The organism is Corynebacterium sp. AOP36-E1-14 (assembly GCF_052377495.1).
In the GTDB taxonomy this organism is placed as follows: Bacteria; Actinomycetota; Actinomycetes; order Mycobacteriales; family Mycobacteriaceae; genus Corynebacterium.
In genome coordinates this window covers 1-47,062 of the sequence record NZ_JBQSWV010000026.1, presented here as the reverse complement: position 1 = coordinate 47,062, position 47,062 = coordinate 1, and the positions used below count along the sequence as shown (strand labels likewise).

Below are 47,062 nucleotides of genomic sequence, written 5' to 3'. Positions count from 1 at the left end.
GTACGGTCGAGCACACCTTCGACCGGCCCTACAAGGAGACGATCTTCTTCGGCTCCGAACGCTGGGAGGAGTTGGCCGGCCACGCGGTCCTGGACCTGAAGGCGGTGCGGGATTCACTCGATCCCCACGATCCGATCAACATCCAGTACACCTCGGGGACGACCGGCATGGCCAAGGGAGCCACGCTGACCCACCACAACATCCTCAACAACGGCTACCTCATCGGTGAACGGCTGAGCTACACCGAGAACGACCGGGTGGTCGTTCCGGTACCGATGTTCCACTGCTTCGGCATGGTTCTGGGGGTTCTGGCCGCCTTCACACACGGGGCGGCGGTGATCTTCCCGGGGCCGGTCTTCACTCCGGAGAGCACGTTGGAGGCGGTCCACCTGGGACAGGGGACAAGCTTGCTCGGCGTCCCGACCATGTTCATGGCCGAACTGCGGGCACTGGAACAGCTCAAGGAGAAGGGCAAGGAGTTCGACCTGTCCGGTCTGCGCACCGGGATCATGGCGGGGACCTCCTGTCCCACGACGACGATGCGTGAAGTCATCGACGTCCTCGGCATCACGGAGATCAGCATCTGCTACGGGATGACCGAGACCTCGCCGGTCAACCACCAGACCCTGCCAGATGACCCGGTGGAGAAGAGGGTCGAGACGGTCGGCCGGGTCGGTCCGCATCTGGAGGTGAAGGTCGTCGACCTCGACGGGGCCACTGTGCAGCGTGGGGTACAGGGTGAGCTGCTGGTGCGCGGTTACTCGGTGATGCGTGGATACTGGGACATGCCGGAGAAGACGGCGGAGGCGGTCGACCCCGAGGGGTGGATGCACTCCGGTGACCTCGGTGTGATGGACACCGAGGGTTACGTCCAGGTCACCGGCAGGATCAAGGACATGGTCATCCGCGGCGGGGAGAACATCTACCCGCGGGAGATCGAGGAGTTCCTGTACGAGCACCCCGACATCGCCGACGTCCAGGTCATCGGGGTGCCCGACGAGAAGTACGGCGAGGAGCTCATGGCCTGGGTCATCATGGATGACGGCAAGGAACCGCTGACCGTGGAGGACATCCGTTCCTACTGCGACGGCCAGTTGGCCAGGTTCAAGGTGCCCAGGTACGTGCACGTCACGGACGCTTTCCCGATGACCCTCTCCGGCAAGGTCAGGAAGGTCGAGATGCGGGAGAAGTCCATCAGCATCCTGGGGATCTACGAGAAGTCCTCGCCCCGTCGGTGAGCGCCCGCCGTGCGGCGTTGACGCCGCACATGAAGTGCACCCCACCGCCGGGAGCGGTGGACGAGGAGCACAGGTAGACCCCCTCCACCCCGGTGGAGTAGGGGTCCGGGCTCAACCGGGGACGGGCGATCAGCTGGACCAGGTCGTTGGCCCCGCCGGAGATGTCCCCGCCGAGGTTGTTGGCGTTGTGCTCCTGCACCGCCGACGGGGGAGAGGCGACCCAGTCCACGACCGTGTCGCGGAAACCGGGGGCGGCCCGCTCGATCTGGGCGGTGACGAGCTCGAAGGTCTCCTGCGCGCTGCCGTCCCATCCGGCGGGCACGTGGGCGTAGGCCCACAGCGGGTTCAGCCTGCGCCCACCGGTGACTCTGCTGCGCGAGGGGTCGGCGAGGTACTGCTGGCCGACGAGGGTGAACGGGCGGCGGGGGAGCCGTCCCGACCAGCAGTCCTTCTCGGCGGCGGCGATCTCCTCGGCCGTGCCGCCGAGGTGGACGGTGCCGGCGCGGTGGGCGTCCGGCGACAGCCACGGCACGTCGCCGTCGAGCACGTAGTCGATCTTGGCGACGGCGGGGCCGCGGCGGAACCGTGACCATGCCCGCGCGGTGCGGGCGGGCAGCCGCTCGCCGAGGATGCCGGCGGCGGTCTCCACGGAGGTGTCGAGCAGGACGATGTCGGCGTCCTGCGCCTGCGCCAGGTCAGTGACACGGGTGTCGGTGAGCACCGTGCCCCCGAGCTCCTCGAGCTCGGCGACCAGGGCGTCGGCGATGGACTGGGACCCTCCCACGGCGACGGGCCAGCCGTGCCGGTGTCCGGCGACGGTCAGCAGCGTGCCGGCCGCGGAGGACGCCGGGAGGTGCAGCGGGGTGAAGGCGTGGGCGGCGACACCGGCGAACAGGGCGCGCGCCTCCGCCGAACGCCACCGCCGCCACGACCAGGACGCCGGCAGCGCCGCACCGGCCCCGAAGGCGGCCAACAGCACCGGGTGGCGGGGCACGTGCAGCAGCGGGCCGAGGAACTCCTCGGCGACGGCGTCCGCCCGCGTCGCGAGCGGACCGAAGGACGCCTGCCAGAGCCGTCCGTCCTGCCCCGGGAGTCCTTCGCCGGTGGTCTGCGGCGAGGTGTGCAGTGTGGCGGAGCGTCCGGCGGACAGGACGTGGACCATGTCCACCGGCGCGGAGGCGAAGCGCAGCCCGTGGCGTCGCAACGCCGGCCCGAGCGAGGGGTCACGCAGCAGCGGGCTGGCCTGGGCCAGCGGATGGGCCGCCGAGCACAGGTCGTGCAGTACCCCGGTGTGCATCAGTTCGGCGCTGCGCACCCCGCCGCCCACCGTGGGTTCGGCCTCGAGCACGGTGACGTCCAGCCCGGCCCGGGCCAGGACGACCGCGGCGGCCAGTCCGTTGGGGCCGGAACCGACGACGGTGGCGGTGGATGCAGGCATGGCACCGACCCTATCGCGCGACCGTCGAATATCGCCCGAACCGCACCCGGAACGCCGTCGGGGACCATAATGGGACGCACGGAACTCTTCCACGAAAGGAACATGGCACCATGAGCAACCCCACCCCGTCCCCCGAGGACGTCGTCATCGTCGGAGCCGCCCGCACCGCCCAGGGCAAGATGCTCGGCGTGCTGGCCTCCAAGTCCGCCGTCGAGCTCGGCGCGGCGGCCATCACCGGTGCCCTGGAGAGGGCGGGTGTGGCGGCGGATACCGTCGACTACGTCTACATGGGCCAGGTCGTCCAGGCCGCCGCCGGCCAGAACCCGGCGAAGCAGTCCGCGGTCACCGCGGGCCTGCCGATGTCCACCCCGGCGGTCACCGTGAATAAGGTGTGCCTGTCCGGGCTGGACTCGGTGATCAACGGTGCGCGCATGCTCAAGGTGGGTGACGCGCAGGTCGTGGTCGCCGGTGGTCAGGAGTCGATGACCAACGCCCCGCACCTGGCCGCCGGTGTGCGCGCCGGGGCGAAGTTCGGTTCGCTGGCGCTGCAGGACTCCCTGGAACGCGACGGTCTGGCCGACCCCGTGCACGGCACGGCGATGGGTGTGGAGACCGAGGCCGGCAACACCGACCGAGGCATCACCCGTGAGGCGCAGGACGAGGTCGCCGCCCTGTCGAACCAGCGCGCCGAGGCCGCCATCGCCGACGGCACCTTCGCCGAGGAGATCGTGCCCGTGGAGGTCCGCAGGCGTCGCGAGACCGTGGTCGTCGACACCGACGAGGGCGTGCGCCCGGGCACCACGCAGGAGGGGCTGGCCGCGTTGCGTCCGGCGTTCGCGAAGGACGGGACGATCACCGCCGCCTCGGCGTCACAGATCTCCGACGGTGCGTCGGCCGTGGTGCTGACCACGCGTGCCTACGCCGAGGAGAACGGGTTGACCGTCCTGGCCACCCTGGGTGCCGCCGGCGAGACCGCGGGGCCGGACACGTACCTGCACTCCCAGCCGGCGCAGGCGGTCTCCGCCGCACTCGACAAGCAGGGCTGGTCGACGTCCGACCTGGACTTCCTGGAGGTCAACGAGGCCTTCGCCTCCGTGGTGGTGCAGTCGGTCAAGGACCTTGACTACCCGCTGGAGAAGACGAACATCCACGGCGGCGGTATCTCGCTGGGCCACCCGATCGGCGCCTCGGGCGCCCGCCTGGTGGTGACCGCCGCCTACGAGCTCAACCGTCGTGGCGGGGGACGTGCCGCGGTGTCGCTGTGCGGTGGCGGCGGTCAGGGCGACGCGCTGCTGCTCTGGCGCTGACGTCCCCCCCCCACGGCTTCGGGGAGGTGGGGTCAGGGGCGGTAGCCGAGCCGGCGGGCGGCGAGTTCGCGCAGGATCTCCACCGTCCCGCCGCCGATCCCGTTGATCCTCATGTCACGGTACTGCCGCTCGACCTCTGTGCCCTCCATGAACCCGGCGCCGCCGAACAGCTGGACGGCCTGGTGGGTCACCCATTCCCCGGTCTCGGTGCAGGTGTTCTTGGCGAAGCATGCCTCGGCGACCAGGTCGTCCTCCCCGTCCTCCACCCGGTCGACGAGACTGCGGACGTAGGTGCGTGCGACCTCCGTCCGTCGGGCCATCTCCGACAGCGTCATCTGGATGCTCTGACGTGCGATCAGGGGTTCACCGAAGGTCTCCCTGTCGCGGCACCACTGGACACTGAGGTCGAGGCAGCGCTGCGCCTGGGAGTAGGCCTGGATGGCCATGCTCAGCCGTTCGGTCACGAAGGCCATGGAGATCAGGAGGAACCCGGAGTTCTCCTCACCGACGAGGTTGCCCGTGGGGACGCGCACGTCGGTCAAGGAGATCTCGGCGGTGTCGGACGAGCGCCACCCCATCTTCGTCAGCTTGCGGGTGACCTCGAAGCCCGGGGTGTCGTTGTCCACGACGATCAGCGAAACCCCCCCGGGCACCTTTGAGCGCATCGCCGCCGGTGCGGGCGGCGACGACGGTGAATTCACCGCGGACGGCGGAGGTGATGAAGGTCTTCGAACCGTTGATGACGTACTCGTCGCCGTCCTTGACGGCGGTGGTCTTCAGGTTGCCGACGTCGGAGCCGCCACCGGGTTCGGTGATCCCGAGGGAGCCGATCCTGTCGCCGCTCAGGGTGGGACGGACGTACTTGTCGATGAGGTCGTGGTCCCCGCCGGCGACGATGTGGGGGCAGGAGATGGTCACGGTGAACAGTGACGCCTGGACACCGGCGGCCACCCCGGCCTCGTGCATGGCCTCGGCGACGGCAGTCGACTCGCGCATTCCCGCGCCCTCCCCACCTGCCTCGGTGGGGAATGCCAGGCCCAGGAGGCCGAGTTTGCCTGCTTTCCCGGAGAGCTCCCGGGGGATCTGTCCATCCTCCTCCCACTGGTCCTGGTAGGGGAGGATCTCGGCCGCGGAGAAGTCGACGGCCGTCTTGCGGAGTGCGGCGATCTCTGGGGTGTTCCAGTGCTTGTGGCTCATACAGGTCCTTTCGTGATGTGGGTCAGGTGTCTGTTACCGATTATGGACGACTGATTTCGGCGGGCCGGCGAAGATCTGCGCGAATTCCGCCCACCGCCGGGGTTCCTCGCCCTCGAAGACCAGGGAGAGATCCTTGACCTCCCGTCGCTGTGAGACGAACAGGCAGAAGTCCAGCGCAGGCCCCTTCACCGTCCCGATGGCAGATCCGTCGTCGGGCCCCCACGACCACGTCCCGCCGTCGGGGGACTCGAGTTCGACGAGGAACTCCCCCTCGGGCGCGGTGAGGTCGTTGATGACGTAGGAGAAGTCGCGGGTGATCACCCCCAGGTGGCAGATGTCCCGCAATCCGCCGGACACGGGGCGTTCGATGCCCAGGGCGTCCGCGACGTCCTGGCCGTGGGCCCACGTCTCCATGAGTCTCGCGGTCGCCATGGAGCGCAGGCCCATAGGCGGTCCGAACCACGGGTACTTGCGTGGCGTGCCGGCCGCCTCCTGCCGAAAAGCCTCGTCAAGTTGCTTTCTCGATGTGCGCCAACGTTCCAGCAGCTCCGGGATGGGGGATGCTGCCCCCTCCGCCGCCGTCCTGTCGGTGATGCTCTCCGGGTTCGCCCGCGCATCGAGGTCGTAGGTCGAGAAGGGCCCGTCGTCGCTGGTCGAGGCGAGCGAGGCCGAGGCTGCCTCGTCGGTCCATGACAGATGGGCGATCTGGTGGGCGATGGTCCACCCGGGCGCGGGGGTCGGACGAGACCATGTGGAGCCGTCGATGTCCCGGACCAGCCCTTCGAGGGCGTCGCCCTCTTTTCTGAGGACGTCCAGGGTGGCGAGGGTGGGATCGGGGGAAGTGGGCATGGAACCTCCGGTGTCGGGGTGATGTGCACCACATACTGACATACTTTCCTGCAAAAAAGAAGCACTTGCGATTAATTTTTGAACCCTGTATGTCTTGTCGGCAAAACAAGATTCGCGGATCAGATGACGGATGGGAGAGGTAGCCATGGGAGACAGGCTCGATCGTGGGTTCGGCAACTGGGTCACACTGCACAGCAAGAGGTATCCGGAGTCGGTGGCCTACATCGACGGTGAGACCGGATCCGTACGGACGTATGCTCAGCTCGAGGAGCGTACGAACGCGCTGGCGGACGTGCTCGCCAAGCGCGGTACGGCACGTGGGGACCGGGTCGCCCTCGTGACGATGAATTCCATCGAGACGATGGAGATCCTGGTGGCGGTGGCGAAGCTCGGGGCGATTGCGGTGCCGATCAACTACCGTTTGACGTCGAAGGAGATCGAGTTCATCCTCCTGGACTCGGGCGCGTCGAGCCTGTTCTTCTCGATGCCGTTCCTCGACCTCGTGAATGACGCGTGTACGGACGAGACCAGGGTTCGTGACCGGTTCGTGGTCCCGGATTCGGAGATGAGGTTGACCGGGAAGTCGTCGGACCTCGAGGCCATGATCACCCGGGGAAGTTCGGAGCGAGTGGTGCGGGAGGTCAATGAAGCCGACATCTGCGTGGTGATGTACACCTCCGGCACCACCGGCAAGCCGAAGGGAGCCATGCTGAGCCACGGGAACTTCGTCTGGAACGCGGTACACAGTCTAGGGCTCGGTGATGGCTGGACCGCAGGGGACAGGACGATCTCAGCGGCACCCCTGTTCCATATCGGGGCGCTCGGCGTCAACACCCTGCCGTTCCTCTTCATCGGCGGGAGTTGTGTGGTCCTGGAGAACTTCGTCCCGGCGAACTGGATCTCCTCCGTCGAGAAGTACGGGGTCACCAATGCATTCCTCGTGCCCGTGATGTGGTCGGCCGTTCTCGGTGACGCGTCCTTCGGGGCAGGGCAGGTGCGGAGCCTACGTTTTGCCGTCTCGGGAGGAGCTCCCTGTCCGGTCGCGGTGATCGAGGCTATGCGTGAACTCGGGGTCCCGTTCACCGAGGGGCTGGGGATGACCGAGACGAGCCCCCTTTGCGCCGTGCTACGTCAGGACGAGGGACTTCGGAAGAAAGGCACGGTAGGAAAGCCCGTACAGCAGGTCGAGTTCCGGATCGAGGACGACGCCGGGGAGGACGTGGGGGTTGGACGCGTTGGCGAACTACTCGTGCGCGGCCCGAACGTGTTCTCCGGCTACTGGAACAATCCGAAGGCGACGTCCGAGGCTCTCCGGGACGGCTGGTTCCACACCGGAGACCTGGCCAAGGTGGACGAGGAGGGGTTCTACACGTTGGTGGACCGCAAGAAGGACATGGTCATCACCGGAGGGGAGAATGTCTATTCAACCGAGGTGGAGTCGGTGGCGCGCGGGCACCCGGACGTTCGCGACGTTGCGGTGATCGGCATCCCGGACGAGAAGTGGGGTGAGGCGGTGACCGCGGTGGTGGTTCGAGCCGAAGGTTCCTTGCTGACGCCTGAGGAGCTGATCGCGTGGTCGCGCCGAAGCTTGGCGGGGTTCAAGGTGCCGAAGTCCGTGGAGTATGTCGACGTCCTACCGCGCAATGCCACCGGTAAGGTCCTCAAACGAACGCTGCGCGCTGAACGCACCGGGGGTGAGATGTCTGTACGCCGGTGACGATGCGCTTGTACTCACCCGAGCAACAACGTGATCACCGCGATGGAGGGGATGGACAGCATCGTGCTGATCACCGCGGTATCGCGGGCCAGCACGGTGTTCACACCGAAACGCTGCGAGTAGGTGAACACGTTCTGCGCCGTCGGCAGTGCCGCCACCACGACGAACACCAGGAGAGCGGCACCGGAGGCGTCGAAGAGCAGGCGGGCCGCGGCGTAGGCGATCAGGGGGTGCACGACGGTCTTGGTCAGTGCGGCGAGCCACACGCTGCGCCGTGGACTGGTCTCCCGGTCGAGGACGGAGACCTCCGCCATCGACAGCCCGAAGGCGACGAGGGCGGCCGGCACGGTGCCTGCGGCAAGCAGTGCGACGGGCTCGGCGAGCATCTCCGGCAGCGTCCAGCCCGTGTTCGTGTACAGCAGGGACAGGACGATGCCCACGGCGGCCGCCACGATCAGTGGGTTCCGGATGACGCCGAGAACGAGTTCGCGCACCAGGGGGCCGATGTTGCTGCCGGCATCCGCGGCGTCCCGGCGGGCCTTGCGGGTGGTCACGTCCAGCAGTAGGACGGTGGCCGGACCGTACAGGGCGACCTGGAAGATGATCACCGGGAGTGAGGCGGTCGGGTCGTCGAGGACGTGGGTGGTGATGGGCACGCCGAGGTTCGAGCCGTTGCAGTAGGAGCAGGCGAGCATCGTGATCAGGCTGTCGGACGTCGGCCGGCGGGCGAGGAAGCGGTAGCCCAGGAATCCGACGGCCCCGGCGAGCAACGTGCTGATGACCACGATGGCGAGGTTCTCGCCGAAGACGGTGGCGAGGTCGGCCTCGCGCAGGAAGTTGATCAGCAGTGCGGGGGTGGCGAGGTAGAACACGAACATGTTCAGCGCGTACACCGCATTCGGTCCGAGCAGTCTGCGGCGGCCCACCAGGTAGCCGAGCGCGATGATGATCACCACCACCATGAACCCACTCAGAACGTTAAGCATGTGCACCATTAGATCAGGCCGGTGACCGCCCCCGACGATGCGGGGGAGGTGACCGGCCTGCTGCGGTGAGGAGGGCTGGTGTCAGCGGTTGTAGACCACGTACGACTTCGCCCACTTGTCGCAGATGTGCTGGCGGTGCGGGTCGCGGGCGATGAGCACGCCGAGGGCGGCGTAGATCGCGATGGATGCGATATTGCCGATGAAGGGGATCCATCCGACGACGATGCCCGCGAGGTACCAGCTGTTACGGATGAAGGAGTCCTTCGCGGAGATGACACGGCCGTCGGCGTCGACGACCTTGATACCCAGGGCCATCTTGCCCAGCGTGCGACCCGCGGTGGTCTCCATGCCGACACGGTAGGCGAACCACAGGACAAGGGAGAGCAGTGAGTAGAGGTAGAAGTTGCCGAGGTCGAGCTCGGGCTCGACACCGACCTGGCCTGCGTCCAGCCAGGCGGAGTAGTCGTCCATCCACGACATGAAGCCCGGGGCGATGAAAATCGCAGCCAGGACGACGGCCACGAGGAAGAAGAGGAGGCCGTCCAGCAGGAAGGCGCCCAGCCGTCGACCCGCCCCCGGGTACGCGTTGGAGGGGACGAGGCTGTTCGGGTCGTAGGCCTGCTGACCGTAGCCGAAGTCCTGGTTGGGGTACTGGGGCAGGCCACCCTGCCCGGTGTAGTCACCGTAGGAGGGCATGCCGCCGGTGTGCTCGTTGCGATCCTCGGGGGAGTTGTTCGGGTTGTACGGGTTCGTCATGTGGCCTTTCACGGTGTGTATGGACGTCTCAGGGTAACACCCCGTCGACGGGTACGACTGAACCCCGCCTCCGGCACAGGGCCGGGACGGGGTTCAGAAGGTCTTAGTTAAACGCGCGCTGCTGCTACGTCGGAGTCCGAGGCAGGATCAGCGGCTGTGGAACGGCAGGAGAGCCATTTCACGGGCGTTCTTGATCGCGGTGGCGACCTCGCGCTGCTGGCGGGGGGTCAGGCCGGTGACGCGGCGGCCACGGATCTTTCCGCGGTCGGAGATGAACTTACGCAGCAGTGCGTAGTCCTTGTAGTCGACGGTCTCGATGCCCTCGGCCTTGAGCGGGTTCTTCTTCGGGCGGCGGGACTGCTCGAGCCGCGCCTTCTTGTGGTTGGTGCGCTTCATGCGTGTGCTCCCTTTTACCAGCTGGACTTGCGAACGCCGGGCAGCTCACCGCGGTGAGCCATCTCGCGGACGCGGACACGGGACAGACCGAACTTGCGGAGGTAACCGCGGGGACGGCCGTCGGCGGCGTCACGGTTACGAACACGCACGGGGGCGGCGTCGCGCGGCTGACGGTTCAGCTCGAACTGAGCCTCGGCACGCTGGTCGTCGGTGGAGTTCGGGTTCTTGATGATCGCCTTGAGCTCGGCACGGCGCTCAGCGAAGCGAGCGACGATTTCCTTACGCTGCTCGTTCTTCGCGATCTTGGACTTCTTAGCCATAGATTAACGCTCCTCGCGGAACTCGACGTGCTTCCGGACGATCGGATCAAACTTCTTGAGCGTGATCCGGTCCGGGTTGTTCCGCTTGTTCTTGCGGGTCACGTAGGTGTAACCGGTGCCCGCGGTGGACTTCAGCTTGATGATGGGGCGGATATCGTTACGTGCCATCAGATCTTCTCCCCACGTGCGCGGATCTTGGCGACGACGGCTTCAATGCCGTTCTTGTCGATGGTCTTCAGGCCCTTGGTGGAGACGTTCAGCGTGATGGAACGACCCTCGGAGGGCAGGTAGAACGAACGGCGCTGGATATTCGGGTTCCAGCGGCGGTTCGTGCGGCGGTGCGAGTGCGAGACGGTTTTGCCGAAACTCGGCTTCCGACCCGTGACCTGGCAATGTGCCGACATGGGTATCTTTCTCCTTCCGCCCGCGTAAGCGGTCCCTCGTGCCGCGCCGACAGTGGAGGACACCACTGCGAAAACCCACATCTAGACGGGATGTGGGGCCGGGGCACTGTCTGGGGCCGATCGCGCGTGCGATGACGTTTACTAAGACAACAGCGTTGCACGACACTACCCCATGGTGGCGTGCAGGCATAATCGTTGTGGGGGAGAGGTCCGGGCCGGCCGGCGATTTTCCACCACGGGTGTGCAGGGGATAGGATGACAGATCGTGTTGCGCCCTGCATGTCGTCATTTCTGCACGGACGCGCCCACACTCCAAACCCGACCCAGGCACGACCTGCCGTGCCGGGCACCGACTCCGGTGTCCGGGGCGAGGGACCGACCTGGCGCACAACCCTGAGGGATTGAGAATGAAGAACGATATCCACCCCGACTACCACCCGGTGGTCTTCAAGGACGCCAGCACTGGCCACCAGTTCCTGACGCGTTCCACCGCCACCTCCGACCGCTCCGTGGAGTGGGAGGACGGCAACGAGTACCCGCTGATCGTCGTTGACGTCACCAGCGAGTCCCACCCCTTCTGGACGGGTGCACAGCGTGTCATGGACACCGCCGGTCGCGTCGAGAAGTTCCAGCGTCGCTACGGCAACCGTGTTCGCCGTACCAAGAAGAACGAGGAGGGCTAAGAAATGGCAGTTCCGAAGCGCCGTCTTTCCCGCGCCAACACCCACCACCGCCGTTCGAACTGGAAGTCCGACAACGTCGCACTCCAGACCGCGAAGATCGACGGCAGTGAGGTCCAGATCCCTCGTCGCCTGATGAAGGCCGCGAAGCTGGGTCTGGTCGATCTCGACTAGTTCGCGACCACGTTCGCGCACTACCCGGACGCCCCCGCCGACACTGTCGGCGGGGGCGTCCTCGCGTCTTCTGCCGTACCGCCCCCGCGGGAGCCTCTTACGTTGCATCCTGGCAATGTTCCCGCGTCCGTGCTGTTCGCCGCGCATGCTAGTTCGAGTCGGTTGACGGTTCCCTGTCAGTTGACTGTGGTTTCGGCATAGCGGTGTCGTTTCCGCGTGGTCCTGGTGCAGAATGGCGGGATGAAGATTCTTGTTGTCGACGACGATCAGACGGTAAGGGACTCTCTACGTCGCTCTCTCACGTTCAACGGCTACGACGTAGCTTCGGCGGGAGACGGTGACGACGCCCTCCGTCAGATTCGTCAGGAGTCACCGGACCTGGTGATCCTCGACGTCGAGCTCGAGGGGGTCGACGGCCTCACAGTGTGCCGCGACCTCCGAAGTGCCGGAAACGACGTCCTTATACTCATGCTCTCCGAAAGTACCGATGTCTCCGACCGTGTGACGGGCCTCGACGCCGGGGCGGACGACTTCATGTCGAAGCCGTACGCCCTCGAGGAGGTGCTCGCCCGGGTGCGCTCCCTGCACCGTCGGTCCGTGCGTACCGCCGTCGCCAAGAGCGTCGAGGTCAAGCCCCTCGCCTTCGAGGACCTGTCGCTGAACCCGGAGACCCGTGAGGTCAGCCGCGGTGACCGGAAGATCAGCCTGACCCGTACCGAGTTCGCCCTGCTGCAGCTGCTGATGCGCAACCAGCGCAAGGTGCTCAGCCGCACGAAGATCCTCGAGGAGGTCTGGGGCTACGACTTCCCGACGTCCGGTAACGCCCTGGAGGTCTACATCGGCTACCTGCGTCGTAAGACGGAGGACGGTGGGGAGTCCAGGGTCATCCACACCGTGCGCGGCGTGGGCTACGTGCTGCGCGACGACGCGCCGTAAACCCTCCTGCTGGCAGAATGCTGAGTGCGCGCCCCACGCTTGCCGTGTGTGGCGCGCACACGTTCCGATCACACTGTCAGGCGGCGCGGACGGGACGTCAATCTGGGTCAGCCATAATTAGTTACGTCAGAACATAGTTGAGTCAGCCGACGGGACACGCCGGCGAAGGAGAGTCAGATGTCCGGGGAAGATCGGAACGGCAACGACTACAACGGCGCAGGCGGCCCCGCCGGCGTAGGCGGATCACACGAGGCGGGGACCGACGCCTGGGGGAGGACCTCACCGGACTACCGGCAGGGCGCGCCCGACGGGCAGTCCGGCTTCTCCGACCCCGGCGCACAGCAGCGACACTGGGAGGCGCTGTCCAGCCAGTACCCCAGCAACGAGGGGATGCCCGGCTACCCCGTGGCAGGGCCCGAACTTCCCACGGGCGGCGCGCCTGCGGCGACGAAGGACTCTCCCCGCAGGTTCTCCACCCCGGTGGTCGCCGCCCTGGTGCTCGCGGTCGGTGTCGCTTCGGCGGCCGTCACCGCCGGCATCGTCCAGAACGGCGACAGCAGCTCCGGCGTCACGTCCTCCCTGAACAGCTCGGGCAGCGGTGAGAGGGAGAACACCTCCGACCCCGACCCGGGAACGGTGGAGGACGTCGCCTCGAACGTGCTCCCCAGTGTCGTTTCCATCCAGGTCACCACCCAGCAGGGTGGTGCTGAGGGTTCCGGTTCGATCATCAGCTCCGACGGGCTCATCCTCACCAACAACCACGTCGTCTCCGGCTCCGACGAGGGCGAGATGACCGTCACCACCAACGACGGGCGCCAGCTGCAGGCCGACGTCGTCGCCACCGACCCCCAGACCGACCTCGCCGTGGTCAAGGCCAACGGCGCCGACGACCTGCAGCCCATCGCCATCGGCGACTCCGACTCCCTCCAGGTCGGCGAGACCGTGGTAGCCGTGGGCTCGCCGCTCGGCCTGTCCTCGACCGTGACCACCGGCATCGTATCGGCGATGAACCGTCCCGTGCAGGCCGGCGGTGAGGACGGCGGCGAGGCGTCGCTGATCGACGCCATCCAGACCGACGCCGCCATCAACCCGGGCAACTCCGGCGGTGCCCTGGTCAACCTCCAGGGTGAGCTCGTCGGCATCCCCTCGGTGATCGCCACCCTCGGCGGCGAGATGGGCGGGGAGTCCGGGTCGATCGGCCTGGGCTTCGCCATCCCCTCCAACCAGGCGGAGGACACCGCCCAGCAGCTCATCGACAACGGTTCGGCCACCCACCCGGTCATCGGGGCGACGGTCAACACCGGCACCGAGACCTCCTCCAACGGGGCCGAGATCGTCAAGGTCGTCGGCGGCGGTCCGGCGGCAGACGCCGGGATCCGCGACGGCGACATCGTGACCAAGGTCGACGACCGGATCGTGGACAGCGGCGTGAGCCTCATCGCCGCCATCCGGTCCCACAACGTCGGAGACGAGGTCACGCTGACCGTCACCGACGGTAACGGTGGCAATGAACGGGAGATCGGTGTGACGCTGTCGGCGTCCGAGGACGACTAGTCCGCGACCATTCAACCCCCTAGACCTATACAGCGGGCCGTTCTCCGGATACCGTTGACGGGACCCCGCACACCGCGACGGGCTGAGAAGTACCTGAGGAGCTCACCATCATGTCCCAAGAACACTATGTCGACACCGACGAGACCGAAGACTCGGCCGGTGTGATCACCGTGCCGGGCATCGAGGACTTCGCCCGCGTGGAGCAGGAGTCGATCGAACGCCTCGACGCCGAGATCACCGAGCCGGGGGACGAGGTCTTCCGCTCCATGGACATCCAGGAGAACGGCCGGGAGTCGAACAACCCGCGCCATTCCCTGCTGCACGCCCTCGTGGTGATCGTCACCGACCATCCGGACGACGCAGACCAGTCCGGTGAGCTCGTGGCGGAACTCCTCGCCGAGGAGGACTACATGGTGGACGCGGTGCTCACCGTCGAGTCCGGCAAGTCCGCGGTCCGCCAGGCACTGGAGACCGCCGTCGTCGGCGGCGCGGACCTGGTCATCACCGTCGGCGGCACCGGCGTCAGCCCCAGGGACAAGGCACCGGAGGCCACCAAGGCGGTCCTGGACAAGCGGATCCCGGGTCTCTCCCAGGCACTGCGGTCGTCCGCGCTGGCCTGCAACGCCGTCGACGGCGGGCTGTCGCGTGGTGTGGCGGGGGTGTCCGGGTCCACCGTGGTGGTGAACCTCGCCGCCACGCGCGGTGCGATCCGCGACGGAATGGCCACGCTGTGCCCTCTGGTGCGCCACGTCATCGCGGACCTCAGCAGGGCATGAGACGCCGTCGTAGGACGGGCGTGCTGGGCAAGGGGCATGCCCCGGACCTCGATCTGGACATCAACCTGGGCAGCCAGGGAAGCAGGGAAAGGCCGGACGCACAGCGTCCGGCCGATGACGGGGGATTCGGGGAGGATTTCTGGGAGGGTCAGCGCCCTCCCCACTGGTGACGCGAAAGGGGGTCAGCGTGCCGAGTGCCGTCCGCCGGTCTCGGTCGAGCTGCCGGTGGAGTCAGCGGTGCCGGTGGTGCCGGTGGTGTCGGGGATCTCGCCGGCGAGCCCGTTGGACGCGGAGGTGAGGCCGCTCTGGTTCGCCAGGAGGTCACGGATCTCGACCAGCAGGTCCACCTCGGAGGCCACGGTCTCCTCCGGGTCGATGCCCTTACGCCGGGCGTTGAGTTCGTTGAGCTTGTTCATCGGGGCGACGAGCAGGAAGTAGACCACGCCGGCGATGATCAGGAAGTTGATCGCCGCGGTGATGATCGCACCCAGGTCGATCTGGGTGCTCTCCATGCCGGAGCGCAGCTGGAACTTCAGCCCGTCGACCTCCGTGCCGCCGAAGCAGTTGATTAACGGCTGGATCAGGGAGTCCGAGATGGCGGTGACGATGGCGGTGAACGCCGCACCGATGATCACGGCGATGGCGAGTTCCATCACGTTTCCGCGGGTGATGAAGTCTTTGAAACCCTTGAGCATGATGCTCTCCTTGTGCTGGTTGAACCGGGTGATGTTGGTCGGTCTACCGGTGGTCCCGGCTGGCCGTGGTGGTCGGGAAGCTGCCCGAGTCGGTCACGACGCACTCGACCGAGATGTCCAGCTGGGTGCGGGGGACGTCGACCCCGAATTCCTCGTGGTCCACGACTGCCACAATTCTGCCAGTTTTCGCGGCGCCGGTGACGTCGACGAGCGTGCGGTCGTAGAATCCGCCGCCCTGCCCCAGACGTGTGCCGTCACGGTCGACGGCGAGTGCGGGGATGACCAGGGCGTCTAACCTGGTTGTCAGTTCCAGGGTGGATATCGGTGCCGGAACCTCCGGTGTTTCCTCAGGTTCTGTGATCCCGAACGCACCGGTGCGCGTGGAGTGTTCGCCCTGGTAGGGCAACCAGGTCAGCGGACGTGCGGGGCCGGCGACCACCGGCAGCCAGACCTCGTGGCCGGCGTCACGCAGGACGTCCGGGAGTGCCGCCCCGCCGGGTTCGCCCGGCAGTCCGGCGAAGGCGGCCACGGCCCCGGGGCAGGACGCGCGGGCGGCGTCCTGCAGCAGCGCCAGGAGGTTCGCCGCGATGGCGGCGTCGCGGCGGCTGCGTTCCTCCTCGGGGACCGCGCCGCGTGCCGCGCGGACGCGGGCACGCACCGCACGCTTCGCGGTTGCGGTGGTGTTTGTCACGGCGTCGTCACCCATAGGCCCTGATGGTAATACCTCCGGGGGTGGTGGCGGTGAGGCCGGCGTGCCCGTTTTTCGGGCCACGGTGTGTTCTCGCCCGGCCAACTGGGGGTGACGCCTGTAGGATTCGTGTCATGGCAACTACCAACTCAACTGCTCCCTCCGGCTCTCCAGACGTCGTCGCCGACGGCGTTCCCACCGGTGGGATCCGAACTGTCGTGGTACCTGCCGCAGGCCTGGGCACCCGTTTCCTGCCTGCCACCAAGACAGTTCCCAAAGAACTCCTCCCTGTCGTCGACACCCCCGGAATTGAACTGATCGCCAAGGAGGCCTCCGAGGCCGGCGCGTCCCGTCTCGCGGTGGTCACCTCACCCCGCAAGCAGGGGATCATGGCCTTCTTCGACCGCGACGAGCTCCTGGAGGACACCCTCGAGTCCCGCGGCAAGACCGACCAGCTCAACAAGGTCCGCGCCGTCAACGAGATGATCACCGCGGTGTCGGTGAACCAGGACCGCCCGCTGGGCCTCGGCCACGCCATCGGCTGCGCCGAGGACGCCCTCGACGAGGACGAGGACGCCTTCGCCGTTCTGCTCCCGGACGACCTCGTGCTGCCGTTCGGCGTGATGAACGAGATGATCGAGGTGCGTAAGCGCCTCGGCGGCACCGTGCTGTGCGGGTTCGAGGTGCCGGAGGACGAGGTCTCGAACTACGGCGTCTTCGAGGTCGCCGAGCCGGACGACGAGCTCGGCGACCAGGTCCGCCGGGTGACCGGCATGGTCGAGAAGCCGGACGCGGCGGACGCGCCGTCCAACATCGTGGCCACCGGCCGCTACCTGCTCGACCGCTCGATCTTCGACGCGCTGCGCCGCACCGAGCCGGGCAAGGGCGGGGAGATCCAAGTGACCGACGCGATCGCGAAGCTGATCGAGGAGGGCCACCCGGTCCACGTCTACGTGCACCGCGGCAACCGCCATGACCTGGGCAACCCGGGTGGTTTCATCCGCGCCTGCGTGGACTTCGCGCTGGACGACCCGTCCTACGGACCGTCGCTGGAGAAGTGGCTGGAGCAGCGACTCGACAAGTGACCCTGGCAGGACTTCTCGACGGTGGTGCCCGACATGGGCGCCACCTTCTGCTGTTGTGGGGTGTCGAGGCGGTAGAGTCTGCACGAGTAGAACCTGCACGTACACCCCGACTTCCCCTACCGAGACACCGTGAGGACGGCCCACGTGAGAACTGTTGAGGAGCAGCTGGCCACGGTCAGCGCCGCGGCAGTAACACCGGAACCGGTGCGCACCGCGATTTCAGAGGCACTGGGTCTGCGGTGCGCCGAACAGGTCGAGGCGGAGGTCTCCGTCCCCGGCTTCGACCAGGCCGCCGTGGACGGCTACGCGGTGCGTTCCGTGGACGTCCGCCACGCCGGCAGCGTGGACCCGGACGTGCCGTCCGCCCGGCTGCCCGTGGTCGGCGACGTCGGTGCGGGCTCGCACCGTCCGGTACGTCTGCAGCCGCGCCAGGCGGTGCGGGTGCAGGCCGGCGCGCCGATCCCCACCCTCGCCGACGCGGTGGTCCCGCTGGACTGGGCGGAGGACGACGGGCGTCGCACCGAGGCCCTGCGTCCGGTGGCCGGCGGCCAGTTCATCCACCGCGCGGGGTCCGACGTGCAGCCCGGCGACGTGGTCGTGGAGCAGGGTTCGGTCATCGGCGCCGCACAGGTGGGCCTGCTGGCCGCGGTCGGACGTTCCAAGGTGCTGGTCTACCCGCGGCCGCGGATGGCGGTGCTGACCTTCGGTCCGGAACTGGTCGACATCGACCGTGAGCCGGGGCTGGGACAGGTCCACGACGTGAACTCCTATGCGCTGGCCTCGGCCGGACGCGAGGCCGGGGCGGACGTCAACCGGCTCGGCATCGTCGGCGGTGAGGACCGTCGGCTGCGCGACATCATCGAGGGCCAGCTGATCCGTTCGGAGATCCTGGTGATCTCCGGGGGAGTGGGCGGTGCGTCCAGTGACCGGTTGCGCGAGATCCTGTCGGGCATGGGTGAGCTGGACGTCTCACGCGTGGCGATGCACCCGGGTTCGGTGCAGGGCTTCGGCATCCTTGGCGCAGACCGGGTGCCCACGTTCCTGCTGCCGTCGAACCCGAGTGCCGCGCTGGTGGCGTTCGAGGTGATGGTGCGTCCGCTGGTGCAGATCCTGCGTGGTCAGCGGCAGTCGATGCGTCGGGTGGTCAAGGCGCGCACCATCGCCGGGCTGGAGTCCGCCCCGCACCGTCGGGGTTTCATCCGCGCCCAGCTGATGCGCGACCGGGAGACCCGCGAGTTCCTCGTGGACCCGTTGGGTGCCACCGCCGGCGGGGAGCCCACGCACCTGCTCGGCAGCCACGGCCAGTCGAACTGCCTGATCGTGGTGCCCGGTGACCGCACGCGCGTCGAGCCCGGCGAGGTCGTCGACGTGATGTTCCTGACGAACAGGGTGTGAGGACACCCGTGTTCCTCACCGGCCGGTCGGTCCGGCACCCGGGCTGGCCCGCCACGACCCCCTCCCTGCCCACCGCACTGGGGCAGGTGCGCCTGCGGCCGTTGTCCAGGCGCGACGGGCGGCACTGGGCGGAGTTCCGCAACGCCGACGAGCATCTGCTGCGCCCGGTCGAGCCCACGGTGCCGGGGCCGTGGTGGGAGTCCCACACCCGCGCGGTGTGGCGGCGCAACTACGCGGGCCTGACGTCCCTGGCGGTGGAGGGGCACCTGCTGCCCTTCGCCATCGAGGTCGACGGTGCGTTCGCCGGCCAGTTGACCCTGGGCAACGTGCAGCACGGTGTGGTCTGCAGCTGCTGGATCGGCTACTGGGTGTACTCCGGGTTCAGTGGCTCCGGCGTCGCGACGGCCGCGGTGCGGCTCGGCGTGGAACACGCGGTGACGCAGGTGGGCATGCACCGGGTGGAGGCGACCGTGCTGGAGTCGAACGTCTCGTCCCGCCGCGTGCTGGAGAAGGTGGGTTTCCGGCAGGAGGGGCTGCTGCGGCGCAACCTGCACATCAACGGTCAGTGGCAGGACCACCTGCTGGTGGGGTTGACGGCGGAGGAACGGCGCGGGCTGTAACGGAACCGACCTGAACCGACACGGTGCGGCGCGCCTGCGTCCCCGCGGGGGCGGTGGCACGTATCGTCGGGTCAGTATCTATTCCCTGCTCGTAGATCTTCGTGTAGACCCCCGTGTAGACCCTGTCGTCGGTGAAAGGAAAGGCCGCTAGTGTTCGGCTCCCTCAGCTCTCTGATCCTGATCGCGGTCGTCTGGCTTCTTCTGCTCGCGCCCCTGTTCCTGCGTAACCAGTCCCCGGTGCGCCGTACCTCCACGGCCCTGTCGGAGACGCGTGTGCTGCATGAGGGCGGTTCGGAGATCTCCAGGCCGCGGAAGCGCCCGTTGCCTGCGGAGTCGCTGTACCACGCCGATGTCGACGAGGACATCGAGCTGGTCGAGGCGGAGCCGGAGAGGGTGATCATCGACGACACCGGGCGTGACGTGCCGGGGATCATCGAGGGTGAGGTCGTCGGCTACCGTCCGCTCGACGAGGAGGACACCGGCGAGTTCGCCCCGGTCGCGCCGGACGACGAGACGCCGGACGCCGTCGCGGAGGACGACGACGCCTACAGCGTCGAGGTGGTTGCCGACGAGGCCGAAGACGCCGGGGACGCCGAGTTCGTCGAGGCTGAGGCCGTGGAGCCGGTCGAGACCCTCGAGGCACTGGATGAGCCGGCCGACGAGCAGCTCACCGACCCGGACGCCGAGTCCACCGCGGGTCGCTTCACCAGCATCCCGGCGGCGTACCTGCGTGGCGGCGACATCGACGTGTCGGTGGGCACCGGCGAGCACCCGGTCGACGACGAGGGTTACCCCGCCGACGCCGCTGACGCCGGGGACGCCGATGTCCTCGACGACGCCTACGGTGACGGTGAGCTCACGGCGGAGGAGCTGGACTACGCGGCGGCCCGCCGTGGTCGTGGCTTCTACGACCCGGAGACCTCGCAGCGTCTGGTGGAGGCCCGTCAGACCCGCCGGAAGCGTGTGCTGTGCGTGCTCGCGGCATTGTGCGTGGTCTCGGTCGTGGCCGCGGTCGTCCTCGGCGGCGCGGTGTGGGTGGCCGTGGTGGCCACTGTCGCCATGTCGGGCGTGTACCTGTACTACCTGCGTCGTCAGGTGGTGGAGGAGGCGAAGCTGCGTCGTCGCCGGATCGCCCGGATGCGTCGTGCCCGCCTGGGTGTGCGCAACACCGACGACCGTGAGCTCGGCGTCCCCGACCGGCTGCTGCGTCCCGGTGCGGTGGTGCTGGAGAGCGACGACGCCGACCCTGAGTTCGCCGACCTCGACTACACCGCCTACGCGGAGTGCGACGAGTACGACGGCTACGACGGGTACGAGGAGTACGACGACTACTACGACGAGCGGGGTCCCCACATCCGTGCGGTGTAGCGGCACCGGGGGAGTTAAGATGACGTCATCATGAACAATCCTGCCTTCCGCGATGCGGCCCTCCTCGTCCTGCGTGTCGCCCTCGGGGTCGTCTTCATCGCCCACGGGTGGGACAAGGTCTTCCAGGTGGGGGTGGACCAGACGGCCCAGCAGTGGGCGTCGATGCACATCCCGCAGCCCACGTTGTCGGTGTGGGTGGTGTCGGTGGTGGAGATGCTTGGCGGCGCGCTCGTGTTGCTGGGCTTCCTGACCCCGGCGGCAGCCGGCGTGCTGGCCCTGGACATGGTCGCGGCGTTCTACTTTGTGCACCTGGGCAACGGACTGTTCGTCGCCGACGGTGGCGGGGAGTTCGTCATCGTGCTCTTCGCCGCGTGCGTAATGCTCATCGTCTTCGGTGCCGGGCGGGCGAGCCTCGACAAGGCGCTCTCGCGGTTCGGGTGACGTCGGTGGAGGATCCCTACGACGTCCACGCCGCGGTGCGCGCGGCCCTGTCCGCCGAACTCGACGGGGAGGACGCGCCGTCCGGCGTGGACGACGACATGATCGAGACGCACCTCTCCGCCTGTACGGACTGCAGTGAGTGGTTCGCCGCGGCGAGTGACCTGAACCGTCGGCTGCGTATGTCGCTGGCGTCCTCGACGGGCCCCGCGCAGGACGCCCCGGGGGAGGCGAGCGAGCTGGCGGCGTCGATGGTGCGCCTGGCCGACGAGACGCCGCAGCTGTCGCACCGGCTGCGCAACCGCTCACTGCCGTTGGTGCTCAGCCGACTGGCGATGGTGGCCGTGGCGCTGTGCTACATCGCCTGGTCGGTGCTGCTGCTCACCGGTGCCGCGGGCACCGGTGCCGGGGCGGCGGACGGTCCGGGTGGGGCGGTGGGCAACGCCGGCGACCCGGACGTGGCCTCGTTGTCGGTGGACGCTGCGGCGGTGCGCCTCGCACTCGCCGCCGGGTTGCTGTGGGGCGCGGCGCGGCCGCGCTCGGCGCCGGGCCTGCTGCCGGTGTTCCTGGCGTTGTGGGGGTTCGGAGCGGGGTTCGCCACCCGCGACGTGGTGCTGGGGCTGCTGGACGGTGCGGTGGACGTGACGATGGTCGCCGGCCTGCTGCTGCACCTGGCGGCGTGTGCGGCGTTGATCGGGGTGTGGTTGTCGCGCAACCACGCCGTGGCCCCGCTGCGGCAGTCCCTGCGCGGGCTGTCGGCCCGTCCGGTCAGCTACAGCCCGGACGACGTGCAGGCGAACTCCAGCTGGCGACCGGGAGACCCCGGCGACTCAGGTCCAGCCGGGCAGCCACATCCGTAGCTGCCACTGTTCGTCGGTGATCGGCATGCCGGTGAAGATGGGCAGGAAGAACAGGAACATCCACACCACCAGCACCAGGTAGGCCACGGCGACGAGCATGCCCGTGCGCTCCAGGACGAGGACGCGCAGCTCGCCGACGACGCCCACCTGGCCGGACGCCGCGGCGTCCGGCACGTCCCGCGCCGTCTTTCGCAGCGACCATCCGGAGACCTGGCCCAGGCACAGGGCCAGCCCGATGATGAGGAAGGGCGCCAGGTTCGTGGCGTAGAACAGGTACATCTGCCGGTCCACGTTGAGCAGCCACGGCAGGAAACCGGCGGCGTAGCCGACGACCGGCACCAGCCAGCGCATGTCGCGGCGTCCGATCAGGCGCCACAGGCCCCACAGCAGCACCGGTACGGAGAGCCACCACATCGCCGGCGTACCGATCAGCAGCACGGTCTCGCGGTGCCCGTCGGCGGTGGTGGAGGAGTGGTAGAGCAGGGCGCGGGTGGTCGCCAGCCAGTCCCACGGCTTGGACTCCCACGGGTGGTGGTGGCCGTTGGAGTTGGTCAGTTCGGAGTGGAAGCCCAGCACGGACACGTGGTAGTAGATGAAGTTCAGCCAGGTGTCCGGCAGGAAGTCCAGTCCCCAGGACGCGATCTGGTCGTTGCCGGCCTCGGCCTCGTGGCGGAAGACCCCGGTCTCCGAGGCGAACCAGGACCGCCAGGACAGCAGGTACACGACCAGCGGTGCGAGCACGATCGAGGCGAAGCCGGGCAGGCAGTCGCGGCCCACGGTGCCGAGGAAGGGACGTTCCACGCCGAAGCGACGGCGACGCCACCAGTCCAACGCCACCACGGTGACCCCGAAGAAGGCCATGTAGTACAGCCCCGACCACTTCACCGCCAGGGCGCAACCCAGGGCGACGCCGGCGGCGAAGCGCCACCAGCGGAAGCCCAGGCGCGGGCCCAGTGGACGGTCGCCGATGCGTCCTTCGGCCAGGACGCGGCGGAAGCGCCGCTCCATCTCGCCGTGGTCGCGCAGCAGCAGGTACACGGCGAGGACGACGAAGAACACCTGGAAGTGGTCGAGCATCGCCGAACGTCCGGTCACGAAGAGGATGCCGTCGCACAGGGCCAGGACGCCGGCGGACAGGCCGACCCAGTCGGAGCCGCTGAGGCGGCGGGCGGTGGCGGCGATCAGCAGGATCACGCCGACCGCCAGCAGTGCCACCACGATGCGCCAGCCCCACGGGTTGTTGCCGAACACGGCCATGCCGAGTGCCTCGAGGTGCTTGGCCAGGGGCGGGTGCACGATCAGCCCGTAGCCGGGGTTGTCCTCGATGCCGCCGCGCACGATCTGCCACGACTGCGGCACGTAGTGCTTCTCGTCGAAGACGGGGGTGCCGTCGTCGGTGGGGTGCGACAGCCACGGCAGTCGGCTGAGCAGGCCCAGCACGCCCAGGGTCGCCAGGATCGTCCACCAGCGCCGGGGACCCCGCTGGGGACGCTGCCGCGGTGCGGCGGCGGTGGCGGTGGTGGCTGGAGTCTGCGTCACAGTGGGCAATCCTATACGTCGCGGCCCGGGGTTCCGCCCCCGGCGGGTAGGCTCTGGTGACCATGCAGGAGAACACCCCGGACCCCCGGACCGTGACCACCGTGACCACCGTGCTGCAGCGCGCCGCCGGGCGGCGTCCCCTCGCCGGCGGTGGGGTGATCCTGGCGGCGACGCCGCTGGGCGACCCGTTGGACGCGTCCATCCGGTTGATCGACGCCCTGGGCAGCGCCGACGTGGTCGCCGCCGAGGACACCCGGCGGACCCGCGCACTGGCGGACGCCCTGGGCGTGGAGATCACCGGTCAGGTGGTCTCCAACTTCGACCACAACGAGGCCGACCGGGCCGCCGGACTGGTGGAGCGTGCCGCCGCGGGGGCGCGGGTCCTGGTGGTCACGGACGCGGGCATGCCCTCGGTCTCCGACCCGGGGTTCCCGCTGGTCCAGGCGGCGCAGGACGCCGGGGTGCCGGTCACGTGCCTGCCCGGCCCCTCGGCGGTGCCGACCGCGTTGGCCCTGTCCGGGGTGGGTGTGGGGCACTTCGCCTTCGACGGTTTCGCCCCTCGTAAGGACGGTGCGCGGCGCCAGTGGCTGGAGTCGGTGCGCGACTCGACCCGGGCGGTGAGTTTCTTCGAGTCACCGCACCGTCTGGCGGCCACGCTGGCCACCGCGGCGGAGGTCTGCGGGGCGGACCGGGAGGCCGCGGTGTGCCGCGAGCTCACGAAGACCTTCGAGGAGGTCGTCCGCGGGCCGTTGGGTGAGCTGGCGCAGTGGGCGTCGGACGGGGTGAAGGGCGAGATCACGGTGGTGATCTCCGCGTCGGCCGGCGGCACCGACAAGTCCCCGGAGGACCTGGTCGACGAGGTCGAGGAGAAGGTGGCCCAGGGGCTGCGTCTCAAGGACGCCAGCCGCGAGGTCTCCGCAGCGCACGGGGTGTCGCGTCGGGAGCTCTACGAGGCGGTCCTGGCGGCGCGCCAGGTGTGACCGGGCGGACACACCCTCCGGGGTGACCGGGCCCCGTGTCCGGGGAGTATGGCAGAGTGGTCTGCATGTCCGTTTCAGAAGAGAACCCACAATCAGACGATATCGGCCCCCCGGGCACCGACGCTGACGGTGCCCCGTTCACGGATCCCGGTCTCAACATGGAGAAGATCTCTCCTGTCGCCACCGAGGACATGCTGCCGCCCCCTGCCGAGGACGAGAACGCGAAGGTCGACAAGACCGTCACCGGTTTCGCCGCGGTGATCGTGCTCGCGGTCGTGGTCTGGGGTCTGGTCGCCCCGGACAGCTTCTCCTCCTTCGCCGACGCGGCGCTGGACTTCATCGTCACCGACTTCGGCTGGGTGTACATCATCGCCGGCTCGGTGTTCGTGTTCTTCATCCTGTACGTGGCCCTGAGCAAGTTCGGCAACATCCGGCTGGGCCAGGACGACGAGCGGCCCGAGTTCAACGCGGCCAGCTGGATCGCGATGATGTTCGCCGCCGGCATGGGCATCGGCCTGATGTTCTACGGTGTGGCCGAGCCGATGAACTTCTACCGCAACGGTGTGCCCGGGGAGGCGACCGAGAGCAACCCGGTGGCCTTCTCCACCACGTTGTTCCACTGGACGCTGCACCCGTGGGCGATCTACGCGATCGTCGGCCTGGCCATCGCGTACGGCACCTTCCGCCTGGGCCGTAAGCAGCTGCTCAGCTCGGCGTTCATCCCGCTGATCGGCGTGCGCCGTGCCGAGGGCTGGCTGGGCAAGCTGATCGACGTGCTGTCGATCTTCGCCACCGTCTTCGGTACCGCCGCCTCCCTGGGCCTCGGTGCGCTGCAGATCGCCTCCGGCCTGAACGCCACCGACATCGTGGACGACCCGGGCACCGGCTGGCTGCTGCTGATCATCGGTGTGCTCGGCATCTGCTACCTGATCTCGGCCTACTCGGGTGTCGGCAAGGGCATCCAGTACGTCTCGAACTTCAACATGGTCATGGCCGCGATCCTGGCGTTCTTCGTCCTGATCGTGGGCCCGACCGTGGTCATCGCCAACACGATCCCCACCGCCTTCGGCAACTACCTGCAGGAGTTCTTCGGCATGGCCGCCCGCACGGCGGACACCTCGCCGGGCATGGACGAGTGGCTCGCCGGCAACACCCTGTTCTACTGGGCGTGGTGGATCTCCTGGTCGCCCTTCGTCGGTACCTTCATCGCCCGCATCTCCCGCGGCCGTACCGTGCGTGAGTTCATCCTCGTGGTGATGCTCGTGCCCACCGCGGTCTCCGTGGTCTGGTTCTCCATCTTCGGTGGCAGCGCCATCCACCAGGAGAACGCTGGTTCCGAGATCTACGGTGACGGCAACTCGGAGACCATGCTGTTCAACCTGCTGCACGACCTGCCGTTGGGCACCGTCTCCTCGATCATCGCCATGGTCCTGCTCGCCACGTTCTTCATCACCTCGGGGGACTCCGCCTCCACGGTGATGGGCACGATGAGCCAGAACGGCAAGCTCGTCGCCGACCGCAAGGTCACCGTGCTGTGGGGTCTGCTGACCGCACTGATCGCCGTCGTCCTGCTGCTGTCAGGTGGCGACGACGCCCTCAACAGCCTGCAGTCCGTGACGATCATCGCGGCCAGCCCGTTCGTGATCCTCATCTGCTTCCTGTGCCTGTCGATCTACAAAGGTCTGTCGCAGGACCCGCTGTTCCTCGACGAGAAGCAGAAGCGGGCCTTCGCCCTGCGTCTGGCGCGCGAGCGCCGGCACCAGGAGACCGCCGAGGCACGTGCCGCCCGTGAGCGGCGTCGCGGCAAGCGCGGCGACTCCGCGGAGAAGGCCGGCTCGAAGTAGCCGCCGACCGCACTCCGCACGCCGGCGCGCACCAGGGGAAACCGTCCCCGGGTGCGCGCCTTCGTCGTGCCATGGCTTAGTCTGGTCGCATGTCGAAACACGTCCTCACCGCCGTCGCCTGGCCCTACGCCAACGGACCCCGCCACATCGGACACGTCGCCGGGTTCGGCGTCCCCTCCGACGTCTTCGCCCGTTTCCAGCGAATGTCGGGGAACAAGGTGCTGATGGTCTCCGGGACCGACGAGCACGGCACCCCGCTGCTCGTGCAGGCGGAGAAGGAGGGCGTGGGCGTCCAGGAGCTGGCCGACCGCTACAACCGCGTCATCGTGGAGGACCTCGCCGGCCTGGGCCTGTCCTACGACCTGTTCACCCGCACGACCACCCGCAACCACTACGCGGTGGTCCAGGAACTCTTCCGTGGCCTGAACGACAACGGCTACATGCTGCGCCAGACCACCACCGGGGCGATCAGCCCGTCCACCGGGCGTACCCTGCCGGACCGGTTCATCGAGGGCACCTGCCCGTTGTGCGGCGCCACGGACGCCCGCGGCGACCAGTGCGACAACTGCGGCAACCAGCTCGACCCTGCCGACCTCATCGACCCGCGCTCCAAGATCAACGGCGAGACCCCGGACTTCGTGGAGACCGAGCACTTCATGCTCGACCTCCCGGCCGTCGCCGAGGCGCTCGAAGGCTGGCTGACCACCCGTGAGGGCTGGCGTCCCAACGTCCTGAAGTTCTCCCTCAACCTGCTCAAGGACATGCGTCCGCGCGCGATGAGCCGCGACATCGACTGGGGCGTCCCGGTGCCGATCGAGGGCTGGCAGGACAACAACGCCAAGAAGCTCTACGTGTGGTTCGACGCGGTCGTCGGCTACCTCTCCGCCTCCATCGAGTGGGCCTGGCGCTCCGGTGAGCCGGACGCGTGGCGCGAGTGGTGGTCGGACCCGGAGGCCCTGTCCTACTACTTCATGGGCAAGGACAACATCACCTTCCACTCCCAGATCTGGCCGGGTGAGCTGCTCGGCTACGCCGGCAAGGGTGCCCACGGCGGCGAGGCCGGCGAGTTCGGCGAGCTCAACCTGCCGACCGAGGTCGTCTCCTCGGAGTTCCTCACGATGTCCGGCTCGAAGTTCTCCTCGTCGAAGGGCGTGGTGATCTACGTGCGCGACTTCCTGGAGGAGTTCGGCCCGGACGCGCTGCGCTACTTCATCGCCGTCGCCGGCCCGGAGAACATGGACACGGACTTCACCTGGGACGAGTTCGTGCGCCGCATCAACACCGAGCTGGCCAACGGCTGGGGCAACCTGGTCAACCGCACGGTGTCGATGGCGCACAAGAACTTCGGCGAGGTGCCCGCCGCCGGCGAGCTCTCCGCCGAGGACACCGACCTGCTGGAGGACGCCGCCTCGGCGTTCGACACCGTCGCCGAGTGTCTGGAGCACTCGCGGTTCAAGGCGGGCATCGCCGAGGCGATGCGCATCGTGGACCGCGGCAACCAGTACATCGCAGCCCAGGAGCCGTGGAAGCTGGCGAAGGACGAGTCCCAGCGTGAGCGCCTGGCCACCGTGCTGCACACCGCGCTGCAGGTGGTCTCGGACGCGAACACGCTGCTGACCCCGTACCTTCCGTTCTCCGCGCAGCAGGTCTTCGAGACCCTCGGCGGTACCGGCGTGTGGGCCGCACAGCCGAAGGTCGTGGAGGTCACCGACGATTCGCCGCGCACCCCGGTGGGTGTGGGTCTGCCGGCCGAGGGCCGCAGCTACCCGGTGATCATGGGCGACTACGACGACCAGCAGGCCCACTGGGGACGCACCGAGCTCACCGCGGGCACCCCGCTGGCGAAGCCGTCGCCGCTGTTCACGAAGCTGGATCCCGAGCTCGCCGAGACCGGCCCGTCCTGGGCCTCGGTCCAGGCCTCGGCGGAGTAGGCCATGACCTCCGGCACCCGCTTCACCGACCGGCTCCGCGCCGAGCACGCCGACACCTGGGACGCCGCGGTGACCCACCGTTTCGTCCGGGAGCTGTTCGCCGGCACGCTGCCGGACGCGCGGATGGCGGAGTACCTGGTCCAGGACTACCGTTTCGCCGACGGGTTCATGGCGTTGCTCGGCACCGCGGTGGCCACGGCGGACAACTACCCGGCCCGTCGCCGCTTCGCCCAGTTCCTCGGGGAGGTCGCCGGCGACGAGGACACCTACTTCGTCGAGGCGATGGCGGAGCTCGGCGCGCAGGACGGTGAGGGCGGGGCCGCGGTGCCGGACCGTCCGGCGACGGCGGGGTTCCGCCGGCTGTTCGCCGACGCCGCGGCGTCCGGCAGTTATGTCGCGGTGGTCAGCGTGCTGGTGGTGTGCGAGTGGCTGTACCTGGACTGGACCACGCGGCCGGAGAACACCGCCCTGGCACCCGGCGGTCGCCCGGAGCGCCACGTGCACGCCGAATGGGTGCGCCTGCACGACTACCCCGACTTCCACGATCTGGTGGCGTTCCTGCGCGACGAGGTCGACCGGGTGGGGGAGTCGGACCCGCAGACGGCCCGCGAGTACTTCGGACGCACGGTGGACCTGGAGCTGGCCTTCTTCGGGGAGTCCCTGCCGGCCAGCTAGCCTGGGGGCATGTCACGACGTAAGCCCCGCCCCACACCCGTCCCGCCGGAGGCCCTGCGGGCCCTGTTCGACGCGCACACGCACCTGGCGTCCTGCGGTGCGCAGGACGCCGCGGCGGTGCGTGCGGTGATGGACCGCGCGGCGGCGACCGGGGTGGCCGGGGTGTGCACCGTCGGCGACGGGATCGCCGAGGCGGAACTGGCGCTGCAGGCCGCCCACGCCGACGAGCGCGTGGTGGCGGCCTGCGCGGTGCACCCGACGAAGGCCGACGAACTGACCGGGGAGGTCCGCGACCGCCTGCGCGAGCTGGTGGCCGACCCGCGGTGCGTGGCGGTGGGGGAGACCGGCCTGGACACCTACTGGATCACCCACGACCCGGGGAACACCGCCTCCCTGGACGTCCAGGAGGAGGCGTTGCGCTGGCACATGGACCTGGCCGCGGAGGTGGGCAAGCCGCTGATGATCCACAACCGTGAGGCCGACGGCGACCTGATGCGGGTGCTGGCGGACGCCCCGGCGGAGCTACCGGTGATGCTGCACTGCTTCTCCTCGCCGCTGGAGGTGGCCCGTGAGGCTGTCGGGCGCGGTTACTACCTGAGCTTCTGCGGCAACGTGACCTTCAAGCGCAACGAGGAGCTGCGGCAGGCGGCGGCGCTGGTGCCGTCGGACCGTCTGCTGGTGGAGACCGATGCGCCGTACATGATGCCGGAGCCCTACCGGGGCAGCCGCAACGAGCCGGCGTACGTGGGCTACACCGCGCGGTGCGTGGCCGAGGCCCGGGGGATGGACGCGGCGGAACTCGGGGAGTTGGCCACGGCGAATGCACGGCGGTTGTACGGGATCTGAGACGGTGGTGCCCGTGTGACCTGTGGGCCGGGAGTGGCATGCGGGTGTGATCATGGTGACAGAAACGGGGGGAGAAGCCGCGATTTCTTGATCGTGACCCAATCGTTACCGTATCGTGACCAACGTTATTCGATATGGCCTGAACCGCCGCCCCTGATCCGCAGGGTCGACGCCACCGGAGGTAGAAGAGCGCGTGTCCCCCAAGAAGAAGTCCACCCTGCACCGCATCAACAGCACCAGCTCGGTCCCGCTGCGCGCGGCGACCGGCGGCATGCTGGCGGTCCTCGTCGTCGGCGGCACCGTGGTCGCCACGAACCACAAGGACGTCACCCTCGACGTCAACGGTGAGATCATGCAGGCAAGTGCGATGTCGGGGGACATCCGCGGCCTGCTCGAGGACAACGACGTCGACGTCGCCGACCGCGACATGATCACCCCGGGGCTCGACGAGAAGGTCGAGGACAACGGCACCGTGACCGTGCGCTCGGCACGCCAGGTCGCCGTGACCGTGGACGGCCAGCTCAAGGACGTGGACACCACCTCCCTGACCGTCGCCGACCTGCTCTCCGAGCTGGGCTACGGGGAGAACGCCGCCGCCCTGTCCGAGGGCACCGGCACGCAGATCCCGGTCGACGGCATGGAACTCAACATCACCACGCCGCGCGACTTCACCCTCAACGACGGCAACCCCGGCGAGGAGCCGGCGCGACTGTCCCTGGCCGCCGCCACCGTCGGCGAGGCCCTGGAGCTGCGCGGCACCCCGCTCGGCGAGGACGACGTCGTCACCCCGTCCGCCGACACCCCGCTGACCCCCGGCACCCACATCGAGGTCCACCGCGTGACCACCGACGAGGTCACCGAGGAGCGTCCCTTCGACCCGCCGGTCACGGTCAAGGAGGACCCGGACAAGCCCGAGGGCGAGGAGGAGGTCGTCGAGGAGGGCTCCACCGGCCTGGAGAAGGTCACCTTCAAGGTCACCACCACCAACGGCGACGAGACCGGCCGCGACGTGGTCGACCGCACCGAGCTGGAGCCCGCGACCGAGCGCGTCGTGGTCCGCGGCACCAAGAAGGCCTCCTCCGGCTCCTCCGCCTCCGCTGCCGCGGTGGCCGGCGGTTCGGTCTGGGACGAGCTCGTGCAGTGCGAGGCCACCGGCGACTGGTCGGCCAACACCGGCAACGGCTTCTCCGGCGGCCTGCAGTTCACCCCGTCCACCTGGGCAGCCTACGGCGGCACCGAGTACGCCCCCGAGGCGCACATGGCCTCCCGTGAGCAGCAGATCGCCGTGGCCGAGAAGGTCCAGGCGGCACAGGGCTGGGGCGCCTGGCCGGCCTGCACCTCCAAGATGGGGCTGAGCTAACAGCGGTGGTCCGGTTCCCGGCGGGCACGTGGGCTATCCTGGTCAACCGTGGAACATGAGAACAGCACGGGCGTCCGACTGCTCGGCCCCGGCGACATCCGGGAGCTGGCGGCGGAGCTCGACGTCACCCCGACCAAGCGCCTGGGCCAGAACTTCGTCATCGACCCGAACACGGTCCGCCGGATCGTCTCGGCCGCCGAGGTGGGGGAGCATGACCATGTCGTGGAGGTGGGCCCGGGGCTCGGGTCGCTGACCCTGGCGCTGCTGGAGTCCGTCGGACAGGTCACCGCCGTGGAGATCGACAAGCGCCTGGCCGGACGGCTGGAGCAGACCGTCGGCGAGTTCGCGCCCTCGCGTGCCGACGACCTCACGGTGCTCACCGCCGACGCGCTCACCCTGACCGGCGGGGAGATCGCGGAGCCCACCGCGCTGGTCGCCAACCTGCCCTACAACGTCTCCGTGCCGGTGCTGCTGCACCTGCTGGAGGTGTTCCCCAGCATCCGTCGGGTGCTGGTGATGGTGCAGCTGGAGGTCGCCGACCGTCTCGCCGCGGACCCCGGTAGCCGCGTCTACGGGGTTCCCAGCGTGAAGGCCGGTTTCCACGGCCGGGTGCGCAAGGCCGGCACGATCGGCAAGAACGTGTTCTGGCCGGCGCCCAAGATCGACTCGGGCCTGGTGCGCGTCGACCGCTGGGACGACTCCGACCGCCCGTGGCAGGCACAGCTGGAGGAACTGGGGGAGGACGCGCTGCGCCGTGAGGTCTTCGCCGTCACCGACGCCGCCTTCCTGCAGCGCCGCAAGACCTTGCGTGCGGCGCTGTCCGGTTACTTCGGTTCCGGCCCGGCGGCCGAGGAGGTGCTGACCCGGGCGGGCATCGACCCGCGCGAGCGTGGGGAGAAGCTGGACTCCGCAGCCTTCGTGGACCTGGCGGTGGCGTCGTTGGCGGGCAGGAACTCATGACGGTCGGACGTTCCGTCACCGCCACCGCCCAGGGCAAGGTCAACCTGCACCTGGCCGTCGGTGACGCCCGCGACGACGGCTACCACGAGCTGCGCACCGTCTTCCAGGCACTGGACCTCACCGAGTCCGTCACGCTCACCGTGGCGGGCGTCCACGAGGGTGTGCCGGACGACCTGGCCGAGCTCATCGGCTCCTTCACCGTCACCGGACGCGACGCCACGAAGGTGCCGGTGGGCGATCAGCTGGCCGACAACCTCGCCGTGCGCGGCGTCCTGAGCGTCCTGGAGCACTACCGTGACGGGCTCGCCGGCGTGCCGGCGGCGTCCTTCCCCGTACTGGACGTGCTGGTCGACAAGGGTGTACCCGTCGCCGGCGGCATGGCCGGCGGCTCGGCGGACGCGGCGGCGGCGATGGTCGCCACCCGCGAGATCATGCACGGCCCCGGCTTCGACCGCGTGCCGCGTCCGGACGACGACACCCTCGCCGTGCTCGCCGCCGACATCGGGGCCGACGTGCCCTTCTGCCTCACCGGCGGCACCGCCCTCGGCCAGAACCGGGGGGACGTCCTGGTGCCGGTGCTCACCCGCGGCACCTACCACTGGGCGCTGGCGATGGACCCGCGCGGCCTGTCGACCGCGGACGTCTTCGCCCGGCTCGACGAGCAGCGCGCGGCCTCAGCCCGCGGCGAGCGTCCCGACCTGCGCGCCGAGGGGCCCGAGGGTGCCCAGCGCGCGATCCTCACCGGCGACGTCGACGAGCTCGCCCGCCACCTCGACTCCGCGGTTGTCAACGACCTGCAGGCCCCGGCGATCAGCCTCAGCCCGGACCTGCGTGGCACGCTGGCCGCCGGACGCGACGCCGGAGCGTTGGCCTGCCTGGTGTCCGGTTCCGGGCCGACGGTGGCGATGCTGTGCCGCGACCGCGGCCACGCGGTCGACGTCGCGACTACGCTGGCGGCGGAGGGCGTCGGCGGCCGTGCCGTAGCGACCACCACCGCGGCGTCCTGCCGACACGGGGCGCGTATCGTAGCTGGGGCGTAACACGCCCACCGAGAGGATCCCCCCGAACCGCCATGGCAACACCGGTCAACCTGATCAACCTGGAGAACGTCGAGAAGTCCTACGGTCTCAAGACCCTGCTGGACAAGGTCAGCCTGGGCGTGAACTCCGACGACCGTATCGGCGTCGTCGGCCTGAACGGTGGCGGCAAGTCCACCCTGCTGCGGGTCCTCTCCGGCGACGACACCGCCGACGCCGGCCGGGTGTCGCGCAACAACGACCTGCGCATGGCACGCGTCTCGCAGGACGTCGACCTCGCCGGCGACACCGTCGGCGCGTCCGTCCTGGAACCGCTGGGCCTGCAGACCTACGAGTGGGCCTCGGACCCGCGGGTGCGTGAGGTGCTGCACGGCCTCGGCGTCGCCGAGCTGGGGGAGGGCGGCCTGGACACCCCGGTGGCCGGGCTCTCCGGCGGCGAGCGCCGTCGCGTGGGCCTCGCCGCGGCGCTGGTGAGGGACCTGGACCTGCTGATCCTCGACGAGCCGACGAACCACCTGGACGTCGAGGGTGTGCAGTGGCTGGCGTCGCACCTGCTGTCGCGGCGCTGCGCGCTGATCGTGGTCACCCACGACCGTTGGTTCCTCGACACCGTCGCCAACCACACCTGGGAGGTCCATGACGGGGTCGTGGACGTCTACGAGGGTGGTTACAACGACTGGACGTTCGCCCGCGCCGAGCGTGCCCGGCAGGCCGACGCCGCCGAGCAGCGCCGCGCCAACCTGGCGCGCAAGGAGTTGGCGTGGCTGCGTCGTGGCGCGCCGGCCCGCACGTCCAAGCCGCGCTACCGCATCGAGGCGGCCGAGGCGTTGATCCAGGACGTCCCCGCCCCGCGCGACTCCGTGGAGCTGATGAGTTTCGCCACCCGGCGCCTGGGCAAGAAGGTCATCGAGCTCGAGGACGCCACCGTGGCCACCCCGGACGGCCGACCCCTGGTCGAGGACCTGACCTGGCGGCTGAACCCCGGCGAACGCATCGGCCTGGTCGGTGTGAACGGCTCGGGCAAGACCACGTTGCTGCGCACCCTGGCCGGCGAGAACCCGCTGGCGGCGGGGCGTCGGGTCGAGGGACGCACGGTGAAGATCGGCTGGTTGCGCCAGGAGCTCGACGACCTCGACCCCGCCCGCCGGCTGCTCGACGCGGTGGAGGACGTGGCCTCCCGGGTGCAGATCGGCGACAAGGAGCTCACCGCCTCGCAGATGGCCGAGCGGCTGGGCTTCTCCTCGAAGCGTCAGCGCACCCCGGTCGGTGACCTCTCCGGTGGCGAGCGCCGCCGACTGCAGCTGACCCGTGTGCTCATGGCGGAGCCGAACGTGCTGCTGCTCGACGAGCCCACCAATGACCTGGACATCGACACCCTGCAGGAACTCGAGAGTCTGCTGGACGGCTGGGCCGGGACCATGGTCGTGATCTCCCACGACCGCTACCTCGTGGAGCGGATCTGCGACTCCACCTGGGCGCTGTTCGGCGACGGGCGGCTGACGAACCTGCCCGGCGGGATCTCCCAGTACCTGGACCGGCGTGCCGAGCAGGCCGCCCTGGAGAACCGGCACACCGGCAACATGGCGCTCGGCGGGGCGTCCGACAAGACGGCTGAACCTGCAGCCCCGACCGCGCCGGCGTTGTCCGCGCAGGAGGACCGCGCGCTGTCCAAGGAGCTCGGCGCGCTGGAGCGCAAGATGTCCAAGGTGCAGGCGAACGTGGACGACCTGAACCGCCGTATGGCGGAGGCCTCGGCCCCGGCGGACGGCAACATCGACACCGCGCTGCTGTCGGAACTGGACACGAAACTGTCCGCTGCCAGGGACGAGCACGAGGAACTGGAGATGAGCTGGCTCGAGGTCGCCGAGCGCAGGGAGACCGGCTGCTAGACTCACTAGCCATACATGACGTTGACGTGCGTGGAGGCTGAGTGGTGCAGGTGGTTCAGGACGACAACTCGCCCGACTTCCCCGGAGTGATCGTCCGGCAGGACCACGGGGCGAAGCCCGAGCCGGAGCACCGGGGGTTCCTGCGCGGCCTGATGGAGCCCAGCACGTGGGGGCTGGTGGTCGGTGCGTTGATGTTCGCGCTGTCGCTGACCCCCTCGCTGCTGACGCGTGACTGGTTGTTCCAGGGCGTGGCCGCCGGGCTGTCGGCGGCGACGGGCCACCTGGTCGGCGTGGTGCTCCAGTGGGTGTGGGTCCTGTGGATCCGCGACCTGGTGGAGCCGCTGATCACCGTGGTGACCCGGGGGCGGACGATTCCGCCGCGGTGGCGTCCGCGGCTGCGGGTCGCGCTGATCGCGGTCATCGTGGTCGCGCTGCTGGTGTGGATCCTCTTCGCGGTGCAGTGGCAGCAGCAGATCGCCGACATCATGGGCGACGAGGCATACTCCGCCGGCGAGTTCCTGAAGGTGCTGCCGGTCGGCCTGCTGCTGTGGGTGGGTTTCTACCTGGTGGGCAAGATCGTGGTGCGCGGCACGGTGCTGCTGGCACGCGCGGTACCCGGCCAGCACACCCGGTACGGCCTGAAGCTGCTGGTGTCGTGGGCGGTCGTCGGTGTGGTCACGGTGTTCGTGGCCGACCAGATCCTGCCGGGCACGATCCTGCGGGTCAGCGAGCGGATCTTCTCGGTGCGCGACCAGGAGATCCGCGAGGACCTGGTGGAGCCCACGGTCCCGGAGCGCAGTGGCGGGCCGGGGTCGCTGAACGAGTGGGAGGACCTCGGTGCCTACGGCACGCGGTTCACCGCGCTGGGCCTGTACAAGGACCAGCTCGAGGAGCTGACGGGACGTCCCGCCGAGGAGCCGATCCGGGTGTACGCCGGGTTGAGCAACGGCGACACCGACCGCGCGCGTGCCCTGAACGTGGTCGACGAGTTGGAGCGCACCAACGCCCAGGACCGTGAGGCGTTGATGGTCGCGCCGACGACGGGCACGGGGTGGGTGAACCCCACCGCCGCGCAGGCGTTCGAGTTGATGTTCGACGGGAACACCGCCATCGCCGCCGACCAGTACTCCTACCTGCCGAGCGCGTTGCAGTTCATCACGGACCGCAACCGGGTGCGCGAGGCCGGCAAGGAGCTGATCGACGCGGTCGCCGACTGGTGGGAGCGCCTGCCGGCGGACAACCGTCCGAAGCTCTACGTGTACGGCGAGTCCCTGGGCACCACGGCCGGCGAGGGCGGGTTCTCCGGTGTGCGTGACATCGCCTCCACGGTGGACGGTGTGCTGTGGTTGGGCCCGCCGAACAGCAACGAGCTGTGGCGGGACTTCGTGACGCGTCGTGACCCGGGGACCCGTGAGGTGGACCCGGAGTACTCCGGCGGCATGATGGTGCGGTTCGCGGAGAACTCCGAGCAGATCCAGCGGTGGATCAACGACCCGGAGGACGGCGGCACGTCCTGGGACGGTTCGCGTGTGCTCTACGTCCAGCACCCCTCGGACCCGGTGGTGTGGTGGTCGCCGAACCTGCTGTTCCGCGAGCCGGACTGGCTGAAGGAGCCGCCGGGCTTCGACCGGTCGCCGACGATGCAGTGGATGCCGATCGTCACCTTCTGGCAGGTCACGTTGGACCTGCCGCGTGCGGGCAACGTGCCCAACGGGCACGGCCACAACTACGGCACCTCCGTGCTGGACGGTCTGGTGGCGGTGGCGGGGGAGGACCGCTTCTCCGTCGACGACGTGGAGCGGTTGCGCGTGCAGCTGGACGATGCGATGGAGAACCAGGGCCCGGAGAAGGAGGTCGGTGTCGACAACGGGTGATCCGGGCCGACGCTGACTGAATTCAGTATGAGCATATAGCCATTTCTGCATCACTATTCTGACCTGGACCTACGGGTAGCGTCAGGACGGCGACCATTCGCGACCTGCCGTTGCAGCCCGTGTCCCCCGGGCGACCGATTGCTTAAGTGCCATGAACAGTGCCTATGGATAGTCAAGCCCCCTTTATGGGGGTGTGTAGTTTGGCTTGTCTAACACATGAACAACTCAGTCGGTAGGCTATGTGATGCAGTGAGGTTAATCCTTCGCTGTGAACCTCATATACTTCTATCGAAAGGCATCATCATGCTGGACATCATCGGCACCATCGTCAACTCCATCGGCGACTTCTTCAACGAGGCCATCGAGCTCGTCACCGGCTCCATCGCTGGCGCTGGCGAGTAATTCGCACTAGCGACGTTGGCCCCCGCACCTCGGTGCGGGGGCTTTCTGTATGTCCGTGTGGGGAATAGGTACGTTCCCCGACATAAGGTATGTTTAACATGTGCGGACGTGATGAACCCGCACGGAGAGCACATCTTCGTGTGTGCCTGCCTTTCGCGAATCCGCGCACCGGGCCCCTGATGAACGGGGCTGGTGCGCGGATTCTTTTATCGTTCCAGCTGTTCAGGAAGGTGAACGCCGATCGTTTTCACCCCAAACGGGGGTATATAGTCTTCCCCATGTAACAACAGCGGGACTTTCATCGGTATCGTTCCTGTAGCAGCGAGGCATGAGCAACGCCGCAGAATCTCATATACTTCTATCGAAGGGTCTTCCCATGATCGACATCATCTCCTCCATCGTTGACGCCATCGCCGGTTTCTTCACCTCCGCCCTGGAGACCATCACCGGTTCCATCACCGGCGCTGAGGCTGACACCGACGCGTAAGTCGCTCCCTAGCGACACCAGCCCCCGCACCTACAGTGCGGGGGTTTTGCATGTTCGGACACGCGTAGAATCGCCGTCATGATCCTCATCAACGTCCGATTCCGCCCGCTGCCCGAGTACGTCGAGAACTTCCGGGAGGTCGTCGCCGACTTCACCGACGCCACTCGCGCCGAGGCCGGCAACCTGTGGTTCGACTGGTTCCGCGGCACCGACGACCCCACCGAGTACTTCCTGGTGGAGGCCTTCGAGGACGGGGCCGACGGGGCCCACGTGGAAAGCGACCACTTCAAGGCCGCCTGCGAGCTCTTCCCCACGGTGCTGTCCGAGACCCCGCAGATCGTTAATACCTCCATCCCCGGAAAGAGGGAGTGGGACCGTATGGCGGAGTTCTCCGTGGAGTGACGGGGTAAACTCGTCAGACATGACGTCACGGAACGCACCTGCCGAAAACCCGACCGCGACCCGCCCGCCGAAGCTCGACAAGGTCGCCTACGAGAAGGAGCTCAAGAAGCTCCAGGCGGACCTCGTCGACATGCAGCAGTGGGTGCGGGAGACCGGTGCCCGCGTGGTGGTCATCATGGAGGGCCGCGACGCCGCCGGCAAGGGCTCGGCCATCAAGCGCATCACCCAGTACCTCAACCCCCGCTACTGCCGGGTCGAGGCACTGCCCGCACCGACGTCCCGCGAACAGGGGCAGTGGTACTTCCAGCGCTACGTGGAGAAGCTGCCCTCGGCCGGTGAGATCGTGATCTTCGACCGCTCCTGGTACAACCGCGCCGGCGTGGAGCGGGTCATGGGCTTCTGCACCGCCCCGGAGTACCGCCGCTTCCTGCACCAGGCACCCATCTTCGAGCGGCTCCTCGTGGAGGACGGCATCATGCTGCGCAAGTACTGGTTCTCCGTCTCCGACGAGGAGCAGGTCGCCCGCTTCACCTCCCGCCGCGAGGACCCGCTGCGCCAGTGGAAGCTCTCCCCGATGGACCTGCAGTCCATCACCCGGTGGGAGGACTACTCCCGGGCGAAGGACGAGATGTTCGCCCACACCGACACTCCCACGGCCCCCTGGTACACGGTGGAGAGCGAGGACAAGAAGCGTTCACGCATCAACGTGATCAACCACCTGCTGTCCTCCGTGCCGTGGGAGAAGGTCGAGCACACCCCGCCGCACATCCCCGAGCGCCCGGAGGTGGCCTCCGACTACGAGCGTCCCCCGCGTACCGAGTTCCGCTACGTGCCGGACCTGGCGTCGAAGCTGGAGCGCAAGCCCAAGAAGAACAAGAAGAAGGGCAAGTAGCCCCTCAGGCGTAGTGCGCCTCGATCTCCCGCTCGAAGTGCTCGTGGATCACCTTGCGGCGCAGCTTCAGTGACGGGGTGACCTCCTGGTACTCCACGCCGAGGTCACGGTGCAGGATCGTGAACTTCTTCACCTGCTCCCAGCGGTTGAGGTGGCTGTTGAGCTCGTCCACGTAGCCCTGCACCATCTCCCGGGTCTCCGGGGCACGCACGATGTCCTTGTAGCTGCCCGACAGTCCCTGGCGTGCGGCCCAGGCTGTGACCGCCTCGTCGTCCAGGGTGATCAGCGCGGAGACGAAACTGTGGTCGTCCCCCACGGTCACGATCTGACTGGCCACCGGGCAGAGGCCCTTGAACTTCGCCTCGATCTGGGCCGGTGCCACGTACTTGCCGTTCGAGGTCTTGAACAGCTCCTTCTTGCGGTCGGTGATCCTGACCCGGCCCTCCTCGTCGATCTCGCCGATGTCACCCGTGGAGAACCACCCGTCGGCGTCGAGCACCTCGGCGGTGGCCTCGGGGTTGTTGTGGTAGCCGTCCATCACACCCTGCCCGCGCAGCTGCACCTCCCCGTCGTCGGCGATGCGCACCTCCACGCCGTCCAGGGGCGGGCCCACGTAGCCGGCCCGGTAGGTCTGCGGCCGCGTCAGACAGGACGCCGCACTCGACTCGGTCAGCCCGTACCCCTCGAGGATCGGCATGCCGGCCGCGCCGAACCAACGCGCCACGTCCGTGTTCAACGCCGCCGAGCCGGAGATGAAGTAGTGCACGTTGTTGCCGAAACGTTCCCGGATCTTCGACATGACCAGCTTGTCGCCGATCTTCGCCTGCAGCCGGACCCACGTGCCCGCGGAGCCGACGCCGTTGTCGGCGTCGAAGACCTGCACGCCCACCCGGCTGGCCCAGTGGAAGAGCTTCTCCTTCACCCCGCCCTCGTTGGCCATCATCGTCGCCACACCGTTGTAGGCCTTCTCGAAGATGCGCGGGGCCGAGCCCATGAACGTCGGCTTCACCACGCCGAGGTTCTCCACGATCTTGTCGATCCGCCCGTCGATGGCGGTCTCGAAACCGATCTGCAACGGCAGCACGAGCAGCAGCTTGCCCATCACATGGGCCAGGGGGAGCCACAGGAACTGCTTGTCGTCGATGGTGAGCAGGTCCTCCGGCCCGGAGTTGGAGGTCTGCTCGGACGCGTGCGCCTCGAACACCCACACGCGGTGGGGGAGCCGCACACCCTTGGGCCGTCCGGTCGTCCCGGAGGTGTAGATCAGGGTGGAGAGGTGCTCCAGGGTGGTGGCGTCGATCCGGTCGTCGACGGCGGTGGGGTTGGCGTCCATGTACTCCCGGCCGGTGGCGCGGAGCTCGTCGAGCGTGACCGCCCATCCGGTAGCGTCCTGCGCGAGTTCCGCGGGGACCTCACCCTCCAGCAGGACCACGGTGCCCACGTCCGGGATCGACTCGCGCAGGGAGAGGAGCTTGCCCAGCTGGTCGGCGTCCTCGGCGAAGACCAGGCGGGAGCCGGAGTCGTCGAGGATGTACGCCACGTCGTCGGCGATGGAGGTGGGGTAGACCGTCACCGTGGCCGCGGAGGCGTACATGATCCCGTAGTTCGCCAACGCCCACTCGTAGCGCGTTGAGCTGGCGATGGCGACGCGGTCCTCCGCCTCGATCCCCAACGACATCAGTCCGCCGGCGACCTCGGTGGCCTGCGTCCCGAGCTCGGCCCAGGTGACGGCCTCCCAGGTCTCGTCCCCGCCCGCGTGCGACACGGGGTAGCTGTAGGCCCTACGGTCGGGTGTGGCCCCGATACGGTTGCGGAGCATGTGCCCCACGGACCGGACCGCGGGGTCGATGCGCACGGTGGCGGGCGCGGGGGTGGGCGCTGGGCTGGGCGAAGGTGTCATTCGGACTCCATCCGGGACGAAGGTGTGCTTTGTGTCACGATAGCAAAATGACTGTGTGGTGACCGGTGTTTCCCGAAGCATCTTCCGCGGTTCCGTGCCACCATGGCCGACATGGCTTCCGCTACCTCGTCCCCGTACCCCGAAAGTCCTCTCGTGCGTGTCGAGTCCCTGCACGGCACCGGCATCGTCACCCTCGACCGGCCGAAGGCGCTCAACGCGCTCAACCACGAGATGATCAACGCCGTCGCCGCCGCGCTCGACCGGTTCAGCGACGACGCGGACGTCCGCCAGGTGCTGCTGTGCTCGGCGGGGGAGAAGGCCTACTGCTCCGGCGGGGACGTGCGCTCCGTCCGCGAGTCAGACCTCACCGGCGACTACACCGCCGGCGACGACCTCTTCCGCGACGAGTACGACATGAACCACGCGCTGGCGACGTTCCCGAAGCCCACCGTCGCCCTCGTCGACGGCATCACCATGGGCGGCGGCCTCGGCGTCTCCGCACACGCCGACGTCCGTGTCGTCACCGACCGGACGTGGGCGTCGATGCCGGAGATGGCGATCGGCTTCATCACCGACGTCGGCATCTCCCACGCCTTCACCCACCTGCCGAACGTCCCGGAGGACGCCCGGACCGCCGTGGGCCTGTTCCTGGCGACCACGGGTTACCGCATCACCGCCGCCGACCTGCTGTGGAGCGGCCTGGCGACCCACCGTCTGCCGGACGGTGAGGCCGAGCGCTTCCAGGACGTCCTGCTGCAGGACGGCCTGGACGCCGCGCTCACGCTCACCCACCGCCCCGAGGAGGCGTCCTGCCTGGAGGAGAACCTCGGGTGGATCGCCGAGACCTTCGCCGGCGACGACTGGGCGGCGGTCGACGCGCGCCTCGCCGCGGCGTCCGGCGACTTCGCCGAGGAGGTCCGCGGCCTGCTCGCGCCCGCCAACCCGCTGTCGCTGTTCGCCGCGGCCGTCCTGCTGAACCACTCGGCGGACGCGACGCTGCGCGGCGCGCTCGACGCCGAGTACGCGCTGGGACGCCTGCTGCGCCGCCAGCCGAACTTCCCCGAGGGGGTGCGCGCCGTGCTGGTCGACAAGGACCGCGACGCCCACTTCACCCCGGCCAGCGTCGCCGAGGTCACCGACGAGCAGGTCGGGGAGCTCAGACGGACAGTGGCTCAGGCGTGACCTCGGCGCTCCTGCGCTGAACCCGCACCCAGACCACGAAACCCCAGGCCACGAACACGCCGTAGACCAGGTAGAGCACGGCGCTGGGGTAGTAGCCGGCGGTGAACAGCAACGGCACGCCGACGACGTCCACCGCGATCCAGATCAGCCAGAACTCCGTCCAGCCTCTTGCCATGCCGAAGGTCGCGAGCAGCGAGCCGGTGAAGATCCAGGCGTCCGCCCACGGACCCCAGGACCCCAGTGCACTGAACACCCACGCGAAACCGCAGGTGCCCACGACCGCGACCACGAGCATGCCCACCCGCTCCCGGTTCGACGCCCAGTGCGGCTGCACCGCCTCGTAGGTGTCCGCCGGTTCCGAGAGGATCGAGCGCGACGGGTCGGTGTCCGCCGGCTCGCGCAGCCCGGCGGTCTTCGCGCGCTGCCACTGCCACCAGCCGTAGACGCTGACGATGAGGAACATGACCTGGCGTCCGGCCTGCCCGTAGAGGTCCAGGTCCTGCGGGGTGTGGAAGACACCGCCGAGGAAGACGGTGAACAGCAGGACGTTGCCCGCGATGCCCACCGGCCAGGCCCACACCACCCTCCGCATACCGCCGATGGCGGAGGCGATGCCGAAACCGTTGCCGATGATCTCGCGCCAGAGGACGGCGGAGTCGCCGATCGTCCACTGGGCGTTGAGGAATGTCGTGAGGCCGTCCTGGAGGGACGACAGTACTGCGGACATGAGGTGTCCAGCCTTTCTCTCCCGTCCGGACTATGACCGTCGGCCCCGGAATTACACCGGGTCTGCTTGACCCACCTGGTGGAGGTGGCGCTCGCGGGCTTTCACCGCCGGTGGGGACTTCCACCCCGCCCTGAGAATGCTTACCGACGTCACGTTACACCTGCCGCGACGGCGTGTCGGAGGTTAGGCTCATTCGGACTGATACTCTCTGAGAGCATGTCGGCGGAATCACACGAAAAACCTCGGAAAGCAGACCACCCGCCGGTAAAGATGCCGGGCCACCTCTATCTACTGGCCGTGGTGCCGCCCGTTCTGGCCGCGTTGGCCCTGGTCGCGTCCTACGGCTCGCTGCCGGACCCGATGCCCACGCACTGGGGGTTCACCGGCGAACCGGACGCCTGGGCGCCGAAGTCGATGGGGACGCTGCTGGTCAACATCCTGCTCGGGCCACTGCTGTGCGTGCTGGCGATGGCCGGTGCCGGAGCGTTCCTCCAGATGCACTCCGGCACCCTGTTCGAGCCGGGCGGATCGAAGACGCTCGGCGACGCTCGACGGCATTGGCACGAACTGCGCGTGATGCAGCCGCTGTTGGGCTGGTACTGCGTGATGCTGTCGACCTCGCTGACGCTGCTGATGCTCGGCCTGAACGCCCCGTGGCTGCGCAGCATCGCCGGGCTGCTCGACGCCCTCGGCATGCTCGGCATCCTCGCCGCCACCATATGGCTGTTGGTGGTGGGCGGACGTAAGTCGGACGCCATCGCCAAGAAGTATCCCCACTCCGACGGACGGCGGCGACGCTGGCTGCTCTTCGTGGAGATCCCCGGCAGCGACCGGGTGATGGTGGACACCGGCAGCGGCACGAACTTCACCTTCAACGTCGCGACCAGGGGAGGACGCATCGGCGCAGTCGTCCTCTCACTGATCATGCTCGCGACGGCGGTGCTGCTGCTGTCGATGGCGGTCGCGGCGCTGCTCTGAGCGGGCCGGGGCGTCCCGAACGCACAACGACGGTTTCCGTCCGGCGTCCGGGGCGAAGTGGCTACTTCGTCCCGGCCGTTAGACAGAAACCGTCGTTGGCAGTTATCGGCAGGTCGCGTCAGGCGCCGAAGCCCTCGCGCAGCAGCCCGAACTCCTCGTCGATGATCTCCGAGGCGTTGCGGTCGGACGACGCCCACCCGGGTGACAGCACCATGCACGCGCGCTTGTCGCCCACGGCGCTGGCCTCCACCGCGATGGAACCCGCCGCGAGGGACGAGATCAGCATCAGGGCGGTGGCCTGGCGGCTCATCGTCGACTCGGACCGCTTGTGCAGGGCGTCCAGCAGTCCGTCGGCGATGTGCAGAACCCGTTCCCGGTCCTCGCGGCCGGTGCTGTAGCTCAGGTGGTCGCCGATGGAACGCAGGTTGAGCAGCGTGCCCGGGTCGTCGGACGGGGTCCCGTCCTCGTCGATGCGGTCGGTGATGAGCCGTCGCAGGATGTCGAGGGGGTGCTCCTCGGCCGGGGCGTCCTCGACCTGCTGGCGCAGTTCGTCGATGGTCTCCTCGATGAAGAGGAGCAGGGCGTCCTCCCTGCGGGGGAAGTAGTTGTGGAATGTCCGGGTGGACACGCCGGCCCGCTCGGCGACGGCGGCGACGGTCATGCCGTCACTGCCCTCGGCGAGCAGGAGCTCGGCGGACGCCCGGGCGAGGGCGCGCCGGGTCTCCTCCTTCTTCTGCTCCCGCAGCGAGAGTGCTTCCTCAGCGGCCATCGGTCTCACCGGGCTGGTCGGCGTCCTGAGCGCTGTGCTCGCCGTGGGTGCCGTCCGGGGTGTCGGCGCCGACGGCGGCGGGCTGCTTCTCGTGCTTGCCGGTGGTCCCGGTGTCCTCCGGGGCCTCGAGGCCGACGAGGCCCTCACCCTCGACGTCGACGCTGGGCAGGATCTTGTCCAGCCACTTCGGCAGCTTCCACGCCCGGTCGCCGAGCAGGAACAGCACGGCGGGGACGATCGTCATGCGGACCACGAAGGCGTCGATCAGCACGGCCATGGCCAGGGCGGAGCCCATCACGGCGATGAACGGCTCGTCCATGAGGATGAAGGCGGCGAACACCGAGATCATGATCAGGGCGGCGGCGGTGACCACGCGGGCACCGTGCTTGAAGCCGTTGGCCACCGCGTTGCCGGCGGTCTTGCCGTGGACGTAGCCCTCGCGCATGCGGGTCACCAGGAACACCTGGTAGTCCATGGCGAGTCCGAAGACGATGCCGATGAGCATGATCGGCAGGAAGGAGATGATCGGCTGCGGGTCGTTGGTGATGCCGAGCCAGCCCCACTGCCAGATGCCCACGGTCAGGCCGAAGGTGGCGGCCACGGACAGGGCGAAGCCGAGTGCGGCGATCAGCGGGACCCACAGGGAGCGGAACACGACGACCAGCAGGACGAACGCGAGCACCACCACGATGGCCACGTAGGGGATGAGCACGTCGGACAGTCGGTCGGAGATGTCCTCGAAGATCGGGGTCACGCCGGTGACCGAGTAGTTCGCGCCGGTGTCGGCGGCGAAGGTGGTCTCGGCGTCGCGCAGGGCCTGGAGGGTGTCGTTGGTGGCCTCGTCGGTGGCGCCGGTGGTCGGGGTGATCAGAACCTGGGCGGCGGTGCCGTCCTCGGAGACCTGGGCGATCTGGGCGTTGGAGACGCCGTCGACCTGGCTGATCTGCTCCACGGCGGTGCCGAAGGCGGCCATGCCCTGCTCCGGGTCGTCGGTCTGGACGAGGGCGACCATGGGGGCGTTACGCCCCGGGCCGAAGTCCTCGTTGACCCACTCGGAGGCGGTGCGCTGCGGGCTGCCGAGCTTGGCGGAGTCGTCGGTGGGCATGGCGAGCTGCAGCCCCAGGGCGGGGATCGCCAGGATCACGAGCAGCAGCACGGAGCTCAGGGCGAAGACCAGGGGACGCTTGCGGATCTGGCGGACCCACTTCAGGCCCATGGTGGGCTTCTCGTCCTCGGGGTCCGGCGCCTTGACGAACGGGGCGCGTCCGGCGAAGGACTTGGTGCCGAAGGCGCCGAGGATGGCGGGCAGCAGGGTGATCGCCACGATCACGGCGATGAACACGGTCAGGGCCGCTGCCAGGGCCATGGCGGTGAGGAAGGGGATGTTGATGATCGACAGCGCGGTCAGCGCGATGATCACGGTCAGTCCGGCGAAGCAGACGGCGGAGCCGGCCTTGCCCACGGCCAGTCCGGCCAGGTGCGCGCGTTGCCGGTGCGTGGTGCCCTTGATCGCCTGGGCGAGTTCCTTCGGTGTCATGTTGTTGCCGCCGGAGAAGGCGACGAGTTCATTCCTGAACCTGGACACGATGAACAGGGCGTAGTCGATGCCCACGGCCAGGCCGATCATGGAGGCCAGGGTCGGGGTCATGTTGTTGATCGAGTCGGTCAGTGCGGTGCCGGCGTAGATCAGCATGATGCCGGTGCCCACGCCGACGACGGCGGTGATCAGCGGCAGTCCGGCGGCCACGAAGGAGCCGAAGGTGATGATCAGCACGAGAGCGGCGACGGCCATGCCGATGAGCTCGGCGGTGCCGCCGATCTCCTGCACCTGGAAGACGTTGCCGTTGTAGGAGACGTCGAGGTTGTCGGTGACGGCACCGTCGAGGGTGTCGGTGACGGCGGTGATGTCCTCGCTCGAGACGTCCTGGGCGGTGTCGCCCTGGAAGGTCACGGTGAAGGTGCCGGTGCGGCCGTCCTCGCTGAGCGGGGAGAGTGCCTGCAGGTCGGCCTGGATCTGCTCCTCGGGCATGCCCTGCTCGGCCTTGGCCGCGGTGAGCTGCTGCTCCATGCCTGCGGCGGCGGTCACCGGGTCCACGATGGACTCGGTGTCGACCAGGGCGTCCTCACCCTGCAGGTCGGCGATGAGGGCGTCGAGGTCGGCCTTGGTGGCGGGGTCGGTCAGGGAGCCGCCTTCGGGGGCGCGGACCACGACGGTGCCGGTGGGGGCCTCCATGTCGTCGCCGTCGCCGGGGAAGAGCTCACCCATCTCCTCCTGGGTCTCGACGGATTCGAGCCCGGGGATGGTGAAGGACATGGAGGTGGGCTTCATCATGGTCGCGGCGGCGGTGCCCGCACCGATGAGGAGCAGGAGCCAGACGGCGATGAAGCGCCACCGGTGGAGGTATGCGGATCGTCCGATCCGGTAGAGGAGTTTAGCCATGCGCGATATTATTGCACTCTCCACGCAAAATTGCACCATCAGTGCACAGCTATGTTTCTAGCAGGGTAAAT

43 protein-coding genes, 1 pseudogene and 1 riboswitch are annotated in these 47,062 nt (G+C 68.5%); of the genes and pseudogenes, 28 read left to right on the top strand and 16 right to left on the bottom strand.

Annotation, left to right across the window (positions count from 1 at the left end; translation table 11 throughout):
* Positions 1–1,238 (top strand): AMP-binding protein (locus ACT3TD_RS11725; RefSeq protein ID WP_444637994.1); only part of this gene is annotated, 1,238 nt, incomplete at its 5' end.
* Here the strand turns inward: ACT3TD_RS11725 and ACT3TD_RS11720 are convergent.
* Positions 1,195–2,676, bottom strand: a complete 1,482-nt coding sequence (locus ACT3TD_RS11720; RefSeq protein ID WP_441579359.1) for a phytoene desaturase family protein — start codon at positions 2,674–2,676, stop codon at positions 1,195–1,197. The two genes, ACT3TD_RS11725 and ACT3TD_RS11720, sit on opposite strands and share 44 nt — an antisense overlap.
* Before the next feature lie 110 nt (positions 2,677–2,786).
* On the opposite strand from ACT3TD_RS11720, the gene ACT3TD_RS11715 reads away from it, so the two are divergent.
* Positions 2,787–3,983, top strand: a complete 1,197-nt coding sequence (locus ACT3TD_RS11715) for an acetyl-CoA C-acetyltransferase (protein WP_444614714.1) — start codon at positions 2,787–2,789, stop codon at positions 3,981–3,983.
* Positions 3,984–4,015: 32 nt separating this feature from the next.
* Here the strand turns inward: ACT3TD_RS11715 and ACT3TD_RS11710 are convergent.
* Positions 4,016–5,180: pseudogene (locus ACT3TD_RS11710) on the bottom strand (acyl-CoA dehydrogenase family protein).
* Between the two features lie 33 nt (positions 5,181–5,213).
* On the bottom strand, positions 5,214–6,029 hold the full coding sequence (locus tag ACT3TD_RS11705) for a TIGR03084 family metal-binding protein (protein WP_441579321.1): 816 nt from the start codon (positions 6,027–6,029) through the stop codon (positions 5,214–5,216).
* 145 nt (positions 6,030–6,174) lie between these two features.
* Here ACT3TD_RS11705 and ACT3TD_RS11700 point away from each other — a divergent pair, with 145 nt between their 5' ends.
* Positions 6,175–7,746 (top strand): acyl-CoA synthetase, encoded by a 1,572-nt coding sequence (locus ACT3TD_RS11700; protein WP_441579322.1) that lies wholly within the window; start codon positions 6,175–6,177, stop codon positions 7,744–7,746.
* Positions 7,747–7,760: 14 nt separating this feature from the next.
* Here ACT3TD_RS11700 and ACT3TD_RS11695 read toward each other — a convergent pair whose 3' ends face one another.
* The 6 genes from ACT3TD_RS11695 to rpmB all read right to left on the bottom strand — a co-directional run bounded on the left by ACT3TD_RS11695 (position 7,761) and on the right by rpmB (position 10,608).
* Positions 7,761–8,732 carry an AEC family transporter gene (locus tag ACT3TD_RS11695; RefSeq protein WP_301441964.1) on the bottom strand — a complete coding sequence of 324 codons (972 nt, stop codon included), beginning with the start codon at positions 8,730–8,732 and terminating at the stop codon, positions 7,761–7,763.
* 81 nt (positions 8,733–8,813) lie between these two features.
* Positions 8,814–9,488, bottom strand: coding sequence for an RDD family protein (locus ACT3TD_RS11690; RefSeq protein WP_301524999.1), 675 nt, complete (start codon positions 9,486–9,488; stop codon positions 8,814–8,816).
* Between the two features lie 147 nt (positions 9,489–9,635).
* The gene (gene rpsR, locus ACT3TD_RS11685; protein WP_038546820.1) at positions 9,636–9,884 is read right to left on the bottom strand and encodes a 30S ribosomal protein S18; all 249 of its coding nucleotides are present in this window, start codon (positions 9,882–9,884) and stop codon (positions 9,636–9,638) included.
* Positions 9,885–9,898: 14 nt separating this feature from the next.
* Positions 9,899–10,204, bottom strand: coding sequence for a 30S ribosomal protein S14 (gene rpsN / locus ACT3TD_RS11680; protein WP_301441962.1), 306 nt, complete (start codon positions 10,202–10,204; stop codon positions 9,899–9,901).
* A gap of 3 nt (positions 10,205–10,207) precedes the next feature.
* Positions 10,208–10,372, bottom strand: a complete 165-nt coding sequence (gene rpmG / locus ACT3TD_RS11675) for a 50S ribosomal protein L33 (protein ID WP_010187624.1) — start codon at positions 10,370–10,372, stop codon at positions 10,208–10,210.
* Entirely contained in the window at positions 10,372–10,608 is a 237-nt protein-coding gene (rpmB, locus tag ACT3TD_RS11670; RefSeq protein ID WP_301441961.1) for a 50S ribosomal protein L28, read from the bottom strand. Before rpmB ends, rpmG begins: the two co-directional genes overlap by 1 nt.
* Positions 10,609–11,015: 407 nt before the next feature.
* On the opposite strand from rpmB, the gene ACT3TD_RS11665 reads away from it, so the two are divergent.
* The 5 genes from ACT3TD_RS11665 to ACT3TD_RS11645 all read left to right on the top strand — a co-directional run bounded on the left by ACT3TD_RS11665 (position 11,016) and on the right by ACT3TD_RS11645 (position 14,728).
* Positions 11,016–11,291, top strand: a complete 276-nt coding sequence (locus ACT3TD_RS11665) for a type B 50S ribosomal protein L31 (protein WP_038546832.1) — start codon at positions 11,016–11,018, stop codon at positions 11,289–11,291.
* Between the two features lie 3 nt (positions 11,292–11,294).
* A complete protein-coding gene (gene rpmF, locus ACT3TD_RS11660) occupies positions 11,295–11,462 on the top strand; it encodes a 50S ribosomal protein L32 (RefSeq protein ID WP_301441960.1) in 168 nt (55 codons plus the stop codon).
* Between the two features lie 240 nt (positions 11,463–11,702).
* Positions 11,703–12,398 (top strand): response regulator transcription factor, encoded by a 696-nt coding sequence (locus ACT3TD_RS11655; protein WP_441579324.1) that lies wholly within the window; start codon positions 11,703–11,705, stop codon positions 12,396–12,398.
* Between the two features lie 177 nt (positions 12,399–12,575).
* Positions 12,576–13,952, top strand: coding sequence for a S1C family serine protease (locus ACT3TD_RS11650; RefSeq protein WP_301441958.1), 1,377 nt, complete (start codon positions 12,576–12,578; stop codon positions 13,950–13,952).
* Positions 13,953–14,062: 110 nt separating this feature from the next.
* Positions 14,063–14,728, top strand: coding sequence for a MogA/MoaB family molybdenum cofactor biosynthesis protein (locus ACT3TD_RS11645; protein WP_301441957.1), 666 nt, complete (start codon positions 14,063–14,065; stop codon positions 14,726–14,728).
* A 182-nt stretch (positions 14,729–14,910) separates the two neighbouring features.
* On the opposite strand, the gene mscL is transcribed toward ACT3TD_RS11645, so the two are convergent.
* Positions 14,911–15,423: a large conductance mechanosensitive channel protein MscL gene (gene mscL / locus ACT3TD_RS11640; protein WP_441579326.1), complete on the bottom strand. Its 513-nt coding sequence runs from the start codon at positions 15,421–15,423 to the stop codon at positions 14,911–14,913.
* Between the two features lie 43 nt (positions 15,424–15,466).
* Entirely contained in the window at positions 15,467–16,129 is a 663-nt protein-coding gene (locus tag ACT3TD_RS11635; RefSeq protein ID WP_444614713.1) for a 5-formyltetrahydrofolate cyclo-ligase, read from the bottom strand.
* A 116-nt stretch (positions 16,130–16,245) separates the two neighbouring features.
* Here ACT3TD_RS11635 and ACT3TD_RS11630 point away from each other — a divergent pair, with 116 nt between their 5' ends.
* From ACT3TD_RS11630 to ACT3TD_RS11605, 6 genes are all read left to right on the top strand, one after another.
* Positions 16,246–17,196, top strand: a complete 951-nt coding sequence (locus tag ACT3TD_RS11630; RefSeq protein WP_301441953.1) for a UTP--glucose-1-phosphate uridylyltransferase — start codon at positions 16,246–16,248, stop codon at positions 17,194–17,196.
* 144 nt (positions 17,197–17,340) lie between these two features.
* Positions 17,341–18,591, top strand: coding sequence for a molybdotransferase-like divisome protein Glp (gene glp, locus ACT3TD_RS11625; RefSeq protein ID WP_301441952.1), 1,251 nt, complete (start codon positions 17,341–17,343; stop codon positions 18,589–18,591).
* A complete protein-coding gene (locus tag ACT3TD_RS11620) occupies positions 18,588–19,211 on the top strand; it encodes a GNAT family N-acetyltransferase (RefSeq protein ID WP_444614712.1) in 624 nt (207 codons plus the stop codon). Before glp ends, ACT3TD_RS11620 begins: the two co-directional genes overlap by 4 nt.
* 150 nt (positions 19,212–19,361) lie before the next feature.
* Entirely contained in the window at positions 19,362–20,579 is a 1,218-nt protein-coding gene (sepX, locus tag ACT3TD_RS11615; RefSeq protein ID WP_441579329.1) for a divisome protein SepX/GlpR, read from the top strand.
* A gap of 30 nt (positions 20,580–20,609) precedes the next feature.
* Complete coding sequence (locus tag ACT3TD_RS11610; RefSeq protein ID WP_301441949.1) at positions 20,610–21,020, top strand: DoxX family protein; 411 nt, start codon at positions 20,610–20,612, stop codon at positions 21,018–21,020.
* 5 nt (positions 21,021–21,025) lie between these two features.
* Positions 21,026–21,877 (top strand): zf-HC2 domain-containing protein, encoded by an 852-nt coding sequence (locus ACT3TD_RS11605; RefSeq protein WP_301441948.1) that lies wholly within the window; start codon positions 21,026–21,028, stop codon positions 21,875–21,877.
* On the opposite strand, the gene ACT3TD_RS11600 is transcribed toward ACT3TD_RS11605, so the two are convergent.
* Positions 21,848–23,416 carry a dolichyl-phosphate-mannose--protein mannosyltransferase gene (locus tag ACT3TD_RS11600; protein WP_444614711.1) on the bottom strand — a complete coding sequence of 523 codons (1,569 nt, stop codon included), beginning with the start codon at positions 23,414–23,416 and terminating at the stop codon, positions 21,848–21,850. The two genes, ACT3TD_RS11605 and ACT3TD_RS11600, sit on opposite strands and share 30 nt — an antisense overlap.
* Positions 23,417–23,478: 62 nt before the next feature.
* On the opposite strand from ACT3TD_RS11600, the gene rsmI reads away from it, so the two are divergent.
* The 12 genes from rsmI (at position 23,479) to ppk2 (ending at position 38,995) form a co-directional block, all read left to right on the top strand.
* Positions 23,479–24,396, top strand: a complete 918-nt coding sequence (rsmI, locus tag ACT3TD_RS11595) for a 16S rRNA (cytidine(1402)-2'-O)-methyltransferase (protein ID WP_301441947.1) — start codon at positions 23,479–23,481, stop codon at positions 24,394–24,396.
* A gap of 191 nt (positions 24,397–24,587) precedes the next feature.
* Positions 24,588–26,240 (top strand): BCCT family transporter, encoded by a 1,653-nt coding sequence (locus ACT3TD_RS11590; RefSeq protein WP_441579332.1) that lies wholly within the window; start codon positions 24,588–24,590, stop codon positions 26,238–26,240.
* 89 nt (positions 26,241–26,329) lie between these two features.
* Positions 26,330–28,171, top strand: coding sequence for a methionine--tRNA ligase (gene metG / locus ACT3TD_RS11585; protein WP_301441945.1), 1,842 nt, complete (start codon positions 26,330–26,332; stop codon positions 28,169–28,171).
* Between the two features lie 3 nt (positions 28,172–28,174).
* The gene (locus tag ACT3TD_RS11580; RefSeq protein ID WP_444614710.1) at positions 28,175–28,846 is read left to right on the top strand and encodes a TenA family protein; all 672 of its coding nucleotides are present in this window, start codon (positions 28,175–28,177) and stop codon (positions 28,844–28,846) included.
* A 9-nt stretch (positions 28,847–28,855) separates the two neighbouring features.
* Positions 28,856–29,692: a TatD family hydrolase gene (locus ACT3TD_RS11575; protein WP_444614709.1), complete on the top strand. Its 837-nt coding sequence runs from the start codon at positions 28,856–28,858 to the stop codon at positions 29,690–29,692.
* A gap of 193 nt (positions 29,693–29,885) precedes the next feature.
* Complete coding sequence (locus ACT3TD_RS11570; protein WP_301442727.1) at positions 29,886–31,052, top strand: resuscitation-promoting factor; 1,167 nt, start codon at positions 29,886–29,888, stop codon at positions 31,050–31,052.
* A gap of 48 nt (positions 31,053–31,100) precedes the next feature.
* Positions 31,101–32,012, top strand: a complete 912-nt coding sequence (rsmA, locus tag ACT3TD_RS11565; protein WP_301442726.1) for a 16S rRNA (adenine(1518)-N(6)/adenine(1519)-N(6))-dimethyltransferase RsmA — start codon at positions 31,101–31,103, stop codon at positions 32,010–32,012.
* Positions 32,009–33,052: a 4-(cytidine 5'-diphospho)-2-C-methyl-D-erythritol kinase gene (locus ACT3TD_RS11560; protein ID WP_301442725.1), complete on the top strand. Its 1,044-nt coding sequence runs from the start codon at positions 32,009–32,011 to the stop codon at positions 33,050–33,052. The genes rsmA and ACT3TD_RS11560 overlap by 4 nt, the downstream gene beginning before the upstream one ends.
* 32 nt (positions 33,053–33,084) lie before the next feature.
* A complete protein-coding gene (locus ACT3TD_RS11555; protein ID WP_441579800.1) occupies positions 33,085–34,938 on the top strand; it encodes an ABC-F family ATP-binding cassette domain-containing protein in 1,854 nt (617 codons plus the stop codon).
* A 41-nt stretch (positions 34,939–34,979) separates the two neighbouring features.
* A complete protein-coding gene (locus ACT3TD_RS11550) occupies positions 34,980–36,812 on the top strand; it encodes an alpha/beta hydrolase (protein ID WP_301442723.1) in 1,833 nt (610 codons plus the stop codon).
* A 967-nt stretch (positions 36,813–37,779) separates the two neighbouring features.
* Complete coding sequence (locus ACT3TD_RS11545; protein WP_301442722.1) at positions 37,780–38,103, top strand: putative quinol monooxygenase; 324 nt, start codon at positions 37,780–37,782, stop codon at positions 38,101–38,103.
* A gap of 19 nt (positions 38,104–38,122) precedes the next feature.
* Positions 38,123–38,995 (top strand): polyphosphate kinase 2, encoded by an 873-nt coding sequence (gene ppk2 / locus ACT3TD_RS11540; RefSeq protein ID WP_301442721.1) that lies wholly within the window; start codon positions 38,123–38,125, stop codon positions 38,993–38,995.
* Between the two features lie 4 nt (positions 38,996–38,999).
* Here ppk2 and ACT3TD_RS11535 read toward each other — a convergent pair whose 3' ends face one another.
* Entirely contained in the window at positions 39,000–40,895 is a 1,896-nt protein-coding gene (locus ACT3TD_RS11535; RefSeq protein WP_444615199.1) for an AMP-dependent synthetase/ligase, read from the bottom strand.
* A 111-nt stretch (positions 40,896–41,006) separates the two neighbouring features.
* On the opposite strand from ACT3TD_RS11535, the gene ACT3TD_RS11530 reads away from it, so the two are divergent.
* Positions 41,007–42,077: a 3-hydroxyisobutyryl-CoA hydrolase gene (locus tag ACT3TD_RS11530; protein WP_301442719.1), complete on the top strand. Its 1,071-nt coding sequence runs from the start codon at positions 41,007–41,009 to the stop codon at positions 42,075–42,077.
* On the opposite strand, the gene ACT3TD_RS11525 is transcribed toward ACT3TD_RS11530, so the two are convergent.
* Positions 42,052–42,804 (bottom strand): nicotinamide mononucleotide transporter family protein, encoded by a 753-nt coding sequence (locus ACT3TD_RS11525; RefSeq protein WP_441579851.1) that lies wholly within the window; start codon positions 42,802–42,804, stop codon positions 42,052–42,054. The genes ACT3TD_RS11530 and ACT3TD_RS11525 overlap by 26 nt on opposite strands.
* Positions 42,805–42,813: 9 nt before the next feature.
* Positions 42,814–42,946: riboswitch (FMN riboswitch) on the bottom strand.
* Between the two features lie 158 nt (positions 42,947–43,104).
* On the opposite strand from ACT3TD_RS11525, the gene ACT3TD_RS11520 reads away from it, so the two are divergent.
* Entirely contained in the window at positions 43,105–43,782 is a 678-nt protein-coding gene (locus tag ACT3TD_RS11520) for a DUF1648 domain-containing protein (protein WP_441579852.1), read from the top strand.
* Positions 43,783–43,900: 118 nt separating this feature from the next.
* Here the strand turns inward: ACT3TD_RS11520 and ACT3TD_RS11515 are convergent, their stop codons facing one another.
* Together ACT3TD_RS11515 and ACT3TD_RS11510 are read right to left on the bottom strand one after the other, a co-directional pair.
* Positions 43,901–44,551 (bottom strand): TetR/AcrR family transcriptional regulator, encoded by a 651-nt coding sequence (locus tag ACT3TD_RS11515; RefSeq protein WP_444615198.1) that lies wholly within the window; start codon positions 44,549–44,551, stop codon positions 43,901–43,903.
* Positions 44,541–46,991 (bottom strand): MMPL family transporter, encoded by a 2,451-nt coding sequence (locus tag ACT3TD_RS11510; protein ID WP_444615197.1) that lies wholly within the window; start codon positions 46,989–46,991, stop codon positions 44,541–44,543. The genes ACT3TD_RS11515 and ACT3TD_RS11510 overlap by 11 nt, the downstream gene beginning before the upstream one ends.
* Positions 46,992–47,062: the final 71 nt, after the last annotated feature.

What these genes read in the sequence shown, in the direction of transcription:
- ACT3TD_RS11695 (WP_301441964.1), bottom strand. Translation starts at nt 8,732, where the DNA reads ATGCTTAACGTTCTGAGTGGGTTCATGGTGGTGGTGATCATCATCGCG.
- rpmG (WP_010187624.1), bottom strand. Translation starts at nt 10,372, where the DNA reads ATGGCACGTAACGATATCCGCCCCATCATCAAGCTGAAGTCCACCGCG.
- ACT3TD_RS11530 (WP_301442719.1), top strand. Translation starts at nt 41,007, where the DNA reads ATGGCTTCCGCTACCTCGTCCCCGTACCCCGAAAGTCCTCTCGTGCGT.
- ACT3TD_RS11560 (WP_301442725.1), top strand. Translation starts at nt 32,009, where the DNA reads ATGACGGTCGGACGTTCCGTCACCGCCACCGCCCAGGGCAAGGTCAAC.
- ACT3TD_RS11515 (WP_444615198.1), bottom strand. Translation starts at nt 44,551, where the DNA reads ATGGCCGCTGAGGAAGCACTCTCGCTGCGGGAGCAGAAGAAGGAGGAG.
- ACT3TD_RS11580 (WP_444614710.1), top strand. Translation starts at nt 28,175, where the DNA reads ATGACCTCCGGCACCCGCTTCACCGACCGGCTCCGCGCCGAGCACGCC.
- ACT3TD_RS11590 (WP_441579332.1), top strand. Translation starts at nt 24,588, where the DNA reads ATGCTGCCGCCCCCTGCCGAGGACGAGAACGCGAAGGTCGACAAGACC.
- ACT3TD_RS11655 (WP_441579324.1), top strand. Translation starts at nt 11,703, where the DNA reads ATGAAGATTCTTGTTGTCGACGACGATCAGACGGTAAGGGACTCTCTA.
- ACT3TD_RS11650 (WP_301441958.1), top strand. Translation starts at nt 12,576, where the DNA reads ATGTCCGGGGAAGATCGGAACGGCAACGACTACAACGGCGCAGGCGGC.
- metG (WP_301441945.1), top strand. Translation starts at nt 26,330, where the DNA reads ATGTCGAAACACGTCCTCACCGCCGTCGCCTGGCCCTACGCCAACGGA.
- ACT3TD_RS11575 (WP_444614709.1), top strand. Translation starts at nt 28,856, where the DNA reads ATGTCACGACGTAAGCCCCGCCCCACACCCGTCCCGCCGGAGGCCCTG.
- ACT3TD_RS11690 (WP_301524999.1), bottom strand. Translation starts at nt 9,488, where the DNA reads ATGACGAACCCGTACAACCCGAACAACTCCCCCGAGGATCGCAACGAG.
- ACT3TD_RS11545 (WP_301442722.1), top strand. Translation starts at nt 37,780, where the DNA reads ATGATCCTCATCAACGTCCGATTCCGCCCGCTGCCCGAGTACGTCGAG.
- ACT3TD_RS11665 (WP_038546832.1), top strand. Translation starts at nt 11,016, where the DNA reads ATGAAGAACGATATCCACCCCGACTACCACCCGGTGGTCTTCAAGGAC.
- rpsR (WP_038546820.1), bottom strand. Translation starts at nt 9,884, where the DNA reads ATGAAGCGCACCAACCACAAGAAGGCGCGGCTCGAGCAGTCCCGCCGC.
- ACT3TD_RS11510 (WP_444615197.1), bottom strand. Translation starts at nt 46,991, where the DNA reads ATGGCTAAACTCCTCTACCGGATCGGACGATCCGCATACCTCCACCGG.
- ACT3TD_RS11705 (WP_441579321.1), bottom strand. Translation starts at nt 6,029, where the DNA reads ATGCCCACTTCCCCCGATCCCACCCTCGCCACCCTGGACGTCCTCAGA.
- ppk2 (WP_301442721.1), top strand. Translation starts at nt 38,123, where the DNA reads ATGACGTCACGGAACGCACCTGCCGAAAACCCGACCGCGACCCGCCCG.
- ACT3TD_RS11630 (WP_301441953.1), top strand. Translation starts at nt 16,246, where the DNA reads ATGGCAACTACCAACTCAACTGCTCCCTCCGGCTCTCCAGACGTCGTC.
- rpsN (WP_301441962.1), bottom strand. Translation starts at nt 10,204, where the DNA reads ATGGCTAAGAAGTCCAAGATCGCGAAGAACGAGCAGCGTAAGGAAATC.
- ACT3TD_RS11525 (WP_441579851.1), bottom strand. Translation starts at nt 42,804, where the DNA reads ATGTCCGCAGTACTGTCGTCCCTCCAGGACGGCCTCACGACATTCCTC.
- rpmB (WP_301441961.1), bottom strand. Translation starts at nt 10,608, where the DNA reads ATGTCGGCACATTGCCAGGTCACGGGTCGGAAGCCGAGTTTCGGCAAA.
- ACT3TD_RS11635 (WP_444614713.1), bottom strand. Translation starts at nt 16,129, where the DNA reads ATGGGTGACGACGCCGTGACAAACACCACCGCAACCGCGAAGCGTGCG.
- ACT3TD_RS11700 (WP_441579322.1), top strand. Translation starts at nt 6,175, where the DNA reads ATGGGAGACAGGCTCGATCGTGGGTTCGGCAACTGGGTCACACTGCAC.
- ACT3TD_RS11555 (WP_441579800.1), top strand. Translation starts at nt 33,085, where the DNA reads ATGGCAACACCGGTCAACCTGATCAACCTGGAGAACGTCGAGAAGTCC.
- ACT3TD_RS11715 (WP_444614714.1), top strand. Translation starts at nt 2,787, where the DNA reads ATGAGCAACCCCACCCCGTCCCCCGAGGACGTCGTCATCGTCGGAGCC.
- ACT3TD_RS11645 (WP_301441957.1), top strand. Translation starts at nt 14,063, where the DNA reads ATGTCCCAAGAACACTATGTCGACACCGACGAGACCGAAGACTCGGCC.
- ACT3TD_RS11535 (WP_444615199.1), bottom strand. Translation starts at nt 40,895, where the DNA reads ATGACACCTTCGCCCAGCCCAGCGCCCACCCCCGCGCCCGCCACCGTG.
- mscL (WP_441579326.1), bottom strand. Translation starts at nt 15,423, where the DNA reads ATGCTCAAGGGTTTCAAAGACTTCATCACCCGCGGAAACGTGATGGAA.
- rpmF (WP_301441960.1), top strand. Translation starts at nt 11,295, where the DNA reads ATGGCAGTTCCGAAGCGCCGTCTTTCCCGCGCCAACACCCACCACCGC.
- rsmI (WP_301441947.1), top strand. Translation starts at nt 23,479, where the DNA reads ATGCAGGAGAACACCCCGGACCCCCGGACCGTGACCACCGTGACCACC.
- ACT3TD_RS11720 (WP_441579359.1), bottom strand. Translation starts at nt 2,676, where the DNA reads ATGCCTGCATCCACCGCCACCGTCGTCGGTTCCGGCCCCAACGGACTG.
- ACT3TD_RS11610 (WP_301441949.1), top strand. Translation starts at nt 20,610, where the DNA reads ATGAACAATCCTGCCTTCCGCGATGCGGCCCTCCTCGTCCTGCGTGTC.